The 56,499-nt window shown below is 62.2% G+C and carries 51 protein-coding genes and 1 rRNA gene (2 of these 52 only partly in view); 20 read left to right on the top strand and 32 right to left on the bottom strand.

The window, feature by feature from the left end; translation table 11 throughout:
• Positions 1-33, top strand: the 3' end of a protein-coding gene (locus tag BLU37_RS06950) for an SCO family protein (RefSeq protein ID WP_090203482.1). 603 nt of this gene lie to the left of the window's left edge; only the last 33 of its 636 coding nucleotides appear in the window; the start codon falls outside the window, past its left edge; its stop codon occupies positions 31-33.
• A gap of 101 nt (positions 34-134) precedes the next feature.
• Positions 135-1,928: a sensor domain-containing phosphodiesterase gene (locus tag BLU37_RS06945; protein ID WP_090203479.1), complete on the top strand. Its 1,794-nt coding sequence runs from the start codon at positions 135-137 to the stop codon at positions 1,926-1,928.
• Between the two features lie 16 nt (positions 1,929-1,944).
• Here the strand turns inward: BLU37_RS06945 and BLU37_RS06940 are convergent, their stop codons facing one another.
• Positions 1,945-2,370: a VOC family protein gene (locus BLU37_RS06940; protein WP_010447469.1), complete on the bottom strand. Its 426-nt coding sequence runs from the start codon at positions 2,368-2,370 to the stop codon at positions 1,945-1,947.
• A 138-nt stretch (positions 2,371-2,508) separates the two neighbouring features.
• On the opposite strand from BLU37_RS06940, the gene BLU37_RS06935 reads away from it, so the two are divergent.
• Positions 2,509-3,378 (top strand): LysR family transcriptional regulator, encoded by an 870-nt coding sequence (locus tag BLU37_RS06935; protein ID WP_090203476.1) that lies wholly within the window; start codon positions 2,509-2,511, stop codon positions 3,376-3,378.
• A 121-nt stretch (positions 3,379-3,499) separates the two neighbouring features.
• Here BLU37_RS06935 and BLU37_RS06930 read toward each other — a convergent pair whose 3' ends face one another.
• From BLU37_RS06930 to BLU37_RS06920, 3 genes are all read right to left on the bottom strand, one after another.
• Entirely contained in the window at positions 3,500-4,273 is a 774-nt protein-coding gene (locus BLU37_RS06930) for a MetQ/NlpA family ABC transporter substrate-binding protein (protein WP_010447467.1), read from the bottom strand.
• An 81-nt stretch (positions 4,274-4,354) separates the two neighbouring features.
• A complete protein-coding gene (locus BLU37_RS06925; RefSeq protein WP_010447466.1) occupies positions 4,355-5,029 on the bottom strand; it encodes a methionine ABC transporter permease in 675 nt (224 codons plus the stop codon).
• Positions 5,029-6,036 carry a methionine ABC transporter ATP-binding protein gene (locus tag BLU37_RS06920; RefSeq protein WP_090203472.1) on the bottom strand — a complete coding sequence of 336 codons (1,008 nt, stop codon included), beginning with the start codon at positions 6,034-6,036 and terminating at the stop codon, positions 5,029-5,031. Before BLU37_RS06920 ends, BLU37_RS06925 begins: the two co-directional genes overlap by 1 nt.
• Before the next feature lie 255 nt (positions 6,037-6,291).
• Here BLU37_RS06920 and katE point away from each other — a divergent pair, with 255 nt between their 5' ends.
• Positions 6,292-8,430 (top strand): catalase HPII, encoded by a 2,139-nt coding sequence (gene katE / locus BLU37_RS06915; protein WP_090203469.1) that lies wholly within the window; start codon positions 6,292-6,294, stop codon positions 8,428-8,430.
• A 168-nt stretch (positions 8,431-8,598) separates the two neighbouring features.
• On the opposite strand, the gene BLU37_RS06910 is transcribed toward katE, so the two are convergent.
• Genes BLU37_RS06910 through zur form a run of 4 tightly spaced genes read right to left on the bottom strand, consistent with a single transcriptional unit; the run spans position 8,599 to position 11,404 of the window.
• Positions 8,599-9,315, bottom strand: coding sequence for a PA5502 family lipoprotein (locus tag BLU37_RS06910; RefSeq protein ID WP_010447463.1), 717 nt, complete (start codon positions 9,313-9,315; stop codon positions 8,599-8,601).
• Positions 9,316-9,352: 37 nt separating this feature from the next.
• Positions 9,353-10,141, bottom strand: coding sequence for a zinc ABC transporter permease subunit ZnuB (gene znuB / locus BLU37_RS06905; protein ID WP_010447461.1), 789 nt, complete (start codon positions 10,139-10,141; stop codon positions 9,353-9,355).
• On the bottom strand, positions 10,134-10,922 hold the full coding sequence (gene znuC, locus BLU37_RS06900) for a zinc ABC transporter ATP-binding protein ZnuC (RefSeq protein ID WP_090203466.1): 789 nt from the start codon (positions 10,920-10,922) through the stop codon (positions 10,134-10,136). Before znuC ends, znuB begins: the two co-directional genes overlap by 8 nt.
• Positions 10,922-11,404 carry a zinc uptake transcriptional repressor Zur gene (gene zur / locus BLU37_RS06895; protein WP_090203464.1) on the bottom strand — a complete coding sequence of 161 codons (483 nt, stop codon included), beginning with the start codon at positions 11,402-11,404 and terminating at the stop codon, positions 10,922-10,924. The genes znuC and zur overlap by 1 nt, the downstream gene beginning before the upstream one ends.
• A 57-nt stretch (positions 11,405-11,461) precedes the next feature.
• Between zur and BLU37_RS06890 the strand changes: the two genes are divergently transcribed.
• Complete coding sequence (locus BLU37_RS06890) at positions 11,462-12,391, top strand: zinc ABC transporter substrate-binding protein (RefSeq protein ID WP_090203461.1); 930 nt, start codon at positions 11,462-11,464, stop codon at positions 12,389-12,391.
• A gap of 137 nt (positions 12,392-12,528) precedes the next feature.
• Here the strand turns inward: BLU37_RS06890 and BLU37_RS06885 are convergent, their stop codons facing one another.
• Both BLU37_RS06885 and BLU37_RS06880 read right to left on the bottom strand, forming a co-directional pair.
• Entirely contained in the window at positions 12,529-13,479 is a 951-nt protein-coding gene (locus BLU37_RS06885) for a homoserine kinase (RefSeq protein ID WP_090203459.1), read from the bottom strand.
• A 58-nt stretch (positions 13,480-13,537) separates the two neighbouring features.
• Positions 13,538-13,828: a DUF2782 domain-containing protein gene (locus BLU37_RS06880; RefSeq protein ID WP_019362761.1), complete on the bottom strand. Its 291-nt coding sequence runs from the start codon at positions 13,826-13,828 to the stop codon at positions 13,538-13,540.
• A 74-nt stretch (positions 13,829-13,902) separates the two neighbouring features.
• Between BLU37_RS06880 and polA the strand changes: the two genes are divergently transcribed.
• A complete protein-coding gene (gene polA / locus BLU37_RS06875; RefSeq protein ID WP_090203456.1) occupies positions 13,903-16,716 on the top strand; it encodes a DNA polymerase I in 2,814 nt (937 codons plus the stop codon).
• 658 nt (positions 16,717-17,374) lie between these two features.
• Here the strand turns inward: polA and yihA are convergent.
• Positions 17,375-18,019 carry a ribosome biogenesis GTP-binding protein YihA/YsxC gene (gene yihA, locus BLU37_RS06870; protein WP_090203453.1) on the bottom strand — a complete coding sequence of 215 codons (645 nt, stop codon included), beginning with the start codon at positions 18,017-18,019 and terminating at the stop codon, positions 17,375-17,377.
• A gap of 201 nt (positions 18,020-18,220) precedes the next feature.
• On the opposite strand from yihA, the gene BLU37_RS06865 reads away from it, so the two are divergent.
• From BLU37_RS06865 to BLU37_RS06840, 6 genes are all read left to right on the top strand, one after another.
• Complete coding sequence (locus BLU37_RS06865; RefSeq protein ID WP_090203447.1) at positions 18,221-18,511, top strand: c-type cytochrome; 291 nt, start codon at positions 18,221-18,223, stop codon at positions 18,509-18,511.
• 44 nt (positions 18,512-18,555) lie between these two features.
• Positions 18,556-19,161 carry a c-type cytochrome gene (locus tag BLU37_RS06860; protein WP_010451696.1) on the top strand — a complete coding sequence of 202 codons (606 nt, stop codon included), beginning with the start codon at positions 18,556-18,558 and terminating at the stop codon, positions 19,159-19,161.
• 193 nt (positions 19,162-19,354) lie between these two features.
• Positions 19,355-20,005 carry a thiol:disulfide interchange protein DsbA/DsbL gene (locus BLU37_RS06855; protein WP_090203444.1) on the top strand — a complete coding sequence of 217 codons (651 nt, stop codon included), beginning with the start codon at positions 19,355-19,357 and terminating at the stop codon, positions 20,003-20,005.
• Between the two features lie 12 nt (positions 20,006-20,017).
• Positions 20,018-20,875 (top strand): endonuclease/exonuclease/phosphatase family protein, encoded by an 858-nt coding sequence (locus tag BLU37_RS06850; RefSeq protein WP_090203441.1) that lies wholly within the window; start codon positions 20,018-20,020, stop codon positions 20,873-20,875.
• 19 nt (positions 20,876-20,894) lie between these two features.
• Positions 20,895-23,117 (top strand): GGDEF domain-containing protein, encoded by a 2,223-nt coding sequence (locus BLU37_RS06845; protein ID WP_090203438.1) that lies wholly within the window; start codon positions 20,895-20,897, stop codon positions 23,115-23,117.
• A 99-nt stretch (positions 23,118-23,216) separates the two neighbouring features.
• A complete protein-coding gene (locus BLU37_RS06840; RefSeq protein WP_010451705.1) occupies positions 23,217-23,999 on the top strand; it encodes an N-acetylmuramoyl-L-alanine amidase in 783 nt (260 codons plus the stop codon).
• A 66-nt stretch (positions 24,000-24,065) separates the two neighbouring features.
• Here BLU37_RS06840 and BLU37_RS06835 read toward each other — a convergent pair whose 3' ends face one another.
• Both BLU37_RS06835 and algB read right to left on the bottom strand, forming a co-directional pair.
• Entirely contained in the window at positions 24,066-25,841 is a 1,776-nt protein-coding gene (locus BLU37_RS06835; RefSeq protein WP_090203435.1) for an ATP-binding protein, read from the bottom strand.
• Positions 25,842-25,851: 10 nt separating this feature from the next.
• On the bottom strand, positions 25,852-27,198 hold the full coding sequence (algB, locus tag BLU37_RS06830; protein WP_010451708.1) for a sigma-54-dependent response regulator transcription factor AlgB: 1,347 nt from the start codon (positions 27,196-27,198) through the stop codon (positions 25,852-25,854).
• Between the two features lie 447 nt (positions 27,199-27,645).
• Between algB and BLU37_RS06825 the strand changes: the two genes are divergently transcribed.
• The 5 genes from BLU37_RS06825 to BLU37_RS06805 all read left to right on the top strand — a co-directional run bounded on the left by BLU37_RS06825 (position 27,646) and on the right by BLU37_RS06805 (position 31,953).
• Complete coding sequence (locus BLU37_RS06825; protein WP_010451710.1) at positions 27,646-27,936, top strand: hypothetical protein; 291 nt, start codon at positions 27,646-27,648, stop codon at positions 27,934-27,936.
• A gap of 91 nt (positions 27,937-28,027) precedes the next feature.
• Positions 28,028-28,192, top strand: a complete 165-nt coding sequence (locus BLU37_RS06820) for a DUF1328 domain-containing protein (protein WP_010451712.1) — start codon at positions 28,028-28,030, stop codon at positions 28,190-28,192.
• A gap of 2 nt (positions 28,193-28,194) precedes the next feature.
• Positions 28,195-28,662, top strand: coding sequence for an inhibitor of vertebrate lysozyme family protein (locus BLU37_RS06815; RefSeq protein ID WP_090203433.1), 468 nt, complete (start codon positions 28,195-28,197; stop codon positions 28,660-28,662).
• Between the two features lie 667 nt (positions 28,663-29,329).
• Positions 29,330-30,631, top strand: coding sequence for a glutamate/aspartate:proton symporter GltP (gene gltP / locus BLU37_RS06810; protein WP_090203430.1), 1,302 nt, complete (start codon positions 29,330-29,332; stop codon positions 30,629-30,631).
• 92 nt (positions 30,632-30,723) lie between these two features.
• Entirely contained in the window at positions 30,724-31,953 is a 1,230-nt protein-coding gene (locus tag BLU37_RS06805; RefSeq protein ID WP_010451718.1) for a nucleoside recognition domain-containing protein, read from the top strand.
• 73 nt (positions 31,954-32,026) lie between these two features.
• Here BLU37_RS06805 and BLU37_RS06800 read toward each other — a convergent pair whose 3' ends face one another.
• The 19 genes from BLU37_RS06800 to BLU37_RS06710 form a co-directional block, all read right to left on the bottom strand.
• Positions 32,027-32,659, bottom strand: coding sequence for an ABC-type transport auxiliary lipoprotein family protein (locus BLU37_RS06800; protein ID WP_010451720.1), 633 nt, complete (start codon positions 32,657-32,659; stop codon positions 32,027-32,029).
• Entirely contained in the window at positions 32,656-33,594 is a 939-nt protein-coding gene (locus BLU37_RS06795; RefSeq protein WP_090203427.1) for an MlaD family protein, read from the bottom strand. Before BLU37_RS06795 ends, BLU37_RS06800 begins: the two co-directional genes overlap by 4 nt.
• Before the next feature lies 1 nt (position 33,595).
• Positions 33,596-34,399: an ABC transporter ATP-binding protein gene (locus tag BLU37_RS06790; protein ID WP_090203424.1), complete on the bottom strand. Its 804-nt coding sequence runs from the start codon at positions 34,397-34,399 to the stop codon at positions 33,596-33,598.
• Positions 34,396-35,541 (bottom strand): ABC transporter permease, encoded by a 1,146-nt coding sequence (locus BLU37_RS06785; protein WP_090203421.1) that lies wholly within the window; start codon positions 35,539-35,541, stop codon positions 34,396-34,398. Before BLU37_RS06785 ends, BLU37_RS06790 begins: the two co-directional genes overlap by 4 nt.
• A 64-nt stretch (positions 35,542-35,605) precedes the next feature.
• Complete coding sequence (locus BLU37_RS06780; protein ID WP_010451728.1) at positions 35,606-36,637, bottom strand: DUF5924 family protein; 1,032 nt, start codon at positions 36,635-36,637, stop codon at positions 35,606-35,608.
• 151 nt (positions 36,638-36,788) lie between these two features.
• Positions 36,789-38,165 carry a M16 family metallopeptidase gene (locus BLU37_RS06775; RefSeq protein ID WP_090203419.1) on the bottom strand — a complete coding sequence of 459 codons (1,377 nt, stop codon included), beginning with the start codon at positions 38,163-38,165 and terminating at the stop codon, positions 36,789-36,791.
• A gap of 55 nt (positions 38,166-38,220) precedes the next feature.
• Entirely contained in the window at positions 38,221-39,879 is a 1,659-nt protein-coding gene (locus BLU37_RS06770; protein ID WP_090203416.1) for a Na/Pi cotransporter family protein, read from the bottom strand.
• 207 nt (positions 39,880-40,086) lie between these two features.
• Positions 40,087-40,857, bottom strand: coding sequence for a TerC family protein (locus BLU37_RS06765; RefSeq protein ID WP_010451731.1), 771 nt, complete (start codon positions 40,855-40,857; stop codon positions 40,087-40,089).
• 69 nt (positions 40,858-40,926) lie between these two features.
• Positions 40,927-42,234, bottom strand: coding sequence for a CitMHS family transporter (locus tag BLU37_RS06760; RefSeq protein ID WP_010451733.1), 1,308 nt, complete (start codon positions 42,232-42,234; stop codon positions 40,927-40,929).
• 385 nt (positions 42,235-42,619) lie between these two features.
• Positions 42,620-44,581, bottom strand: a complete 1,962-nt coding sequence (locus tag BLU37_RS06755) for a DUF7844 domain-containing protein (protein WP_090203413.1) — start codon at positions 44,579-44,581, stop codon at positions 42,620-42,622.
• The gene (locus tag BLU37_RS06750; RefSeq protein ID WP_010448712.1) at positions 44,578-44,898 is read right to left on the bottom strand and encodes a DUF2388 domain-containing protein; all 321 of its coding nucleotides are present in this window, start codon (positions 44,896-44,898) and stop codon (positions 44,578-44,580) included. The genes BLU37_RS06755 and BLU37_RS06750 overlap by 4 nt, the downstream gene beginning before the upstream one ends.
• A gap of 25 nt (positions 44,899-44,923) precedes the next feature.
• A complete protein-coding gene (locus BLU37_RS06745; protein WP_010448713.1) occupies positions 44,924-45,217 on the bottom strand; it encodes a DUF2388 domain-containing protein in 294 nt (97 codons plus the stop codon).
• A gap of 71 nt (positions 45,218-45,288) precedes the next feature.
• Positions 45,289-45,606, bottom strand: a complete 318-nt coding sequence (locus tag BLU37_RS06740) for a DUF2388 domain-containing protein (RefSeq protein ID WP_010448715.1) — start codon at positions 45,604-45,606, stop codon at positions 45,289-45,291.
• A gap of 434 nt (positions 45,607-46,040) precedes the next feature.
• A complete protein-coding gene (locus BLU37_RS06735; RefSeq protein ID WP_010448716.1) occupies positions 46,041-46,256 on the bottom strand; it encodes a DUF1127 domain-containing protein in 216 nt (71 codons plus the stop codon).
• Positions 46,257-46,581: 325 nt separating this feature from the next.
• A complete protein-coding gene (locus BLU37_RS06730; protein WP_029533473.1) occupies positions 46,582-48,075 on the bottom strand; it encodes an acetyl-CoA hydrolase/transferase family protein in 1,494 nt (497 codons plus the stop codon).
• Positions 48,076-48,255: 180 nt separating this feature from the next.
• Entirely contained in the window at positions 48,256-49,692 is a 1,437-nt protein-coding gene (locus BLU37_RS06725) for an NAD(P)(+) transhydrogenase (Re/Si-specific) subunit beta (RefSeq protein WP_090203409.1), read from the bottom strand.
• On the bottom strand, positions 49,689-50,015 hold the full coding sequence (locus tag BLU37_RS06720) for an NAD(P) transhydrogenase subunit alpha (RefSeq protein ID WP_010448722.1): 327 nt from the start codon (positions 50,013-50,015) through the stop codon (positions 49,689-49,691). The genes BLU37_RS06725 and BLU37_RS06720 overlap by 4 nt, the downstream gene beginning before the upstream one ends.
• A 16-nt stretch (positions 50,016-50,031) precedes the next feature.
• A complete protein-coding gene (locus BLU37_RS06715) occupies positions 50,032-51,153 on the bottom strand; it encodes a Re/Si-specific NAD(P)(+) transhydrogenase subunit alpha (protein WP_090203406.1) in 1,122 nt (373 codons plus the stop codon).
• A gap of 435 nt (positions 51,154-51,588) precedes the next feature.
• A complete protein-coding gene (locus tag BLU37_RS06710; RefSeq protein WP_010448726.1) occupies positions 51,589-52,488 on the bottom strand; it encodes a LysR family transcriptional regulator in 900 nt (299 codons plus the stop codon).
• Between the two features lie 157 nt (positions 52,489-52,645).
• Here BLU37_RS06710 and BLU37_RS06705 point away from each other — a divergent pair, with 157 nt between their 5' ends.
• The 3 genes from BLU37_RS06705 to BLU37_RS06690 all read left to right on the top strand — a co-directional run.
• Positions 52,646-53,827 carry an acyl-CoA dehydrogenase gene (locus tag BLU37_RS06705; RefSeq protein WP_090203404.1) on the top strand — a complete coding sequence of 394 codons (1,182 nt, stop codon included), beginning with the start codon at positions 52,646-52,648 and terminating at the stop codon, positions 53,825-53,827.
• A 14-nt stretch (positions 53,828-53,841) separates the two neighbouring features.
• The gene (locus BLU37_RS06700) at positions 53,842-55,062 is read left to right on the top strand and encodes a CaiB/BaiF CoA transferase family protein (RefSeq protein WP_090203401.1); all 1,221 of its coding nucleotides are present in this window, start codon (positions 53,842-53,844) and stop codon (positions 55,060-55,062) included.
• A 586-nt stretch (positions 55,063-55,648) separates the two neighbouring features.
• A 16S ribosomal RNA gene (locus tag BLU37_RS06690) occupies positions 55,649-56,499 on the top strand; it runs 686 nt beyond the window's last position.

The raw sequence follows: 56,499 nt of genomic DNA, 5'->3' as shown, positions 1-56,499 counted from the left end.
GCGCAGTTGCCCAGCCTGCTCAAACGCGAATAAACAAGACGGGTGGGTGAAACTTTCCAGCCGAACGGTGCTCAGAGTTTGATATCATTTCGATATCATCTGGCTATTCCCAGCCCATTCTTCAGGACAAGCCCATGAGCAGTTCCTCCGACACCGAACAGGAACGACTCGCAGCCGTCCACGCCTTGCAATGGCTGGAAACAGCCGGTAGTGAGAATTTCGACCGCATCTGCCGGCTGGCCGCCACCTACTTTCGGGTGCCCACGGTGCTGATTTCGCTCGTGGAGCGCGAGCGTCAGTGGTTTGCCGGCCGCGTGGGTTTTGCCGCCAGCCAGACGCCTATCGAGCAATCGTTTTGTCGCTACACCATTGAGCAACCGGGTGTGATGCAGATCCTGGATGCCAAGCAGGATCCGCGTTTCGCCAAAAACCCGCTGGTCACGGCACCCGCCGGCATCTGTTTTTATGCCGGTGCGCCGCTACGTGACCACCATGGGCGTGTTTTGGGCAGCTTGTGCCTGATCGATAGCGAAACGCGCCAGCTCGATGACGATCAAGTCACGGTGTTGCAAGACTTCGCCGAGATGGTCATGGTCCAGATCGAACAGCGACAACTGCTGAAGTACCGTCACCCCGTCAGCGGCTTGCCCAATCTGCAGCAATTTCTACGCGACACCCAGGTGCTCTCTCTCGCCGAAGGGATGGCGCGGCTGATTGTGATGGTGCAACTGCAGGAAGAGCCTTCTGGTGGTCAGTTGAGCCAGGAAAGAAGGCTTGACGCTCAAATTTCGCAGAGCTGTGAGTTGGCCGCGAACCTGCGTCGCCGCCTGGATGGGGTGGCCGAGCTTTATCATGTCGGCGATCGGGATTTCTGCGTGCATTTGAGCTGTGAAGCCAAACGGCATCCGGAACTGTTCTGTGTATTGTTGGCTTTGATTTCCGAGTCGTTTGTCGATCAGGTGGTTCGCGTGGGCCTGGCCGTTTGCGAAAACGGTGAGCAGACAGCCGCGACGCTGGTGCGCAAGGCCACTTACGCGGTTGGCCTGGCGAATTACCGTCACAGCCTCTGGGCTGCCTATGATGACACCCTCGATTGTGCCCAGCGACGTGCCTTCACCTTGCTTGCGGACCTCAATGACGCCCTGGCCGGCGGTGATGTCTACCTGGAGTATCAACCGCGCTTCAGCGTACAGGATGGTCGTCTGATCAGTGCCGAGGCCTTGATCCGCTGGCGTCATCCGACACTGGGCAAGCTGTCACCGGCGGAATTCATTCCGTTGATCGAGCGCTCCGGAAGGATCAGCACGGTGACCCGCTGGGTGATTGATCGTGCCCTGCAGGATCTCAGTGTCTGGAGTGACGTCGACATTCGGTTGTCGGTGAACCTGTCGGCCCAGGACTTCCAGAACATGGATATCGCCCAGACATTGCTCGATACCTGTGAACAGTACGCTGTCTCGCCCCGCCGCCTGGAAGTGGAAATTACCGAGGGTGAGTGGATCAGGGCCGATAACCAGGTGATCAGCCAATTGACGGCCATTCGGGCACTCGGCATTGATGTGGCTATTGATGACTTCGGCACCGGCTACAGCAACTTCGCCTACCTGCATGAAATCCCCGCCAATATCCTGAAACTGGACAAGTCGCTGGTGACCGATCTCGAAAACAATTCGCGAAACCGCACGATCACCCGTTCAGTGCTGCAACTCGCCCAGGAACTGGGCTATCGCACGGTGGCCGAGGGGATCGAGACGTTCCGCTGCCTGAGCCTGGTGCATGAATACGGTTGTCATGAAGCGCAGGGTTATTTCCTCAGTCGGCCACTGGGCATCGATCATTTCAAGCGCCATTGGGCCGATATCGCCCTGACGTTCAACCCGGACCTTTGGCACGACAGTGCATCGGAAGTCGTGCCTCTCCACGTTTGAGGTCCGCCCTGCGCGGCTATTTGGCGAACAGTTGCCCGATATCCTTGAATGCCTTGAACTCCAGCGCGTTACCACACGGATCGAGCAGGAACATCGTCGCCTGCTCGCCGACCTGCCCCTTGAAGCGCACGTAGGGTTCGATCACGAACCGGGTGTCCCGGGCCCGCAGGCGTTCGGCCAGTGCTTCCCATTCTGCCCAGCCCAGCACCACGCCGAAATGCGGCACCGGCACGTCATGGCCGTCCACCGGGTTGCTCATGACCTGTTCCTGGGCGGCGGTCCTGGCCTGGTAGTGGATCACCAGTTGGTGGCCGAAAAAATCGAAGTCGACCCAATGATCGCTGCTGCGTCCTTCGGCACAGCCGAATACCTCGCCGTAGAAGCGTCGGGCTGCGCCCAGGTCATGGACGGGAATTGCCAGATGAAAAGGAGAAAGCGCCATGACTGATACCCGTCTTGAGAAATGAGCTTTCAGTCTAGAGACGATTATTTTGTTTAAAAGCGCATATTCTTACCGTCGAGCACAAATTATTTTGTCGTATCCTGCTTGCCTGTTTCATTCCGCTTCTGGATGCGCCCGATGCTGCGAGAGCTCAAGACCTTTATCCGTGTGGCCCGCGAAGGCACCTTTGTCGCCGCCGGGCAGCAGTTGGGGCTGACGCCGTCGGCGGTCAGTGCGCAGATGCGGGTATTGGAGCAACACCTGGGTGTACGGTTGTTCGACCGCAGTGGCCGCGCCGCCGTGCTGAACGCGGCCGGACGTCACGCCTTGCCGCTGGCCGAGCAGATTCTCGCGCTGTACGGCGCGATGGCGCTGCCCACGGCGGCAGCGGAGTGGCAGGGCGAGCTGCGCATCGGTGCAATCGCCACGGTGCAGACCGGCCTGCTGCCGCGCGCGCTGCCGAGGTTTCGCGAGGCGGCGCCGCGAGTTGAACTGAAGCTGGTTCCCGGGGTTTCGCTCAACCTGTTGAGCCAGGTCGAAGCCGGTGAGCTGGACCTGGCCCTGCTGATCAAGTCGCCGTTCGAGTTGCCCAAGGAGTTGCTCGAGATCCCGCTGGCCCGCGAGGCTTTTGTGCTGATCGCGCCATTGCGTCTTGCCGGTGATGATCCGCTGCAACTGCTCGCCGAGCAGCCGTTCGTCCGGTATGACCGGGCTTCGTTTGGTGGGCGCTTGGTCAGTCAGTTTTTGCGCGAGCGGCGGATTCAGGTGCGTGATGTGCTGGAGCTGGACGAGATCGAGGCGATTGCGCGGATGGTCGAGTGCGGGCTGGGGGTGTCGTTGGTGCCCAAGGCGGGATTGTGGTTGCAGCGGGCGGATCAGTTGCGGGTGATCGAACTGGGCGAGTTGACCTTCGAACGGCAACTGATCGCGGTATTGCGCCGCGCCCAGCGCCAGCCAGCATTGGATTGTCTGCTGGACTGCTTGCAGGCCTGTGGAACTACGCCATAGGACCTGCGGGAGCCGGTTTTTGTGGACGCAGGATTTACTCGAGAACAGGACGGCGCGGTTTTTCTGAAGACCCCGTCATCGTTCTTCGCGGCGCCGAAGCGCCGCGAAGAGGCTCTGGAGCTTAGAACGCAGGAACGATCGAACCCTTGTACTTATCCAGAATGAACGCCTTCACTTCCGGGCTGTGCAGCGCGGCTACCAGTTTCTTCATGGCATCCGAGTCCTTGTCGTCCGGGCGGGCGACCAGGATGTTCACGTAGGGCGAGTCTTTACCCTCGATGAACAGCGCGTCCTTGGACGGATCGAGCTTGGCTTCCAGGGCGTAGTTGGTGTTGATCAGCGCCAGATCGACCTGGGTCAGCACGCGTGGGATGGTCGCGGCTTCCAGTTCACGGATCTTCAGGTCTTTGGGATTCTCGGCGATGTCCTTGGGCGTCGACAGGATGTTGTTCGAGTCCTTGAGCTTGATCAGGCCGGCCTTTTCCAGCAGCAACAGCGCACGACCGCCGTTGGTGGCGTCGTTGGGGATCACCACGGCAGCGCCGCCCGGCAGGTCGGCCAGTTGCTTGTACTTGCTGGAGTAGGCGCCCAGCGGCTCGATGTGCACGCCGGCGACGCTGACCAGGTGGGTGCCCTTGGACTTGTTGAACTCATCCAGGTACGGCTGGTGCTGGAAGAAGTTGGCATCCAGGCGCTTCTCGGCCACCTGCACGTTCGGCTGCACGTAGTCGGTGAAGACCTTGATCTTCAGGTCCACGCCTTCCTTGGCCAGGGTCGGCTTGATGAATTCGAGGATTTGCGCGTGTGGCACAGGACTGGCGCCCACGCTCAGGATTTCTGCGGCCTGGGCGGAAAAGGCCGCGACGGCTGCGACGACTGCGATCAGTTTTTTCATCGAACGACTCCATGTGGGATGCCGCTTGGCATCTGCCGGCCCACGGGCCGGCAATTCAGTAGATTGCGAAAGCGTTTGAGGTTACTTGCGCGAGAAACGCGCCACGAGTTTGTCGCCAATGGTCTGCAGCACCTGGACCAGCACCACCAGCATGACCACGGTGACCAGCATCACATCGTTCTGGAACCGCTGGTAACCATAGCGGATCGCCAGGTCGCCGAGGCCGCCGGCACCGACCACGCCGGCCATGGCGGTATAGCCTACCAGCGTGATGGTGGTCACGGTGATGGCTGCCAGGATACCCGGACGGGCTTCCGGCAACAGCGCATTGAAGACGATCTGGCGGGTGGTCGCGCCCATGGCCTGGGTCGCTTCGATGATGCCACGGTCGACCTCGCGCAGGGCGGTTTCCACCAACCGGGCGAAGAACGGCGCGGCACCGATCACCAGTGGTGGAATGGCACCGGCCACCCCCAGCGAGGTGCCGGTGAGGAACACGGTGGTGGGGATCAGCACGATCAGCAGGATGATGAACGGCAGCGAGCGCACCACGTTGACCACGAACGACAGCGCCGAGTAGGTCGCCTTGTGTTCGAGCAGTTGGCGCGGGCTGCACAGGAACAGCAGCACGCCCAGCGGCAGGCCGAGCAGTACGGTGAACAGTAGCGAGCCGCCGAGCATCATCAGGGTGTCGCCAGTGGCTTCCCAGATGTCCGACCAGTCGATATTGGCGAAGAAGCTCAGAAACAGGTCCATCAGCGCAGTACCTCCATATGGACGTCAGCCGCAGCGAAGCGGGCGAAGGCAGCATCCAGATCACCGCCGGTGATGGCCAGCGTCAGTTGCCCATAGGGGGTGTCCTTGATGCGGTCGATGCGGCCGGCGAGGATGCTGTAGTCGACCCCGGTTTCCCGGGCCACGGTACCCAGCAGCGGCGCGTAGGTGGCATCGCCCTGGAAGGTCAGGCGCACGATACGGCCCGGTACATGGGCGAAGTCGTTGCGTTGCTCGTTTTCGTCGATCTGCTCGTCTTCCTGAACGAAGCGCCGGGTGGTCGGGTGCTCGGGGTGCAGGAACACCTGGGCCACCGGACCCTGCTCGACGATCACGCCGGCATCCATTACGCCGACCACGTCGCAGACGCGGCGGATCACGTCCATCTCGTGGGTGATCAGGACGATGGTCAGTTTCAGCTCGCGGTTGATCTCGGCCAGCAATTGCAGGACCGAGGCGGTTGTCTGCGGGTCAAGGGCGCTGGTGGCCTCGTCGCACAGCAGGATTTTCGGCTTGGTCGCCAGGGCGCGGGCGATACCGACGCGCTGTTTCTGCCCGCCGGACAACTGCGAGGGGTATTTCTTCGCGTGGTCGGCCAGGCCGACACGCTGCAGCAGTTCGGCGACGCGCTGGTCGATCTCCCGGCGGGACAGTTCACCGGCCAGGGTCAGCGGCAGCGCGACGTTGTCGGCAACGGTCTTGGACGCGAGCAGGTTGAAGTGCTGGAAGATCATCCCGACCTGCTGGCGAAAGCGCCGCAGGCCATTGGCGTCGAGTGCGGTGATTTCCTCGCCGTCGACCACGATCTTGCCGCCGGTGGGTTCTTCCAGGCGGTTGATCAGACGCAGCAGGGTGCTTTTGCCAGCGCCGGAATGGCCGATCAGACCGAACACCTGTCCGGCTTCGACGCGCAGGTGGGTCGAATGCAGGGCGGGAATATCCTTACCGGCAACCCGGTAGGTTTTATGGACGTTATGAAACTCGATCACGTAGCGAACCTTGTGGGGCGCAATGGAAAGGGGTCAGCGGTTAGCCGGGCGCGCATTTTAGCCTGTCCGTATAGATGCTATTAGCATTTATTTCGCATGCAACCTGCGATTTGGCAATAACACGATCAGTGGTCAGAAAAAAGGAACGGCTCGTCATCAGCGGCAGTCACTCGTTAGGTACGTCGAATCCCACTCCCGTGGACCCTGTCGGTTATCCGGCCGGTCTGCGGCGACTGTCACCGAGGAATCCGTCTGATGAATACCCAGAAACCTACGGCCACCCAGAGCCAACTGGCTGGAACCGATACCCAGGATCGTGGCAACACCAACGACAAGTTGCAGAGCCTGGAACCCTTTCGCTCCGACGCCACCGGGCAGGCGTTGCGCACCAATCAGGGGGTGAAGGTCGCCGATAACCAGAACAGCCTGAAAGCCGGGGCCCGTGGGCCTTCGCTGCTGGAAGACTTCATCATGCGTGAAAAGATCACGCATTTCGACCATGAGCGGATTCCCGAGCGCATCGTGCACGCACGAGGCACCGCCGCCCATGGCTACTTTCAGGCCTACCAGAGCCACGCGGCGTTGACCAAGGCCGGCTTTCTCCAGGACCCTGGCACCCAGACGCCGGTGTTCGTGCGCTTCTCCACCGTTCAGGGACCCCGTGGCTCCGGGGATACCGTACGGGACATCCGCGGCTTTGCGGTGAAGTTCTTCACCGAAGAAGGCAATTTCGACCTGGTCGGCAACAACGTGCCGGTGTTCTTCATTCAGGATGCCATCAAGTTTCCCGATTTCGTCCACGCGGTCAAACCCGAGCCCCACAACGAAATCCCCACGGGCGGTTCGGCCCACGACACCTTCTGGGATTTCGTGTCGCTGGTGCCGGAGTCTGCTCATGCGGTGATCTGGGCGATGTCCGACCGGGCGATTCCGCGCAGCCTGCGAGCTATGCAGGGCTTTGGGGTGCACACCTTCCGGCTGGTCGATGCCGACGGCGGCTCGCGCTTCGTCAAGTTTCACTGGCGCCCCACCGTCGGCACTTTTTCGCTGGTCTGGGACGAAGCGCAGAAGCTGGCCGGCAAGGACACCGACTTTCATCGTCGCGATCTCTGGGAGTCGATTGAAAGCGGCGACTATCCGGAGTGGGAACTGGGCGTGCAGGTCATTGCCGAGGAGGATGAGCACAGCTTCGACTTCGATATCCTCGACCCGACCAAGCTGATTCCCGAGGAGCTGGTGCCCATCCAGCCGCTGGGCAAGATGGTGCTCAACCGCAATCCGGACAATTTCTTTGCCGAAACCGAGCAGGTCGCCTTCTGCCCCGGACACATCGTGCCGGGGATCGATTTCTCCAACGACCCCTTGCTGCAAGGCCGGCTGTTTTCCTACACCGATACCCAGATCAGCCGCCTGGGCGGGCCGAACTTCCACGAGATCCCGATCAACCGGCCGCTGGCGCCGTTTCACAGCAGCCAGCGCGATGCCCAGCATCGTACGGTGATCGACAAGGGTCGGGCGTCCTACGAGCCCAACTCGATCGATGCCGGCTGGCCCAGGGAAACCCCGCCGGCTGCCCGGGATGGCGGCTTCGAGAGTTATCCCGAGCGGATCGATGCGGCGAAGATCCGCCAGCGCAGCGAGTCGTTTTCCGACCACTTCTCCCAGGCCCGGCTGTTCTTCCACAGCATGAGCCCGCACGAGCAGGAACACATCATCGCCGCCTACAGCTTCGAGCTGGGCAAGGTGGAGCGTGAGCATATCCGCGCACGGCAGGTGAACGAGATCCTCGCCAACATCGACCTGGAGCTGGCGGCGCGGGTTGCGGCCAACCTTGGCTTGCCAGCACCGACAGCCGGTACGGTGGCACCGCGCAAGACCGCGTTGGAACAGTCGCCGGCATTGAGCCAGGCGAACCTGCTGGCGGGAAACATCAAGACGCGCAAAGTGGCGATTCTGGCCGCGAATGGCGTCGATGGTGCGGCGATCGCGGCGCTCCGCAAGGTATTGGAAGCCGAAGGCGCCCATGCCCGGCTGCTCGGGCCGACTTCGGCAGCCGTGACGACCGCCAAGGGCGAGAGCCTGGCGGTGGATGCCTCGATGGAGGGCTTGCCGTCAGTGGCGTTCGATGCGGTGTATGTGCCGGGTGGCGCGGCGTCGGTCAAGGCGCTCGGCAGTAACGGCGTGGCGCTGCATTACCTGCTGGAGGCCTACAAGCACCTCAAGCCGATTGCTGTCCATGAGGACGCGAAGCCGTTGCTGGAGAAACTGCATCTGCAGGCGGATGCGGGGTTGCTGGTGGGCAGTGACGCCAAGGCGCTGAAGGCGTTTGTCGCGGCGCTGGCCGAGCATCGGGTCTGGGAGCGCGAGGAACGGGCCAAGGCGGTGCCGGCCTGACGGACGCTTTCGCTGGCAAGCCAGCTCCCACACTGACCGTGTCGGACACAGGTCTCGCGTGCGCCGGGATACTGGGTGGCAAGCCAGTGCCCCTATTGACCGTGCCTGATGCAGATCTTGTGTACACCGCACTACCTGTGGGAGCGGGTTTGCCCGCGATCAGCGGTATCAGGGCTTGCGTGGGCTCAGCACCACTTGCGCCTGCACATTGCGGTCGATCTGCTTGTCGAGCTTCAACGCAAAGTCCGGGTCGAGCTTCTTCACCCGCTTGCCCAGCAGGGTCGCCAGCCACGGGTAGTCCTGGGTACGCGGTACCTGGAAGGTCACCGCGCACTGGTAATTGACCACATCCGCCGCCAGCGCATCCATCTGCTTGCGCAGCAGCGCAATGTCCTGGATGTTCAGGGCGATGGTGCTGCTTTCGGCACTCGGGTCGATCAGCCTGGCTGCAGGTTTGGCTTCGGCGGCCTGGAGTTCGGCCTCGGCTTTTTCCAGTTCTGCCTTGCGCGCCTGGGCGATGGCGCCGTTGACGCCGCCGGTCAGCGCCGGGGCCTTGGGCATCAGCGCTCGGGCACGACTCAGTGCCGTGGCGGCGGCATTGACGTCGCCCTTCTGCAGCACGATCTGGCTGCGTTGCAGATAGGCTTCGGCCAGTTGTCGCTGGTACTGGACCAGTTGCGGGTCGTCGGGGGACTGCGCCTGCAAGGTGGCCAACTGGTCCTCGGCGGTGGCCAGTTCGTTGCTGTTGATGTTCTGTTCCAGCGCGGCAATCGCCGTGGCCCGGGCATCGGGTACGGCGGTGTCGGCCGGCGGGGTGCTCTGACAGGCACCCAACAGCAGGGAAAATGCGGCAAGGAGCAGATAACGGGAGGCGGAAAGCTTCATTCCTGCGACTCTCTAATTGCGCAAAAAACGAGCAAGTCTACACCCCTCTGCGTGGCAGAACAAAACTCAGCAGAAACAGGCCGGCAGCCACCACCACAATGGACGGCCCGGCGGGGGTGTCCTTGAACCACGAAAGCGCCAGTCCGCCACATACCGCGAGGATGCCCAGCAGGCTGGCGCCGACGGCCATCTGCTCCGGCGAGCGGGCGTGGCGCTGCGCGGCGGCGGCGGGGATGATCAGCAGCGAAGTGATCAGCAGCACACCGACGATCTTCATCGCCACCGCGATCACCACGGCGATCAGTAGCATCAGCGCCATGCGCAATGTCGCCACCGGCAGGCCCTCGACGGTCGCCAGTTCCTCATGCACGGTGATCGCCAGCAATGGTCGCCACAGCGCGACCAGCAGCGCCAGCACCGCCGCGCTACCGCCGAGAATCCAGGCCAGGTCGGTGCCGCTGATCGCCAGCAGGTCGCCGAACAGGTAGGCCATCAGGTCGATCCGCACTTCGTGCATGAAACTCAAGACCACCAGGCCCAGGGACAGCGTGCTCGGCGCGAGAATCCCCAGCAGCGTGTCGGACGCCAGCGGCTGGCGTTGTTGCAGAGTCACCAGCAGCACCGCCAGCAGCAGGCAGCCGACGGTCACCGCCAGGGTCGGGCTGATGTCCAACAGAAAGCCCAGGGCTACGCCGAGCAGCGCGGCGTGGGACAGGGTGTCGCCAAAATAGGCCATGCGCCGCCAGACCACGAACGAACCCAGCGGGCCTGCCACGATCGCCAGGGCCAGGCCTGCAAGCAGGGCGTAGAGCAGAAAATCAGCCATGCTTGCAGCTATCTCCGTGAACGTGGGCATGGGCCGTCGCGGCCGCTTCGCTGACCACCGTGCCATGCAGGTCATGGGCGTGGTCGTGATGGTGGTGGTAGATCGCCAGGCTCGGCGCGTTGCTGCCGAACAGCTCGACGAAGGCCGGGTCGCCGCTGACCTGCTCGGGATGCCCGGAGCAACAGACGTGGCGATTGAGGCAGACCACCTGATCGGTGGTGCTCATCACCAGGTGCAGGTCGTGGGAAACCATCAGCACGCCGCAGCCATGGCGGTCGCGCAGGCGGGTGATCAGGCTGTACAGCTCGGCCTGGCCGGCGACGTCGACGCCCTGCACCGGCTCGTCGAGCACCAGCAGCTCGGGTTCGCGCAACAGCGCCCGGGCCAGCAGCACCCGCTGCATCTCTCCGCCGGAAATGCTCTGTACCGGGCTGTCGATCACCTGTTCGGCACCGACTTCACCGAGCGCAGCCAGCGCCCGGGCGCGGTCGACTCCCGGCACCAGACGCAGGAAACGCAGCACCGACAGCGGCAGGGTCGGATCGACGTGCAGCTTCTGCGGCATATAGCCGACCCGCAGCCGGGGTTTGCGCCAGACACTGCCGCGCGTCGGCTTGAGCAGGCCGAGCACGGCCCGTACCAGGGTGGTCTTGCCGGCGCCGTTGGGGCCGATCAGGGTGACGATCTGCCGCGGCTCGACGCTCAGCTGGATATTGTCCAGCACGTCCTGCCCGGCGAAGGTCACGCCGACCTGGTCGAGGCGAATCAGCGCAGTGCTCATCAGGCCCCCTGGCAGCCCGAGCAGAGGCCGACCACTTCGACGGTCTGGCCCTCGACGACGAAACCGACGTCCCTGGCGCTCTGGACGATGGCGTCGCTGATGGTCTTCTGCTCCAGCTCGATGGCTGCGTGGCAGTTGCGGCAGATCAGGAACTGACCCTGGTGGGTGTGCTCCGGATTGTTGCAGCCGACGAAGGCATTGAGCGAGGCGATGCGATGGACCAGGCCGTTGTCGAGCAGGAAGTCCAGCGCGCGGTACACCGTCGGCGGCGCGGCGCGGCGGCCGTCCTGCTCGCTGAGCACGGCGAGGATGTCGTAGGCGCCCAGCGGCTTGTGGCTCTGCCAGACCAGCTCCAGCACGCGCCGGCGCAGAGCGGTCAGGCGCAGGCCCTGCCGCGCGCACAGCGCATCGGCCTCGGACAGCGCGCTGTGCACGCAGTGGGAGTGATCGTGGGGGCGACTGGCGAGAGGGGTTTTAGGCATGAGCGGCGACGATTGTTGTGAGAGACGTTATTATGTTACCTGTTCCTGCCGCCTTGAGTGTTCCTCGTGCCCCGTCTTTTTGCCTTTTTTGTCGCTATAAGCGCCGGTTTGTTCGTGATCGGACCTGTCCAGGCCCAGGTCAGCGTGTTGACCAGCATCAAGCCCTTGCAACTGATCGCCGCGGCGGTCGAGGACGGCGTCGACACGCCCGAGGTACTGCTGCCGCCGGGCGCTTCGCCGCACAATTACGCGTTGCGGCCGTCCGATGTGCGCAAGGTGCAGTCGGTGGAGTTGCTGTACTGGATCGGCCCGGACATGGAAAGTTTCCTGCCCCGCGTGCTCAAGGGCCGCAACCTGCCGACCGTGGCTGTTCAGGACCTGCCTGGCATGAAGTTGCGCCGGTTCGCCGAAGATAGCCACTCCCACGCCGAAGATGCCGACGAGCATGACCACGATCACCGTCCGGGGTCGCTGGATGCGCATCTGTGGCTGTCGACCGTCAATGCGCGGGTGATCGCGGCACGCATGGCCGAGGACCTGGCCAAGGCCGATCCGGCCAATGCCGAGCGCTACCGGCATAACGCCGAGGCCTTCTCGGGCCGCCTGGATGCCCTGGATGCGCGGCTCAAGGCGCGCCTGGCGGGTGTGGCGAACAAGCCGTACTTCGTCTTCCACGAGGCGTTCGATTACTTCGAGAGCGCCTATGGGCTCAGGCATGCCGGGGTGTTCAGCGTGGCAACCGAAGTGCAACCGGGCGCCCAGCATGTCGCGGCGATGCGTACGCGGCTGCAGGAAGTCGGCAAGACCTGCGTGTTCAGCGAGCCGCCATTGCGGCCGCGGTTGGCCGAGACACTGGTGTCCGGGTTGCCGGTGAAGCTGGCGGAACTGGATGCGCTGGGCGGTTATACGCCGGCGGGTGCCCATGGCTATGAGCAGGTGCTGGAAAAACTCGGTAACGATTTGGCCGGTTGCCTGGAATCCTTGTAGGCAGGACCGGCCTCTTCGCGGGCAATCCGCACTCCTACACGTTTTCGGCGTTCGCAACATAGTGCACGCCACAGGCCTGTAGGAGCGCGGCTTGCCCGCGAAAGGACCCGGAAGGGCGCTGAAAGTCCTTCTGTCGATCAGAGGGCAAACGGCAACAGCACACTCACCTGCTGCCGCTGCGCCAGCCGCAGCTGGAACTCCATCGGATCGTGAATCAGCACGTCCTGCCCGGCAAAGGTCTCGGCGGCAATCAATCGTGACAGCCAGAAGCGCACGCAGGCCACCCGCAGCAGGGGCGGCCACAGCTCGGCCTCGCTCGCGGTGAACGGTCGCAACGCTGCATAGGCACCCAGCAGGGCGCGGGCGCGTTGGCCATCGAGCAGGCCGTCGTCATCCGAACACCAGTCGTTCAGGGCGATTGCCACGTCGTACAGCATCGGCCCCGAGCAGGCGTTGTAGAAGTCGATCAGCCCTGTCAGGTGCGTGCCTTCGAACATCGCGTTGTCGCGGAACAGGTCGGCATGCAGGTTGGCTCGCGGCAGAGCGAGGATCTTCGCCTTGCAGCGGCCGATTTCTTCCAGGGCGGTTTCCAGCAGGTCGTGGGCCTCGGTGCCCAGGTGCGACTTCAGCGTGTTGCCTTCCTCGAGCATCCAGTCCAGGCCGCGATCGGTCTTGCGTTCGATGATCCGGTCGCGGGTCGCCAGGTGCAGGTGGCCGAGCAGTTCGCCCACCTGGGCGCAATGCTGGGCGTTGGCCTGCTTGATGTGCTTGCCGGCCAGGCGCGGTTGCAGCAGGGCCGGCTTGCCAGCCAGCTCACGCAGGGCCTGGCCGTCGCTGGTGCGCAAGGCGTAGGGCACCGGCAGGTCGGCGTCGTGGAGCACGTCGAGCAGTTCGATGAAGAACGGCATTTCCTGCACCGGGCCGCGCTCGACCAGGGTCAGGACATACTCGCCCTGCTCCAGGCTGATGAAGAAGTTGGTGTTTTCACTGCCAGCGGCAATTCCCTGGAAATCGAGCAGGCGACCGAGCCCGTAGGGGGCGAGAAAGGTTTCCAGCTCGGGTCGAGCCAGGGGGGTGAACACAGACATGTTTAGAGCTGCCAGTCCGGGCGCCGCGATCCAGCCGACGCCGCTTAGGGTTAAAGGGTTATTTCCACTCGAAGATCTTCCATGACGGAATCAGCATATCCGGCTGATCCGAACGGATAAAGTTTGCATCAGTTCCGTCGGCGCGTACCAGAAAGTACGGCTTGCCCCCTTTCGGGATGACCTTGATGGCGTACAGAAAGCCATTTTGCCGGTATTCCTGGATGGTTTTGTCGCCTTCCGTGCGGATGGTCACCTCTGGATCGGCCGAAGGTGCATCCTCCGCGGCCATCGCCGCCAACGGAGTGAGTGCAAACAGGCCGGCCAACAACAAGCGATTGAGCGTACGCATGATAACCTTGTCCCTTTGTCGTCAACGGTCCCATTATTCTACCGCTGGACCCGCCGAAAAGGTTGATCGCGCTCATGAGCAAAGCTCCCCTCGTCCTGGTGGACGGTTCTTCGTACCTGTACCGCGCGTTTCACGCGATGCCGCCGCTTACCAATTCCAAGGGGGTGCCGACCGGTGCAGTGAAGGGCGTCCTGAATATGCTCCGCAGCCTGCGCAAGCAGTACCCGGACAGCCCGTTCGCCGTGGTGTTCGATGCCAAGGGCGGCACCTTCCGCGACGAAATGTTCGCCGACTACAAGGCCAACCGGCCGAGCATGCCCGACGAAATGCGGGTGCAGATCGAGCCGCTGCATGCCAGCGTGCGCGCCATGGGCTTCCCGCTGCTGTGCGTGGAAGGCGTGGAAGCCGACGACGTGATCGGCACCCTGGCCCGCAGTAGCGCGGCGGCGGATCGCCCGGTGGTGATCTCCACCGGCGACAAGGACATGGCTCAGCTGGTCGACGGGCATATCACCCTGGTCAACACCATGTCCGAGACGTCCATGGACGTGGAAGGCGTGAAGGCCAAGTTCGGCGTCGCGCCGGAGCAGATCATCGACCTGCTGGCGCTGATGGGCGACTCCTCCGACAACATCCCCGGGGTCAAGGGCGTCGGTGAGAAGACCGCCGTGGCCCTGTTGGTGGGAGTCAACGGCGGCCTGAAAGAGTTGTATGCCAACCTCGACCTGGTCCCGACCCTGCCGATCCGTGGGGCCAAGACCCTGCCGGCCAAGCTGCTTGAACATCAGGAAATGGCGTTCCTGTCGTATCGGCTGGCGACCATCAAGGTCGATGTGGAGCTGGAGGTCGGCCTCGACGACCTGCACCTGGGCGAGCCGGACCGGGACAAGCTGATCGAACTGTATACCTCGCTGGAATTCAAGGGCTGGCTCGACGAGCTGAGCCGCGAAGCCAAGCGCGCCAGCTTGCAGGAGACTGCCGCGCCAGCGTCAGCGGCGACCCAGGCAGCGGTCGAGGATGCGGCGGCTGAAACCGCTGCGCCGGCCCCTGCCGAGCCGCAGTACGAAACCATCCTCGACCCGGCGCGCTTCGACGCCTGGCTGAAGAAGCTGCAGGACGCCAAACTGTTCGCCTTCGATACCGAAACCACCGGGATCGACGCCCAACAGGCGCAACTGGTCGGGGTGTCGTTCTCCGTACAGGCCAACGAAGCAGCCTACATCCCGCTGACCCACTCCTACATCGGTGTGCCGCAGCAACTGGACCGCGACAGCGTTTTGCTGGCGCTCAAGCCGCTGCTGGAAGACCCGCAGAAACTCAAGGTCGGCCAGCACGCCAAGTTCGACATGAACATCCTCGCCAACTGTGCGATCGGTGGTGATCCCGAGCAGGGCATCAGCGTGCGTGGCATCGCTTTCGACACCATGCTCGAATCCTATGTGCTGAACTCCACCGCGACTCGCCATGACATGGACAGCCTGGCGAAGAAGTACCTGGACTACGACACCGTCAGTTTCCAGGACATCGCTGGCAAGGGCGCCAAGCAACTGACCTTCGACCAGATTCCCCTGGAACAGGCCGGCCACTACGCGGCCGAAGATGCCGACGTGACTCTGCGCCTGCACCAGGCGCTGCACGAGCAACTGGCCGCGATTCCGAGCCTGGCCAGCGTGTTGAGCGACATCGAGATTCCGTTGGTGCCGGTGCTGGCGCGCATCGAGCGCCAGGGTGCCCTGGTCGACAAGGACCTGCTGGGCGTGCAGAGCATCGAGCTGGGCAACAAGATGGTCGATCTTGAGCGCGAGGCGTTCAAGATCGCCGGTGAGGAGTTCAACCTCGGTTCGCCCAAGCAACTGGGGGTGATTCTCTACGAGAAACTCGGTCTGCCGGTGCTGAAGAAAACCGGCAAGGGTCAGCCCTCGACTGCCGAGGAAGTCTTGGCCAAGCTGGCCGAGGACGATTATCCGCTGCCCAAGGTGCTGATGCAGTACCGTTCCATGAGCAAGCTCAAGAGCACCTACACCGACCGCCTGCCGGAGCAGATCAACCCGCGCACCGGGCGTATCCACACCTCCTACCACCAGGCGGTGGCGGCGACTGGCCGGCTGTCCTCCAGCGACCCGAACCTGCAGAACATCCCGGTGCGTACCGCCGAAGGCCGGCGCATCCGTCAGGCGTTCGTTGCGCCCAAGGGCTACAAGCTGCTGGCGGCGGACTATTCGCAGATCGAGCTGCGGATCATGGCCCATCTGTCGAAGGACGAGGGGCTGCTCAATGCCTTCCGTGACAACCTCGACGTGCACACGGCCACTGCGGCCGAGGTGTTCAAGGTCGAGTTGAACGAGGTCACCTCCGACCAGCGACGCAGTGCCAAGGCGATCAACTTTGGTCTGATCTACGGCATGGGCGCGCAGAAGCTGGGCAAGGACATCGGCGTCGATACCAAGACCGCCAAGGCCTATATCGACGTGTATTTCGCCCGTTACCCCGGGGTTCGCGAATACATGGAGCGCACCCGTGGTCAGGCGTCCGAGCAAGGTTATGTCGAGACCCTGTTCGGTCGCCGGCTGTACTTGCCGGACATCCACTCCAACAAACCCCAGGAGCGCGCGGCGGCCGAGCGTACGGCGATCAACGCGCCGATGCAGGGCACGGCGGCGGATATCATCAAGAAGGCCATGGTCAAGGTCGACGACTGGCTGACCAGCTCCGGGCTGGATGCCAAGGTCATTCTTCAGGTGCACGACGAATTGGTGCTGGAGGTGCGCGAGGATCTGGTGGCCGAGGTCAGCGAGCAGATCCGTGTCCACATGAGCGGTGCGGCGCAACTGGATGTGCCGTTGCTGGTCGAGGTTGGCGTGGGCAACAACTGGGATGAGGCGCACTGATCGCGGGCTTCCCAGGTGTTCGCGGGGTGATGGCCGCCTGCGGCGGTTCGCGGGCAAGCCCGGCTCCTGCAGGGAGCGTGTGGTATGTGCATTCCGTGCCCCGCACCGCACTGTTGGAGCCGGGCTTGTCGGGGCGCCGAACCGCCGCGAACAGGCCCGCAAGTGTATCGAAGGGCTTTGGTTCTGAATTCTTCAATGGCTATGCGAAATAGTTTTTGAAGAGAGGGGGAACTAAATCGGCCTGCGGCCACTCAGAGTTATTGAATGGCTGGTGAAGCCCTTCGATGCTCCTATGTTGTGTTAAGTGTTGGCAGATATTCTGGACCCCGCCCTAGCGGTCCGGAACTTGGACCCCGAACTTCCCCTCCCCACACGAAGTCCGGGGTTTTTTTTGTCCAAGCGGTTTGTGGTGCGTTCATGCTGCGTTAAAAGTGCGGCTCGAAATGCGCATTCAGACGCCCTGAATTGCGCTTTTTCGCCGCTTTTCCTTGCCTGAACCACCAAAGACCGTTTGGCGTGCGCAGCAGCTCGTGGGCGCATCGCTTCCTGTAGGAGCCGGGCTTGCCCGCGAACCGCCGCAGGCGGCCATCCTCAGGGCTCTGCTGCCCCCATAAACCGCCATCGCCCGCAGTCAGCCAGAACCAGGCGCTGAAGCGGATTACTCCGCCTCTTCCTCCGCACCGTTCTCCATCAGCCCCAGCCAATCGGCCAGCACCGTGTAGGCCTCTTCCAGACCCTGGCGCTTGGGCGCCGAGAACAGCTGGATGGTCACTGCCTGGCCCCAGCCCTTGCGGATTTCCGCCTGGACCTGGAGCAGGGTGTTCTTCGCCGCGCCATAGGTCAGCTTGTCGGCCTTGGTCAGCAGGATATGCATCGGCATGCCGCTGGCGATCGACCAGTCGAGCATCAGGCGGTCGAAGTCGGTCATCGGATGGCGCACGTCCATCATCAGGATCAGGCCCTTGAGACTCTCGCGGCTGCCCAGGTAGGCCTCCAGGTGACGCTGCCAGTGCTGCTTGAGCGGAATCGGAACTTTTGCATAACCGTAGCCCGGCAGGTCGACCAGACGGCGTTCATCGTCTAGTTTGAAGAAATTCAACAGTTGTGTGCGCCCCGGGGTTTTCGAGGTGCGCGCCAGGCTGGCGTGAGTGAGGGTGTTCAGCGCGCTGGATTTGCCAGCATTGGAGCGACCGGCGAAGGCCACTTCAAAACCGGCGTCGTCCGGGCATTGGTCGACTTTGGCGGCGCTGAGCATGAAGGTGGACTGTTGGCACAGGCCGAGAATGGGGTTTTTCAGTTGCATGGGATTTCCAATAGGGGCGGTGCCGGGAGGCGCGACAAGCTGTGTCGTTTCCGTTTCATGGACGCCAGTATATAATGCCGCAGATTTAGTGTGTGCTTTGTCCCGACGTAGGACGAAGAACATGGGAGCGATTGACCTAGGCCGCGCATTAGAACGTGGCACGTTCCCAACCCTGAAGTTCATGACTGGAACGATCAGTTCATGACCAGATGGCTGCTAGCTGCCAGTGTCCTGATCCCGCTTCACGGCGCTCAGGCTACACAGGATCCGGAAGCCGTGTACAACCGTGTTTGCATTGCCTGCCATGCCGGACAGCTGCCGATGGCCCCACAGAAGGGCGACAAGGCCGCGTGGAAGCCAAGAATGGCCCAAGGCATGGACGTGCTGGTGCAACACGTGACTCAGGGTTTCAAGGCGATGCCGCCGCGTGGTTTGTGCATGGACTGCAGTGCCGAGGATTACCGAAGCATCATCCGCTGGATGAGCGAGTAAGCCCGGTCCATAACTCTTAACCCTTAGCCGTATTGGATTAGCTGATGAACAAATTGATCGTGAGTCTGCTGTTGACCCTGGGGATCACCGGTCTCGCCCATGCCGCCGGCGATGCCGCTGCCGGTCAGGGGAAAGCCGCCGTCTGTGGCGCTTGCCATGGTCCTGATGGCAACAGCATGGCGCCCAACTTTCCGAAACTGGCGGGTCAGGGTGAGCGGTACCTGGACAAACAGTTGCACGACATCAAGTCGGGCAAGCGAACCGTGCTGGAAATGACTGGCCTGCTGACCAATCTCAGCGACCAGGATCTCGCCGACATCGCCGCCTACTTCGCCAGCCAGAAAGGCAGCGTCGGCGCGGCCGATCCCAAGCTCGTGGCGCGGGGTGAAGAACTGTTCCGTGGCGGCAAGCTGGACCAGGGCATGCCGTCCTGCACCGGCTGTCATGCGCCCAATGGCGCGGGCAACGCCGCCGCCGGCTTCCCGCACCTGGGTGGTCAGCACGCGCAATACGTCGCCAAGCAGCTCACCGACTTCCGCGAAGGTGTACGCACCAACGACGGCGACACCAAGATCATGCAGAGCATCGCCGCGAAGCTGAGCAACAAGGACATCGAGGCCGTTTCCAGCTATGTCCAAGGTCTGCATTGAGGCGCATCTGATGATTGACGCGGCGTGCTCGCGTTAATGATCGATTAATCCTTTGTTGCAAAGATAAAAGGGTGGCCTTGGCCGCCCTTTTTTGTGGCCGCTGCCGTTACACTAATCGAACCAAGAGCCCGCTCGGTCTGTCAGAAATTACAGGTCGCGACGGAGGCGACGTCTAAATTCCCAGGAGTAATGCATGCGTAATCTGATCCTCAGCGCCGCACTCGTCACCGCCAGCCTGTTCGGCATGACGGCCCAGGCGGCGGATGTGCCGCTCGAAGCCGGCAAGACCTACGTTGAACTCAAGACCCCGGTGCCGGTGCAAGAGCCTGGCAAGATCGAAGTGGTCGAGATGTTCTGGTACGGCTGCCCGCATTGCTATGCCTTCGAACCGACCATCAATCCATGGATCAAGAAGCTGCCTTCCGACGTACACTTCGTCCGCATTCCTGCCATGTTCGGCGGCCCGTGGGACAAACACGGTCAGCTGTTCCTGACCCTGGAAGCCATGGGCGTCGAAGCCAAGGTCCATTCGGCGGTGTTCAATGCCATCCAGAAGGAAGGCAAAAAGCTGCTCGAACCTGAAGACATGGCCAACTTCGTGGCCACCCAGGGTGTCGACAAGGAAAAATTCCTCGCGACCTACAACTCCTTCGCCATCAAGGGCAAGATCGTCGCTGCCCGCGAACTGGCCAAGAAGTATGAGATCAGTGGCGTACCGACCCTGATCGTCAACGGCAAGTATCGTTTTGACCTTGGCACCGCAGGCGGTCCCGAGGCAGCCTTGAACGTGGCCGACCAACTGATCGCCAAAGAGCGAGCGGCTGGCGCGACCGCCGGCAAGTAAGGCGCCCCGGCCATGGCTCGCTGGGGATCGGAACGCAATGTTGGCCTTCATCAGCCGAAGGTCAATGAACACCATCTGCACTCCAGCGGCCTGCCGGCGGACAATCGCCTGAGGCTGCTCAGCTTCAATATCCAGGTCGGTATCAGCACCCAGCGTTACCGGCACTACCTGACCCGTGGCTGGCAGCATCTGCTGCCGCACACCGGGCGCGCCGACAACCTGCAGAAGATTGGCAGCCTGCTGGGCGACTTCGACCTGGTGGCCTTGCAGGAGGTCGATGGTGGCAGCCTGCGTTCGGGCTACATCAATCAGGTCGAGCATCTGGCTCAACTGGGTGCCTTTCCCTACTGGTACCAGCAACTCAATCGCAATCTCGGCCGCCTGGCCCAGCACAGCAACGGCGTGCTCAGCCGCCTGCGGCCGTGGGCGATCGAGGATCACCCGCTACCCGGCCCGGCCGGTCGTGGGGCGATCCTGGTACGCTTCGGCGAAGGTCCGGATGCCTTGGTGGTGGTCATGATGCACCTGGCGTTGGGCGCACGGACACGCACCCGGCAACTGGCGTATATCCGCGAGCTGATCGGCGGCTTCAAGCATCAGGTGCTGATGGGCGACATGAACACCCACGCCACCGACCTGCTGCAACACTCGCCCTTGCGCGATCTGGGGCTGCTCGCGCCGCAGGTCGAGGCCACCTTTCCCAGTTGGCGCCCACAGCGCTGCCTTGATCATATTCTGCTCAGCCCGAGCCTGACGTTGGAGCGGGTTCAGGTCCTGGCCCAGCCGATTTCCGACCATTTGCCGGTTGCCGTTGAAATTCGCCTGCCAGGTTCCATCGGTTCTGATACGTTGCCCGCCTTGAGTCGTTGAATCTCACGGACGCCCTGCAATGAGCAGCGAAGAAGCCCAGCGCTGGAAAGAGAAGTACCTTAAGAGTATCGAACAACAGGAAAAGCTCGAGCGGCGCTGGGATGCCCGTCTCGACCTGCTTCGACGCGGCTTGGTGCGCAGCACCCTGGCGGCTGAAGGCACCGACCGGGCGGTGGACCAGTGCATGAAGGAAATGCGCGAGGTGATCCGCAGCGACGATATGGATGCGGCACTGGCCAACCTGCTGCCGCGTCTGGAAAAAGCCGTGCTCGATTCCGAGCAGCGCCGCGAAACCCGCGTCGAACAGATGGGCACTGCGCTGACCGCGCTGGTGACGCAACTGCAAACCCTGCCGCTGCCGCGGGAGGTGCGTCGGCCGCTGAAGAACTTCGCCAAGCAGCTTGATGGACGGGTTGGCCAGGCTCGCGAGATTCCCCTGTTGCTCAGCGAACTGAGCAGCCTGCAGGGCAAGGCCCTGACGGAACTGGAGCACCCCGCCGAGCAGAGCCGTCCGGGCCTTTTGCAACGGTTGTTCGGAGCTAAGGAGAATACCGAGGCGGGTGCTGAAATTGCGTCGGTGGCGGCCGATGCTGCGCCTGCGGCTGAACCCGTGCCGGTCCCTGCCTTCGCCCCCGGCCTCGTCTCTGATGACGATGAGGCGGTTGAGACGGTTGAGCCCGTGGCGCCAAAACCTGCCCCTGCCCCAACGGCTCCCGTTGTGCAGCCCGTCGCCGTCGAGGCGGTGTTGCCTGCGGTCGAGGCATCTGCCCCACCCTTGGCAGTCGTCGAGGCCGTTGTTGAGACGCCGCCACCGCTGGCGCCAGTCGAGGTGGCGACCGACACACCACCTGCGGTCGTGTCCGCCCCTGCTTCTGCCCTTGAGTCCACACCCGAATCCGCGTCCAAGCCAGAGCTCACAACTGATCCCAAGCCAGAGCCGGTCGCGCTGGCGCCTCAGGTATCACCAGAGCCCGGCACTGCGGTGCTCGAAGCAGCGCCGCAGGCAGTCGTGGACGCTGCGCCCAAGGCCGAGTTGCCCGACCCACCCGAAGTGGTTACTGCCGCGCCGGCACCGTCGCAGGTCTTCCTCGACAGCCTGCCACTGCCAACGGTGATGGCCGAAGCCCTGGCGGCGGTCCATCCCGAGGATAACGAGCAGGATGTGCTGTATGCCCTGCCGGAGTCCCCGGAACCGTCCTACAGTTCGGTGGCCGAGCACATCGAATCGACGCTGCTCGGCCTGCTGGATGAACTGTCGTTGCCCGAACGCCACAAGCCCCATGCCGAGTCGATGCGTCATCGTCTCGAACATGGGCTGAACTGGTACGAATTACTGCCAATCCTCGACGATCTGGCGGTGCTGATGCTGGCGATCAACGACAGCGGTCAGCATGATTTCGAGGTCTACCTCAAGCAGCTCAACGAGCGCCTGGAGTCCTTCCAGAGCAACCTGCGCGCGGCCAGTGAAGGCCATGCCGAGGGCCGTTCGGCGGCCAACGACCTGCACAGTCAGTTGCGCGAGCACGTCGACGGCCTGCAGAACAGCGTGCTGGCCGCCGCCGACCTCGACAGCCTCAAGCATGTCCTGGAAAACCGCCTAGAAGACCTGCTGGGCACGATGGATCGACACCAGCAGGAGCGTGATATCCGCGAGCATGAAGTCGCGACCCGCTTGCAGATGCTGGCCGAGCGTGTCGCGCACATGGAAGAGGAAGCCCTGGTCTATCGCGATCACCTTGAGGAGCAACGGCAGAAAGCCCTGATCGACCCGCTCACCGGTCTGCCGAACCGCGCCGCCTGGGGCGAGCGCCTCGATCATGAAGTCGGGCAATGGCAGCAGCATGGCAACACGCTGTTGATCGCCATTCTCGACCTCGATCATTTCAAGCGTATCAACGACAACTACGGCCACCTGGCGGGTGACAAGGTGCTGAAGATCATTGCCAGCGTGTTGCGCAAGAACCTGCGCGGCAGTGACTTCATCGCCCGTTTCGGTGGCGAGGAGTTCGTTCTGCTGATGCCGGGGACATCCGTGGCAGCGGGACTCAAGTTGGCCGAGACTCTGCGGGCGGCCATCGAGGCCTGTCCTTTCCACTTCAAGGGCGAGCGGGTGACCATTACCGTGTCCCTGGGGGTGTCGGCCTTCAAGGTCGGCGAACGCAGCGATCATGTGCTCAAAAGAGCCGATGAGGCGTTGTACCGAGCGAAAAATGCCGGGCGCAATCGGGTCGAAGTGGGCTGAACCGGACCTGTCGATTTGTCACCGAGTCTTGCCTGAGCCTATGTCGGTGCCTGCGGTACGTTATGCTAGAGCGTCACTGCCCTGGTTTTTGTTACTGCCATGAAATTGCTCTCTCTCCTTAGCGCGGCCCTGCTACTCGCGGGCTGCGCCAGCGGCCCACGCTTGGACACCAGCCACCCCTCGGTCAATTACGACAGCCGCGCGCAGTTCGTGATCGTCCACTACACCTCGGCGAACCGGGAAAACTCCTTGCGTCTGCTGACCCACGGCCAGGTCAGTAGCCACTACCTGGTCGGCGACGACAATCCGGCCACTCTCTACAAGCTGGTGGACGAGAGCCAGCGCGCCTGGCACGCCGGGGAAAGCGAGTGGCAGGGGCGTACCTGGCTGAACTCCAGTTCCATCGGCATCGAGATCGTCAATCCGGGGTTTCGCGACACACCCGCCGGACGTGTCTGGTATCCCTACAGCGAAGCGCAGATCCAGGCGTTGATCGTTCTGCTCAAGGATATCGTCAAGCGCAACCACATCGAGCCGCGCAATGTGATCGGCCACAGCGATATCGCCCCGCTGCGCAAGCAGGATCCGGGGCCGTTGTTTCCCTGGAAGCGCCTGGCTGCCGAGGGCCTGGGCATGTGGCCGGATGAGCAGGCGGTGGCCCGCCAGCAGCAGGTGTATGCCTACCAGTTGCCGAGCGCCAGCTGGTTCCAGCAGCAACTGCGGTACCTGGGCTACACCGCCACGCCGCAGACCGGCGAGTGGGACGCCGGCACCCAGCACACGCTGGCGGCGTTCCAGATGCATTTTCGCCCGGCGCGTTTCGATGGTGTGGCCGATGCGCAGAGCGCAGCGATCCTGCAGGTACTCAATCGGTCAAAATAACCTCAGCGCTGGATGGTCCGGGCGAACCGTTCAGCGAGATGAGCACCCCATGAGCATGCGGCGTACCTAGAGCGGCAGCGCCATATAGAATTGGGTGCCCTGCCCCGGCCGTGAGTAGACGCCCATGCGTCCGCCATGCAACTGGACGATTTCCTTGCACAGGGCCAGCCCCAGACCGGCCCCGCCTTTCTTGCGCCCGACCTGGACGAAGGGTTCGAAGATCCGCCCCTGCTGACCGTAGGCAATCCCTTCGCCATTGTCTTCGACGCTGATGATCACACGTTCGTCATGTCGCCGCGCCTGCAAGCGAATCTGCCCGCCGCGGCTGGTGTGACGCAGGGCGTTGCCCAGCAGGTTGTCGAGTACCCGTTCCAGTTGTGCCTGGTCGGCGTGCAGGCGCGGCAGCGGCGGTTGGGTCTCGATCTGCAGATCGATGCCCTGGCTGCTGGCCTGCTCGGCAAAACGCTCGCGCGCCTGTTCCAGCAACTGCCCGATATCGCACGGAGCCAGCGTGAGTTTCTGCAGGCCGTTCTGGTAGCGCGAGAAATTCAGCAGGTCGTTGATCAACTGCATCAGGCGCTGCATCTCTTCTTTGACCGTATTGAGCAGGTCCGCTTCACGGGACTCGGCGTCGAAGTGCACGCGCTCCTGCAGCAGGCCGAAAGCCATGTGCATGCCGGTTACCGGGGTCCGCAGCTCATGGGAGGCGCGCAGGACGAACTCGCTGCGCACCCGCTCGAAGGCCCGCTGTTCGGTAACGTCGTGCAGCACCATCACCGCCCCGAGAATATGGCCCTGGGGATGGCTGACCGGCGTCAGGCTGTAGGTCAGCAGGCGGGATTCGCCTTCGACTTCGAATTCGAGGTCTTCCGGCGCCCGTTCCAGGCTGCCGCCACGCAGGATCAGGCTCAGTTGCTCGTCGAGTTCGGGGCGCCCCAAGGCGTCTCCCAGGCCCTGGCCGAGCTGTTCGGCGTCCCAGCCCAACTGGCGCTGGGCCACCGGGTTGAGATGCTCCAGGTGGCCCTGGCGGTCGATCATCAGCAGCCCGTCGTCGATACTGTCGAGCACCGATTGCAGGCGCTGCTGGCCGGCCAGCAGTTCGTCGACGTTGGTTGCCTGATGCTGGCGCAGGGCCTCGGCCATGATGCCGAAGCGTCGGGTCAGCTGGTTCATCTCGGCGGCCGAGGAAATCGGCAGGGTGACTTCGAAGTTGCCCTGGCCGATATGGTCTGCCGCCTTGGCCAGCGCCTCGATCGGCGCACCGAAACGCTGGGCGATACCGTGGGCGGTGATGAAACCGATGATCAGCACTGCCAGGGCGACCAGGCCGAGCAGCGCGCAGATCAGCATGGCCCGGTCGCGGGCTGAGCTTTCGGCGCTGCTGATTTCCTCCAGGGCCCGCTTGTGTGCGGTGAGCAGGCCATAGCGCAGGGTGTTGAGGCTGTTGGCCAGTTCACTGTTGCTGATCTGCCCACCGCGGGAGTCGAAGGCCTGCAGAAAGCTCTCGTAGTCGATCTGGGCCTGGGCGAAGCCGCCTTGCAGGTGGTTGTTCTGCTCGTGTTCGATGCCTTCTTGCAGCAGGTGCCGATAGTGCTCGCGGGAGGCCTGCAAGGCGCCCTGATCGGGTTTTTCGCTGAGCATGATGACCAGTTGGTCGCCCAGGCTCTGGCGCAACTTGAGACCCAGGTCGAGGGTGATGAAGTTGTCGCGGATCAGTGATTCCTGGCTCTTGGCCATTTGCATCACGCTGACCAGTCCCAGCAGCAACCCGAGCAGGGCCACGGTCATCAGTGCCGAAATGCTCAGGAACAGTCGGGTGCGCAGCTTCATCGCAAGCTTCATGGGGTGGGGCTCACAAGTTGTACTGTTTGCGTTTGCGGTACAGCGTCGAGGCGTCGATACCCAGGGTCCTGGCGGCCTGGTCCAGAGTGTCGCTGGTGGCCAGCACCGCACCGATATGGGCTTTCTCCAACTCGTCCAGGCTCATCGGCGCACCGATGCGCGGGGCGTTGTTGGTGGGTTGTTCGCCCATGCCGAGGTGGCCGATTTCCACCCGCTCCTGCGGGCAGATGATGCTGGCGCGTTCGATGACGTTACGCAGTTCGCGGATATTGCCGGGCCAGCGGTAGTTGACCAGGGCTTCACGGGCTTCCTCGCTGAAGGCACGCGCCGGTCGTGCGTACTCCTTGACGAAGCGAGCCAGGAAGCGGTCGGCCAGGGTCAGGATATCCTCGCTGCGTTCGCGCAGGGGCGGCAGGTGCAGGGTGATGACATTGAGCCGGTAGAGCAGGTCTTCGCGAAAGCGCCCCTCGCGCACCATGTCTTCCAGGTTCAGGTTGGTGGCGGCGAGGATGCGTACGTCGGCCCGGCGGGTTACCGGGTCGCCGACCCGTTCGTATTCCTTGTCCTGGATGAAGCGCAGCAGCTTGGGCTGCAGCGTCAACGGGAAGTCGCCAATCTCGTCGAGGAACAGCGTGCCCCCATCGGCCTGGTTGACCCGGCCGAGGGTACTTTCGCTGGCGCCGGTGAAGGCACCACGACTGTGGCCGAACAGTTCGCTCTCCATCAGTTCGGCGGTCAGCGAGGGGCAGTTGATGGTCACGCAGGACTTTTTCGCCCGCTTGCTCCAGCCGTGAATGGCCCGGGCCAACTCGCCCTTGCCGGTCCCGGATTCGCCGAGAATCAGAATGTTGGCATCGGTGCCGGCAACCTGGCGGGCGGTTTCGAGCACCACCATCATCGCCGGGCTGTGGGAGTCGAGGCCGTCCTTGGGTTTGCGCACTTCACCTTCAAGGGCTTCGAGGCGTGCCGACAGTTGGCGGACTTCCAGTTGCTTGGCCGTAGCCAGGCGCAGCTGATCGGGGCTGCACGGCTTGACCAGATAATCTGCGGCGCCTGCCTGGATCGCGTCGACGGCGGTGTCGACGGCCGAGTGGGCCGTGACGATCACTACCCGCATCCACGGCGCCTGGATGCGCATCTGTGCGAGGACGTCGAGCCCGTTGTCTTCGCCCAGGCGCAGGTCGAGGAAGCACAGGTCGAACACCTGGCGCTGCAGCAGCGTATCGGCCTGCGCGGCGCTGTTGGCCGTGGCCACGCTGTAGCCCTCGTCCTCCAGGCAGTAGCGAAAGGTGCGAAGGATGGCGGACTCGTCATCCACCAGCAGAATACGGCCTTGGTGTTCCGGGGCTGATTCCATGACCCGCGCTCCTTATTTATGAATGTGCCCGATGAACCCAGGGCGAGTCGTGCAGCTTGCCTGATCCGTTCTGGTCGGGACCATGACGTGCAGGGTAAACATCCCTGGCGCTGATTGCTAACCCGCTGATTTGGGGAATTTTTTGCTTCCTCTGCTTCCGACAACCGACATTGCGGCAAATTCCAGCGGATTTACCGTTGTGTTGTCTGCCCATCTTAGGCGCTGGCCCAAGGGCTTGTCGTGCATTGTGCACGACGGCAAAGGGGGGATCGTGCAGGATGCTGCCTCAAGGTCGCGGCGTTTGTTTATAACTATATGATTTTATTGGATTTTATCTGAAAAAAAAATTGGCATGCGCTCTGCAATATACCTCTTACGCAGGGTTGGACAGGCTACACGCCACCCCAACCGCAATAAACATAAAGACAGTGTCGGAGGAGTCTCGGGATGAATCGCCAACTTGCCGCCCCATTGCATATTTCGTCGCTGCATGTTCAGCAAGGGCTTTTCGCTCTCCTCGCGTTGCTGGTCACCCTGGTCGTTGGCCAAGCGTTCATGCGTTGGACCCAACCGACCGTCGAGCATCAGCGCGTGTTCTTCCAGGCTCCCGTTCAAACCCATTTCAGCGCCATCGGCAGCGCGTCGGCTTCGGGTGACCGTGTCGCCTACAGTCTGACGCCGGTGGAGCAAGCCGATTCGCTCGGCGACCTGCCTCGTCAGGATCGTTGGGTGTTCTAGGCAACACGCATGGGCCGGTCGGCCAGATGCGGTCATACGCAGTAAAAGGCAAAAAGCCGAAAATCGCAGGATCAAGATAAGGAGAATCATCATGCTGAGTTGGGCCATTACATTCCTGATCATTGCCATTGTCGCCGCAGTACTGGGCTTCGGTGGTATCGCTGGCACCGCGACAGGTATCGCCAAGATTCTCTTTGTCGTGTTCCTGGTGATGTTCGTGGCTTCGTTCCTGTTCGGTCGTCGCGGTCGAGGCTGAGTATGTTCAAGCCAACCCTGAAGGTCGTGGCCGCTGCCCTGCTGTTGGGCGGTGGCGCCACGGCCCTGGCGGCCAACGATGGTCAGGCCCGGGCCAACGAGCTGTTGAGTTCGGCCCCGGAGTATCGTGAGGCCTGGCAGAAAGTGGTGGAAAAGGAAGAGCGTCTGCCTGAATGGGTGATGAACCTGTCGGGCAGCGCCGAACAGATGAATGCGGTCGAGGAAGACGGCGACCCCTATCTGGTCGGAGCTCTGTGCGAAACCGCAGACAGTTGCCGCAACAAGCGGCTGATCGTCGCCTTCAGTCTCGATAAGGAACATGCCTACGCCATGCTGGTGGAGGTCCCGGCGGGGTTGCCGGCCGACAAGTCGCCGACTCGGCACGCCGATTACCGTTTTCTCGGTAAACCCGACGAAAGCATGCAGGCGCTACTGAAGGAGCAACTGAAAAAGGATCCGAACTGGTACTGAGTTCGCGGATTGAAAGAGCAGAAGCTCGTCGTGAGCTTCTACCCCTGAAGCGCCCGAAGACGGCGAATGCATGACCAGGGGGCCGGGATGCTTTGATTGTTACAGGATCGGAGCGACCTACGGGTACAGGGAGTGCCTGCGCAAGGGCCGGGTCAGGTGAAGGCGGCAGTTGGCAAGTCGGGTGGCGGTCCTCTCGATTGGTCGCTGCTGCCGACTTATGTCATTAGGGCATTAAGTGCGGATTAGTATCGAATTCAATGTCCCTTCGACCGTATATCCAGAAAAACCTTTTCCCCAGACGCTTGTCCAAGCAGCTTTTTGTAAGGTTTTTCGACAATTTCTCGATTGTTTTACTCTCCCTCCCGCTGATACGAATTGCTCTGTGATGGCCGGATTATGGCCATCGCGGCGGCAGAAATGCCTTGTTTTTCATGCCCGGAATGAACCGATTGTCCGACAAAGATTATGCCGATTCGGCATAGGGTAGACGGTTATGGCATTAGACGGCCCTCCCCTGCGCCGCAATAGTTGCGCCTTTTTTCGCCAACCAGCGAGCTTTCGGCTCGCTCGTGGTGACCTTCCATGGAGGGCTGATGGGGACTTCCTGCGCGCCTGGCGTGCGGGCAGGACGCGTCGGCCCGAGTCCACTTGAAGTAAGGGTAATGACATGAAGAAGGCAAAGCTCAGCCTCGCCTGGCAGATCCTCATCGGTCTGGTACTGGGGATTGCACTCGGGGCGCTGCTCAACCATTTCAGTGCCGAGAAGGCCTGGTGGATCAGCAACGTGCTGCAACCAGCGGGTGATATCTTCATCCGCCTGATCAAGATGATCGTGATCCCGATTGTCATTTCCTCGTTGGTGGTCGGCATCGCCGGTGTCGGCGATGCGAAGCAGTTGGGGCGCATCGGTCTCAAGACCATTCTCTATTTCGAGATCGTCACCACCATCGCCATTCTCGTCGGTCTGGTGCTGGCCAACGTGTTTCACCCGGGCTCGGGCATCGACATGAGCACCCTGGGCACCGTGGACATCTCCAAGTACAAAGCCACCGCCGCCGAAGTCCAGCATGAGCATGCGTTCATCGAGACCATCCTCAACCTGATCCCCTCGAACATCATTGCCGCCATGTCGCGTGGTGAGATGCTGCCGATCATCTTCTTCTCGGTGATTTTCGGCCTTGGCCTGTCGAGCCTGCAGGCCGAACTGCGTGATCCGCTGGTGAAGATGTTCCAGGGCGTCTCGGAAACCATGTTCAAGGTCACCCACATGATCATGAACTACGCGCCAATCGGCGTGTTCGCCCTGATCGCGGTGACTGTGGCCAACTTCGGCTTCGCTTCGCTGCTGCCGCTGGCCAAGCTGGTGGTGCTGGTCTATGTCGCGGTTATCCTGTTCGCCTTTGTCGTGCTTGGCCTGATCGCCCGCCTGTTCGGCTTCTCGGTGATCAGGCTGATGCGTATCTTCAAGGACGAGCTGATTCTGGCCTACTCCACCGCCAGCTCGGAAACCGCCTTGCCGCGAATCATCGAGAAGATGGAAGCCTATGGTGCGCCAAAGGCCATCTGCAGCTTCGTGGTACCGACCGGCTACTCGTTCAACCTTGACGGTTCGACCCTGTATCAGAGTATCGCGGCGATCTTCATTGCCCAGTTGTACGGCATCGACATGCCCATCAGCCAGCAATTGCTGCTGGTCGTGACCCTGATGGTCACCTCCAAGGGCATCGCCGGTGTCCCGGGCGTTTCCTTCGTGGTGCTGCTGGCGACTCTGGGCAGCGTCGGTATTCCGCTGGAGGGCCTGGCCTTCATCGCCGGTGTCGACCGCATCATGGACATGGCGCGTACCGCCCTGAACGTGATCGGCAATGCCCTGGCAGCCCTGGTCATCGCTCGTTGGGAAGGCCTGTACGACGATGCCAAGGGCGAGCGCTACTGGAACTCGCTGCCGCACTGGCGCAGCAAGGCCTGATCGCACTCTCCTCGACAAACCCCGGACTTTCCGGGGTTTGTTGTTTCTGGCCCGCCCGTTATCATTCGCCGCATCTTCCAGGAGTTTTCCCGATGCTCAATGGCCTGTGGCTTGGCTTTTTCGTGGTGGCGACCGTCTCGGCGCTGGCGCAATGGCTGGTGGGTGGCAACCACGCAATCTTCGCCAGCATGGTCGAAAGCATCTTTGCCATGGCCAAGCTGTCGGTGGACGTCATGGTCCTGCTGTTCGGTACCCTGACCCTCTGGCTCGGCTTCCTGCGCATCGCTGAAAAGGCCGGGATCGTCGATTGGCTGGCCAAGGCCCTCGGGCCGCTGTTCAGCCGCTTGATGCCGGAGGTGCCCCGAGGCCATCCGGCCATCGGCCTGATCACCCTCAATTTTGCCGCCAACGGCCTGGGGCTGGACAACGCCGCCACGCCGATCGGCCTCAAGGCCATGCGTGCCTTGCAGGAGCTCAATCCGAGCCAGACCGTGGCAAGCAACGCGCAGATCCTGTTCCTGGTGCTCAACGCCTCGTCGCTGACCCTGCTGCCGGTGACCATCTTCATGTACCGCGCCCAGCAGGGCGCGCCGGACCCGACCCTGGTGTTCCTGCCGATCCTGCTGGCGACCAGCGCCTCGACCCTGGTCGGCCTGTTGTCGGTGGCGGTGATGCAACGCCTGCGCTTGTGGGATCCGGTGGTGCTGGCCTATCTGGTTCCGGGGGCATTGATCCTCGGTGGTTTCATGGCGGTGCTGGCCGGGTTGTCGGCCACGGCGCTGGCCAGCTTGTCGTCGATCCTTGGCAACCTGACGCTGTTCGGCCTGATCATGCTGTTCCTGGTGATCGGCGCCCTGCGCAAGGTGAAGGTCTACGAGGCCTTTGTCGAAGGCGCGAAGGAAGGTTTCGACGTGGCGAAGAACCTGCTGCCGTACCTGGTGGCGATGCTCTGTGCCATCGGCGTGCTGCGCGCTTCCGGGGCGCTGGACTTTGGCCTCGACGGTATTCGCCACCTGGTGCAGTGGGCCGGTTGGGACACGCGCTTCGTCGATGCGTTGCCGACGGCGATGGTCAAGCCGTTCTCCGGCAGTGCCGCCCGCGCGATGCTGATCGAAACCATGAAGAGCCAGGGCGTGGACAGCTTCCCGGCCTTGGCGGCGGCGACCATCCAGGGCAGCACCGAGACCACCTTCTATGTGCTGGCGGTGTATTTCGGCGCGGTGAACATCCAGCGTGCCCGCCATGCGGTGGGCTGTGCCCTGCTGGCGGAGCTGGCCGGCGTGGTGGCGGCGATCGCGGTGTGCTACTGGTTCTTTGGCTGATCCCTGCCGTTAAGCGGGGCTTTGTGATGAGCGGGCAAGTCCGCTCACCACAAAGCCCTCAGTGACCAAAACCTCAGTTTTTAGCCGCCGCCTCGCCCTGCTGCACGGCCCAACCAATCACCTGCCCCGTCAGCTTGTCCCCGGCTTGGCCAAAGCCGGCCACCACCGCAGGCACCTGCTTGTCGCTCAACGGCTGGCGCACTTCGAAGCGGCGGCTGGCGAGAATCCGTTGGTCGCTGTCGCGCACCAGGCGCGCATCGAAGCGGATCACCACCTCGGCGTCCTGCCCGTGATACTCGCTCTGGAATGCCTGCAATTCACCGCCCAGTTCGAAGTCCGCCCGCAGGTTGCTGTCGTCGGTACTCAACAGGCGCACCCGGCCGTCACGCTGGAACGCATCGAGGATGCGGTTGCGCAGCAGCACCGGGGCCGGGTCGCTCCAGCGCGAAGCCTTGTAGTGACTGATCAGGTTGCCCTGGGGGATGACGGCGATATCCGGACTGTTCAGGGCTTCGCCGGCAATCGGCTTGGCGATGCGCAACGACCATTCGACCGTCTGGCCGGCAGGTGCCGCCGAACTGTTCTGCGCGGTTGGCAGCCGATAGACGTCCATCGGCTCGGCTTCGGGCAGGATCGAGCAGGCGCTGCCCAGGGCCAGGCCGGCGATCAGGGTCAGGTGGCTCAGGACGCGATGGGCAAGCCTCATGGAGTGAATTCCTTGTTCTTGTCACGGCCCAGCAGGTAGCCGCTGGGGTTGGCGTTCAAACGTTGCGAGACGGTCCGCAGGCTGCCCAGGGTGTCGCGCAGTTCGCGGATCGCCGGGCCCAGTTCGTTGAGCCCTTGCAGGCCGCTGTTGACCGAGTCCTGGTTGTTGGCGAGCAGCTTGTTGAGGGTCGCGCTGCTCTGCTCCAGCGACTGCATGGCCCGCTCGGCGTTGCCCAGGGCCTGGGTGCCCTGCTTGTCGAGCAGGTTGTTGGCGTTGCGCATCAGTTGCGAGGTCTGCTCCAGGGTGCCGCTGACTTGCTTGCTGACCTGGGTCATCTGCTGCAGCACCTGACGAATGTCGTCGCGCTGGCTGGCGATGGCGCCGGTGGTCTGCTGCAGGTTGTTCAGGGTCTTGCTGACGTTCTCGACGTTTTCTGTGGAGAACAGTGCGTTGGCATTGTGCAGCAGCACGTTGATGCTGCTCATCAGGTCACTGCTGTCGCTGAGCAGGCGGGAAATCGGCGACGGGCTGGCGATGATTTCCGGCAGCTTGCCGTCCTTGCCCTTGAGTTCGGCACTCTGCGGCGTACCGCCGCTGAGCTGGATCAGCGAGGTGCCGGTGATCCCGGTCAGGGCCAGCTTGGCGCTGGTGTCTTCCTTGATCGGGGTGTCGCCAGCCAGGCGGATGCGCGCCAGAACCCGGCGCGGGTCCTTGGGGTCGAGGCTCAGTTGCAGCACGTCACCGACCTTGATCCCGCTGTACTGCACCGGGCTGCCGCGGGACAAGCCGCTGACCGCCTCGTTGAAGACCACTTCGTAGTCCTTGAACGCGGTGTCGACACTGGACTTGGCCAGCCACAGGCCGAAGCCCAGTGCAGCGAGCACCACCAGTACGCTGAACAGGCCGATCATCACATGATGGGCACGGGTTTCCATCTCATCCCTCCTTGAGCGGTGTGGCCGCAGCGTAGGCCGCACGGCCTCGTGGGCCGTGGAAGTATTCATGAATCCAGGGGTCGTCGGTTTCGGCGACCTGTTCGATGGCGTCTGCCACCAGGACGCGTTTCTGTGCCAGTACCGCGACCCGGTCGGTGATGGTGTAGAGGGTGTCGAGGTCATGGGTGATCAGGAATACGCTCAAGCCAAGGGCGTCGCGCAGGGTCAGGATCAGTTGGTCGAAGGCGGCGGCACCGATCGGGTCGAGGCCGGCGGTCGGCTCGTCGAGGAACAGGATATCCGGGTCCAGAGCCAGGGCACGGGCCAGCGCGGCACGCTTGATCATGCCGCCGGACAGCGATGCCGGGTACTTGTTGGCGGCCGACAACGGCAAGCCGGCCAACGCCAGTTTCACGCAGGCCAGGTGCTCGGCGTCGGCACGGCTGAGGCCGGCGTGCTCGATCAGCGGCAGGGCGACGTTCTCGACCACGGTCAGGGAAGAAAACAGCGCACCCTGCTGAAACAGCACGCCAAAGCGTCGCTCGATCTGTGAGCGTGCCCGTTCCGACAGGCTTGGCAGGTCCTGGCCGAACACCCGCACCTGGCCGTCGCTGGGCTGGCGCAGGCCGATGATGCTGCGCATCAGCACCGACTTGCCGGTGCCGGAGCCGCCGACCACCGCCATGATCTCGCCCTTGTACAGGTCGAGGTCGAGGTGTTCGTGCACGCTCTGCGGGCCGAAGCGGTTGCACAGCCCGCGAACCTGGATCACCGCCTCGCTGGGCGGTCGTGCTACCCGGCTCACCAGCCCATCTCCATGAAGAACAGGGCGGCGATGGCGTCGAGCACGATGACGATAAAGATCGACTGGACCACGCTGGAGGTGGTGTGGGCACCGACCGACTCGGCGCTGCCGCTGACCTTGAAGCCTTCCAGGCAACCCACGGCGGCGATCAGGAAGGCGAAGAACGGCGCTTTCACCAGGCCGACCAGAAAATGCTGGATGCCGATATCGGCCTGCAGCAGTGACAGGAACATCGCCGGCGAGATCCCCAGCGACAGCGCGCAGACCACGCCGCCGCCGACGATCCCGCAGATCATGGCGAGGAAGGTCAGCATCGGCAGCGCGATCAGCAACGCGAGCACCCGTGGCAGCACCAGCAGTTCCATGGGGTCCAGGCCGATGGTGCGGATGGCGTCGATTTCCTCGTTGGCCTTCATCGAACCGATCTGTGCGGTAAAGGCACTGGCGGTACGACCGGCCATCAGGATCGCGGTCAGCAGCACGCCGAATTCACGCAGGAAGGAGAACGCCACCAGGTCCACGGTAAAGATACTGGCGCCAAAACTGGCCAATACCGTCGCGCCGAGAAACGCCACCACGGCACCGACCAGGAAGGTCAGTAAGGCGATGATCGGCGCGGCGTCGAGGCCGGTCTGCTCGATATGCGCGACCATTGGTGTGAGCCGCCAGCGTGAGGGCCGGAACAGACCGCGTGCGAGGGTTTCGAGGATCAGGCCGATGAAGCCCAGTAACTGCTGGGTGTCCTTCCAGACCTGGTCCACGGCCCGGCCGATCCGTTCGAGCAGTTGCAGGCCGGCGGCCTGCTCCGGTTCCTTGACCGGTTCGCAGAAGTCGGTCAGCGAGCAGTAGACGGTCTGCAGCAGCGCGCGGTCAGCGGCGGACAGGTGTTCGCTGTGCTCGGCCAGTTGACCGAGACGCTGGGCGCCCAGCAGTTCCACCAGCAGCGAGGCTCCGGCGGTGTCGAGGGCGCCCAACTGGTCCAGGTCGATGGTGGTGCTGGCGTCATAGTGACCGAGCAGCGCGGTGCTGCAGCGCTTCAAGGCGTTGTAATGGGCCAGCGTCCAGTCGCCGCTGATCTGCAGGCGCGCGGGTGTCGTCGAGGTGTCCAACTGGGCGTTGCCGGCCATCGTGCTGATGATCATGAGCTTCCGGGCTTAACAGACATTTGCGCAAACCACTGTAATAGCACGATAGGCCGGACCATCACTAGGACCCTTGTGCGGTCTTTGCCGGGTCGGTGATTTCGAAACGCAGCACGCCAAGCATCTGCCCATCTTCGGTCAGCACCCGTACCAGCCAGCTGCCGCTCGGGTCGGCGGGGAAATTCTGCTTGTGGGTCCAGGCGCGGTAACCCTCCTTGCGCCCGCCGTGGATGTCCAGGGCGATCCGGTCGACTTCCTGGCCGTTGAATTCCCAGACGTGGTAGATCCGTTCATCCAGGCCGCGTGGCGCATTGATCGAGGTGTAGGCGTAGAGCCCGCCGCCGCGTACCTGGGCAGCGTCGACCTGTTCGAGACTGGCGCCGGGGGTGCGATCCTGCAGGTGTGTGGTCACCGCGACCTCGGTCATCCACAGGGTCGCCGGTGGCACCCAGGAGCGCAGCAGCCAGCCGGCACCGCCGATGGTCAGGGTGACGCTGACCAGCATCAGCCAGCCCCGCACGCTGCGCAGCGGCAGGCTCACCGCCAGGCTCGGGACCGACAACAGCAGCGCGGTGCCCAGGGCCAGCTTGTAGCTCTGGGCGGTGGTCAGGTGCAGGATGATCGGCAGTGCGGTGAGCATCGCGGCGAACAGCGTCAGGGTATGCAGGCCGAGCAGCAGCCAGCGTTTGGGGGCCAGCCATTTGTAGTACAGCGGGTCGGTGATCGACACCAGTGCGGCGGCGCCGAGCAGGCTGGTGAAAATCAGTTGGCCGCTGTTCCAGGTCGTGGTGATGAAGAAGAACGGCAGGACGAAGAACAGGCTTTCCTGATGGATCAGTTGTGTTGCGTAGCGCAGCAGCGGCTCGGGAATCTCGCGCTTGAACAGCCGGCTGAACAGTTGGGTCAGGGTGTTTTCCAGCATCAGCCAGATCCAGCTCAGCAACAGCACGATGGCAATCAGGCTGGCCTTGCTCTGCTGGCGATCGACGAGGATGAAGCTGGCGATCCCCGAGCAGAAACCGAAGGCGGCAATCGCTCCAGGGTAACGCTTCATCAATTCGAGGACGCGTTGGATGAGGAGGGTCAGCTTGGGCATTCGGCGGTTCACAGGACTGGCGGGTGAAATAGCCCGATACAATACCGTTTTTGCAGGGCCTTATGGGATAAAGCCGATCTGTTGTTGGTGGGCTTGAGGGCCTGTTCGCGGCGGTCCGGGGTGCCGAACCGCCGCGAACAGGCCCCGGAGGCTAGCGCCGCCGCCAGGCCCGCCAACCCAACGGGATCAGGATCAGCAACGCCAACAGCCCCGCGCCCAGCCACATCAGTTGGTCATAGCTGAACAACGGCTTTTCGATCCGCAGATAACCCGGTTGCGCGAACAGCTTGCGCATCGCCTTGTCGGCATCCTTGAGCGTTACCGCCTGCAGGGCCTTGGCCGGGTTGCTGAAATGGCCGTCCTCATAATCGCCCAGGGCGCCCCAGTAGTAGTCGGCCAATGCACTGTTGCCCTGCACCGCCCAGGCCTGGCGGGCGATCGCGGCCTGCTGCAGGCGGGTAAAGGTGGCCGGGTCGAGGCCGTCCTTGAGCAACCGGGCCTTCAAGTCGGCCAGTACCTGCTTGGCCTGTTCGAGATTGTCCCGTTCGACATCGGCATTGAGGCTCAGGAAACCGACGCCGCCGAGCACTTCACGCTCGCTCCAGGGGCCGTAGGACAGGCTGTGCTCCAGGCGCAACTGGCGATAGAGCGCCCAGTCCAGGTAATCCTTGAGCAAGTCGACAGCGGCATCGGGCTGGTCTTCCTGCACCGGCTCGGGAAACAGCCAGTGGATTTTCGCGCCGTTGCCGACCCAGCCACGGGTCAGGTTGCGCTGTGCGGCGCCATGGTGAAGGATCTGCGGCAACGGCAGATGGGCGTTGGGCTCGACCGGCTGCAGTGCGCCGAAGGCCCGGTCCAGATAGGCCGGCAGCAGGCGATCGAGTTCGCCGACCATGATCAGGGTCATGTTGTTCGGTGCGTACCAGTTCTTGCGCAACGCTTCGAGCTGCGCCCGGGTCAGGTGGCCGACGCCGGCGTGCTCACGGCACTTGAGGCCCAGTTCCTCGGCCAACTGGTCGCTGCTGCGATGGCCGCCCTGCGGTATGTCCAGCCAGCGCTGCAGGTGCGAGTAATGTCCGCCGTCCTCGCGTTCGACCACCTGCTTGGCGGCGGCGATATCGGCATCGCTGAACCGGGTTTGGGTCAGCACGGCGAGCAGCAGGTCGAGAATCTTGCGCTGGTTGGCCGCCGGCGCCTCGATCACGAACGTGGTGTCGGCGTCGCTGGTGTAGGCGTTCCACTCGCCGCCCAAGGCCTGCATGCGTTCTTCCAGGCCGCCTTCGCCACTGGCATCGATGCCGCTGAACAGCAGGTGTTCGAGCAGGTGCGGCAGTTCCTTGTCGGCACAGGCGAAATCGTCGAAACCGACCCCTACCACCAGCCGGATAGACACGTGCCCACGTTCGCTGCCCGGCTTGAGCAGCAGTTGCAGGCCATTGGGTAGTTGGTAGCCCTCGACCTGGAAACGATCAAGGGCTTGGGCGGGGACGAGCGTGAACAACAGACAAACGAACAGCAGGCAACGCATAACCAATTTCCGCGGACGGGTTCCTACGCACAGACAACGGTCGAACCGTGGACGTTCAAGGCGAGTGGGTGATATCGGCTGTTTCTTCCGAGGCCAGCGCCCCGGTCTCGGAGGTCTCCAGGACTACGTAGGCGCTGCTGCAGAATAACGAATTCAGCCGTTTCATGTCGGCTATCAGTTCCAGATGCAGGGAGCTAGTCTCGATACTCTGTACGATCTTTTTCTGCAGGCGGCTGACATGGGCGTGGGCCAGGCGCCGTTCCTGGGCGCGGAAACGGCGTTTTTCCCGCAATAACTGACGGGCGCTTTCCGGGTCGGCACTGAGAAACACCGACAGGCCCAGGCGCAGGTTGTCGATCAACTGACGGTGCAGGCCGGCCAGCTCTTCCAGGCCATCCTCGGAAAATGAGCGGCGTTTGTCGGTCTTCTGCTGCTGGACCTTGCGCAGCATGCGTTCGATCAGATCGGCCGCCAGTTTCAGGTTGATCGACAGCTCGATGATTTCCGCCCAGCGCCGGCTGTCCTGCTCGCCGAGGTCTTCGCGGGGCATCTGCGCCAGGTAGAGCTTGACCGCGTTGTAGAGCACTTCGACGTCATCGCTCAGACGGCGCATCTCGATGGCGATGGCGGTCTGCTGGCCGCGCAGCACCGACAACACGGCGTCTAGCATGTTGTCGATCAGGTCGCCGAGGCGCAGGGTCTCGCGGGCGGCGTTGGACAGCGCCAGGCCCGGCGTGTCGAGGGCCGCCGGGTCGAGGTGGCGCGGTTTGAGCTTGCCGTTGGTCTCCGGGCGTTCCGGCAGCAGCCAGGCGCACAGCCGCGCCATCGGCCCGACGCTGGGCAGCAGGACCAGGCAACGCACGGTGTTGTAGAGCAGATGGAAGCCGATGACCATTTCCTGTGGGCTGAAGTCCAGGTCGTCGAGCCAGTCCACCAGCGGGGTCAGCACCGGAATGATCAGCAGCAGGCCGATAAGCTTGTACAACAGGCTGCCGAGCGCCACCTGGCGTCCGGCGGCGTTCTGCATGCTGGTACTGAGAAACGCCAGGACGCCACTACCGATATTCGCGCCGATCACCAGGCCGATGGCCACCGGCAGGCCGATCACCCCGGCGCCGGCGAGGGTGGCTGTCAGCAGCACGGCGGCGAGGCTGGAGTAGGAAATCATGGCGAACAGGGCCCCGATCAGGGCATCGAGCAGGATGTCGCCGGTCAACGAGGCGAACACCACCTTCACACCCTGGGCATGGGTGATCGGTGCGGCGGCTTCGACGATCAGTTGCAGGGCGAGGATGATCAGCCCCAGGCCGATACCGACGCGGCCGAGCTGACCGGCACGGGTCTGCTTGCGCGAGAGAAAGAAAATCACGCCGAGGAAAATCAGCAGCGGCGACAGCCAGGACAGGTCGAAGGTCAGCACCCGGGCCATCAGTGCGGTGCCGACATCGGCGCCGAGCATGGTCGCCAGGGCCGGGGTCAGTGCCATCAGCCCCTGGCCGACGAAAGAGGTCACCAGCATCGCCGTGGCGTTGCTGCTCTGCACCAGGGCCGTGACCAGGATGCCGGCGACGAAGGCCAGCGGCCGCCTGGCCATGTTCTGACCGATCACCTGGCGCAGGTTGGAGCCGTAGACCCGCAGGATGCCGGTGCGGACGATATGCGTGCCCCAGATCAGCAGGGTCACGGCGGAAAGCAGATTGAGCAGGGTCAGCATGGAGGGTCCCCTGGGTGCTGGTGCCCCAGAGGGGCAAGTTGGACAGACCACGCGCCTTTCTAGGGCTTGTACTTAAGCTTTAGCCGGCTATCGGGACAAGCGCCAGCATCGCATGGTTGTCAGTGGCCATGAAATAAAACTGTCATAAATGAAAAGCAAAAAAGGGGCCACGCAGGGGCCCCTTCTTTTCTTCGGTGCGCTTCGGGTTTATTGACCCGGAACATCCTTGCGCAGTTTCACCGGATCCTGCTGGGCTTTCTTTTTCGCCATCGCGGTGCGCATCTTGATGTTGATCGCCTCGACCGCCAGGGAGAACGCCATGGCGAAGTAGACGTAGCCTTTGGGGACGTGCACGTCGAAGGCTTCGGCGATCAGCACGGTGCCGACCACGATCAGGAACGACAGCGCGAGCATCTTCAGCGACGGATGCTTGTCGATGAAGTCACCGATGGCCCGCGAGGCGAGCATCATCACCAGCACCGCGACGATGATTGCCGCGACCATCACCGGCACATGGGACACCATGCCCACGGCAGTGATCACCGAGTCGAGGGAGAACACGATGTCGATGATCGCGATCTGGATGATCGTGTAGAGGAAGTTGCCGCCCTTGCCTGCCGGGCCGTCCCCGGTTGCTTCGTCTTCGCCTTCCAGACCGTGGTAGATCTCCTGGGAGCTCTTCCACAACAGGAACAGGCCACCGAAGAACAGGATCAGGTCGCGTCCGGAGATGCCTTGGCCGAGGACCACGAACAGGTCGTCGGTCAGGCGCATGACCCAGGTGATCGACAACAGCAGGAGGATCCGCGTGATCATCGCCAGGGCGAGACCGAAGATCCGGGTGCGCTGCTGCATGTGCTTGGGCATGCGGCTGACCAGGATCGAGATCATGATGATGTTGTCGATGCCCAGGACAATTTCCAGGGCGGTCAGGGTAAAGAAGGCAACCCAGATTTCCGGGTTGGTCAGCCAATCCATGTGTGTTCCTTTGCTCGAGTGTTGGGCCAGCCCCGCATCGTTCGCCGGGCTGGCGGTGAATCGTTATCGTTATAGACTGCCGAAGAGCGGGAATGTCCCCAGCAGCAATGCGCCCACCAGTATGCACAGACACACCAGCACCGCCCATTTCAGGGTGAAGCGCTGGTGATCGCCAAATTCGATGCCGGCCAGCGCCACCAACAGGTAGGTCGATGGAACCAGTGGACTCAGCAGGTGGACGGGCTGACCGACGATCGAGGCACGTGCCATTTCCACGGGGCTGATGCCGTAGTGGCTGGCGGCTTCGGCCAGTACCGGCAGCACGCCATAATAGAACGCATCGTTGGACATGAAAAAGGTGAACGGCATGCTCGCCAGTGCGGTGATCACCGCCAGGTAAGGCCCGAGCGCCGGTGGAATCACCGCCAGCAGGCTCTTGGACATGGCGTCGACCATGCCGGTGCCGGACAGGATGCCGGTGAAAATGCCTGCTGCGAAGATCAGCCCGACCACCGCCAGCACACTGCCGGCATGGGCTGCGATACGGTCCTTCTGCTGTTGCAGGCAAGGATAGTTGACGATCATGGCGATACTGAACGCGACCATGAACAGCACCGGCAGCGGCAGCAGGCCGGCGATCAGCGCGCACATCAGGCCCAGGGTCAGGGCACCGTTGAACCAGATCAGTTTCGGCCGGCGTGCTTCGGGGAACTGCGAGACGCTGATTTCGCTGTGGTCGATGTCATCGCCGAGGATATGCAGCTCACCCAGGCGGGCCCGCTCGCGCTTGCCGTAGAAGTAGGCGATCAGCAGGATCGCCAGCACGCCGGCACACATCGCCGGGATCATCGGCACGAAGATGTCCGAGGGGTCGACGTGCAGCGCACTGGCGGCACGGGCGGTGGGGCCACCCCAAGGGGTCATGTTCATCACGCCACCGGCAAGAATGATCAGCCCGGCCATGATCCGTGGGCTCATGCCGATGCGGCTGTACAACGGCAACATGGCGGCGACGCAGATCATGTAGGTGGTGGCGCCGTCACCGTCGAGCGAGACCACCAGGGCCAGCACGGCGGTGCCGACCGAAACCTTCAGCGGGTCGCCCTTGACCAGCTTGAGGATCTTGCGCACGGCCGGATCGAACAGGCCGGAGTCGATCATCAGGGCGAAATAGAGAATGGCGAACATCAGCATCACGCCGGTCGGCGCGAGCTTGGTGATGCCTTCGATCATCATCTTGCCGATGGTGGCCCCGAAGCCGCCGAACAGGGCAAAGAGGATCGGTACGATGATCAGGGCGATCAGCGCGGACAGGCGCTTGGTCATGATCAGGTACATGAAGGTAATGACCATGGCGAAGCCAAGGAAAGTCAGCATGGGGAGTACTCCGGGCGTAACGCGGCTAGGGAAAGGCGAAGCGGCTGGGATCAGCGCAAGGCGGGCGCGGGCGTTACGGGCGGATTTGCAGCGAACAGGCAGGTTGGGACGGACATCGGTATCACCATTGTTGTTGTTGATTGGGCCATGGCGCGCCTGCGGGGCACGTTCTGGCCGACCGGTCTGATGCCGGTGGTGAGGTGATGCTAATGGGGGAAGCTTTCAGCCAGCTTTCGTGGGCAAAGGTCAGACGGGTGGTAGAAATGGACTCATGACTGTGTCGGAACCTGCCGAGCCTTGTAGGAGCAGGGCTTGCCCGCGAAGAGACCGGTGAAATCGCCAGGGTGTCCTTTTGCTCCCCAGGTATTCCAGCCGCCTCACGGGCTCAGGGCAACTCCAGGCCGCCCGCTGCCTTGTGCAGACTGCGCAGGTGTTCGCCGACGATCTTCAGGTTGGCTTCGCTGGCTTCGATCTCGGCCTCGCGGGCCGGGTCGAGCAGCTTGCGCACTTCCTTGTCGAGGTCGCCGGTCAGACGTTGCAACTGTTGCTGGCGCTGGCTGCTCTCGGCCTCCAGGCGCTGCCATTCGCCCGGCTGCGGCAGGCCGTAACCGCCGCTGCCGAGCAATTCCGCCGGGCGGCTGAGGAAGCCGCTGTTGGCCAGGATCGCCTGTAGCGTGCGGTTGGCCTGGTCCATGCCGCCATCCTTGAGGTCACGTCCGCCGAGGTACTTCTGCTTGACCTCGTCCTGGGCCAGCAGCAGTTGTCGGCGATAACCCGCCTGCTCCAGCAGCAGCAAGGCGGCACTGGTGCGCAGGTCGGCCTGGGCGAACCAGGGGCGGCGTGCTTCAGGACGCAGGGTCAGCCAGTCCTCGACGGTGTCCTGTTTGATCGGCAGATGTTTTTTCAACACCTCGAACATCGCCTGGTAACGGTCCCGGTAGGAGTCGAAGCGATAGCCCAGGCGCAGGGCTTCACGCGGGTCGTCGAGCACGCTGGTGTCTGCCAGTCCGCGGCCCTTGAGCACTTCCAGCAGGCCGTTGGGCATGATGCTGTCCAGGCCCTTGAGCTGGGCGTTGTCGGTGCCGCTGCGCAACAGCTTGAGGGTTTCGACCGCACAGTTGTTGGTCACGAAGTAATAGTTGCCGTCGTAGCTCCAGTGCATTTCGGCGGCGTGCTCGACCACTTCCTCGATTTCCCGCCGTGACAGTTTCAGCGGCACCGAGGCCAGGCTGCGCAGTTCGGTCTTGGTGTATTCGTCGATGACCTGGGCCAGCGGCAGTACGAACAGCCGCGATGGATAGGCGCCGGTCAGGCCGCCCCAGGTCGAGAGCTGCACGTCGTTGACGAAGGCGCGGTAGGACAGCACCAGGTGCTGGTCCAGGTCCAGCCGGCAGTCCGGCCCGCGTGGCCGGCCGGGCGCGCAGATCACCAGACGCAGCATGCTGTGGCCCCAGCGGCTGACCCAGTTCTGGTTGGCTTCGGCCAGCAGATAGTCGACTTCGTAGACTCGCTCGGGGTCGATCTTGCCCAGGGGCGTCTTGCCGAAGTCGTTGCCGGCGTTGAGGAACGGGAAAGCCGTGGCGCAGGTGTCCTTTTTCGGCGGGGCCCAGCCGAAACGTTCCTGGTAATAGCGGTACAGCGCCGGGCGGCGACAGGCATAGGCCGGGTCGAGGAGGAAGTACTCCATGTTGACCGCGACGAACTCCTTGGGATTGGTGGTCTCGTAGATATCCGGGCTGCGTGCGATCTGCTTGTTGTGTTCCTCGCGCTGACCCCGGGTACCGACCGACTGCTGCCAGCCGGCCAGGTCCAGCAGGCGCGGGTCGTCGCTGAGGGTGAAGCGGCGATGGGTCTGGCCCCGACATTGATCGGGCAGACCGACCAGGCCGGTGTTGTCGCTCTGGCGGCTGCAGCGCTGGATCAACGTGCGCTCGGCGTCGGGCCACAGGCGGGCGCGATCGTAGATATGGGTCAGTTCGTGCAAGACGGTGGCGAGCATTTCCTCGCGCACGGTGCCGTGGGGGCGATTGGTCTTGCGGGTTGCCGCCGAACCGTCGACCAGGCCGGGCAGCAGGTTGCGGTTGAGCTCGACTTCCGAGACCAGGGATGCCTCGCCATAGGCGTTGTCCGGCATCCGGGTGGACCAGCTCATTTCGACGCGTCGGTCCAGCCGCTCGATGAAGCTGGGCGGCAAGTGCGCGATGGCCTCATCCAGCAGCGCCTGGGTGGCGCGTTGCTCGGCCGGGCTCAGGCCATCGGTCTTGAGCTGCAATTGCAGGCCGGCCTGGGCCGCGTTGCCGACAAGCAACAGCGCGCAGGCCAGCAGCCAGCCGGCAAATGGCTTCACAGTGCGAGAATGGCTTCTGCGAGGGTCTGGTCGCTGGCGTCGCGGGCTTCCGGTACCTGGGTGCGCAGGGCGTTGAAGGCGGCTTCCAGTTGCGCGCCACGGATCTCGCCACGGCTGGCAACGAAACTGGCAGCGTCGTCGTGGGCTTCGCGGACCACTTTCGAGTCGCGGATCGAGGTGGTGGTGTCCGAGGTGAAGTCGATGGTGCGACCCGAGGCACGGACGATGATGTTACTGGTGGCCACCAGGGTGTGCGCCGACGCTACGTCGGCCAGCAACAACAAGCCGAGGGTCGCGGCGATCAGAGGGGTACGCATGAAATGTCTCCGGAGACAAAAGTGACTATTGGACGAGAATTGCCTCGGCCAGTTCAAGGTCGCTTGCATGAAGTTTTGGCTGGCTGTGGCGTAACCAGTTCAAGGCCGACTCCAGCTGTGCTCCCCGCACCTGGCCGTCGCTGGCGACAAAGCTGGCGGCATCATCTCGGGCCGCCAGTATCAGTTTATGGTCGAAGGGCGCGGTGGTCACCTGACTGGTGACATAACCACTGACCACGACGCCTTGTGTCGTCATGTCGAATGCGTGGGCCTGAGTGATCCAGCTGAGGGCTATGAGCAGTAAGGATAATGAACGCATGAGTCTCGATGGCTGATTGAGCGAGTGCCAAGGCTAGCGGAATGAGCCGGCCAGGACCAGCGTGGTGCCTGTCAGATCGCCAGGATCGCCTGGGCCAGTTGTGCGTCGCTGGCCTGAAGTTGCGGGGCCTGGCGACGTATCGTGTCGAAGGCGCTTTCCAGCTTCACGCCGCGGATCCGGCCATCGCTGGCGACGAAGCTGGCGGCGTCGTCGCGGGCGGCGCGCACGATCTTGTTGTCGCGCAGCGACGAGGTCGCGTCGGAGGTGGTGTCAGTGGTGGCCTGGAGTGCGCCGACCACGGCATCGGTGGTCACGAGGAAACTGCTGGCATGGGCAGTGGCGGCCAGGCACAACAGGCTGGCGGTGCCGAGCAGGCGAAGACGGGACATGGTGGATCTCCTGGACAGATAGAAGAACAGTGGCCCAAGGCAGAACAGCCACTCGAGCACGATCACCTTCAGACGCGCAGGCGGCGCTTCAGGCTACAGGTTTAGTGGTGTAGCGGTCTCGGCAATTGCCTCTGAACCGACAGATTTCGCCACGCCGGCCATTATGACCGCGATATTAGGCGTAGTTCACTCGGGGCGGGAAGCCGGGTTTGTTGCCCGGAGAGCTGTTCTAGAGCCTTTTCGTCGGATTTCACCAACTGTACTGGTTGTACTTGAGTATTTTTTAAATTGTACCTGTCTGGATATTCCGGCAGGTCCGCCAGGAAAATCTGCTGGCCGAAAACGACAGAGCCCGTCGCGGTTTCCCGCGACGGGCTCTGTTTTTTCAATTCGGGTGCTGGCGGTGGACCCGGTGGGTCAGGGCCAGCGGGCGCTTAGCGCCAGAACGGCTTGCTCAACTCTTCGTAGCGCTGTGCTTCGCTGATGCCAGCGTCGGCGAGCAGGCGTGCATCCAGACGAGCCAGTTGATGGCGGCTGGCGATACGGCGCTGCCACAGCATCAGGTTGGCCAGAACGCGCAGAGGCAGGGAAGCCTTGGCTTCGGTAGCGGTGTTTTCGTAGAACAGTTCGGAACTGAGTGTACGTTCCATGGTTGACATCCTTCCGCTTATGGCGGGATTAGGGAGTGGTTTAACTTCGACTGATGCCAATGATCCTCTCATTTGCCTAGCCTCTCTAGATACAGTTCACCTGTATTGTGAGGGACCAGTTAACTGTTTATAGGGGCTGTACTGCTCGGAATTGAGGCAACTGTACCTATCTGCACTTTATTGGTGCAATTTTACGCGAATGAGGGTGTTTCGAGGAAGGTCGGCGGGAAAAATGACCGGTACAGCAGTACAGTTCTTTCAGGTTTGTAGGGGAAGGCTCGCCCGCTGACGAAACTGTGTTGGCGTCAGCGGGGAACTGTTTCAATCAATCGACGAGCATTTTCCCGGTTTCTTCCAGGTTCATGTGCCAGCTCAGTGCTTCGCGCAGGATGTGCGGAGTATGGCCACCCAGCGCGCAGGCGCGTTCGAAGTAGTCATTGAGTGCGGCGCGGTACTGCGGATGCACACAGTTGTCGATAACTGCCCTCGCCCGTTCCCGTGGCGCCAGGCCGCGCAGGTCGGCGAGGCCGATCTCGGTGACAAGGATGTCGACGTCATGCTCGGTGTGGTCGACGTGGCTGACCATCGGCACCACGCTGGAGATGGCGCCACCCTTGGCGATCGACTTGGTGACGAAGATCGCCAGGTGCGCGTTGCGGGCGAAGTCGCCGGAGCCGCCGATACCATTCATCATCCGCGTGCCGCAGACATGGGTGGAGTTGACGTTGCCGTACAGGTCGAACTCCAGGGCGGTGTTGATGCCGATGATGCCCAGGCGACGGACCACTTCGGGGTGGTTGGAGATTTCCTGTGGACGAAGCACCAGCTTCTCTTTATAGCGCTCCAGGTTGCCGAACACGTCGCTGTTACGGCGGCTCGACAAGGTGATCGAGCTGCCGGAGGCGAAGGACAGCTTGCCGGCGTCGATCAGGTCGAAGGTCGAGTCCTGCAGCACCTCGGAATACATGGTCAGGTCTTCGAACGGCGAGTCGATCAGGCCGCACATCACCGCGTTGGCGATATTGCCGATGCCCGCCTGCAGCGGGCCGAGCTTGTTGGTCATGCGACCGTCAGCCACTTCTTCTTTAAGGAAGGCGATCAGGTGGTTGGCGATGGCCTGGGTGTCGCTGTCCGGCGGGGTCACGGTGGACGGCGAGTCGGGTTGCTCGGTGATGACGATGGCGACGATCTTGGCCGGGTCGATCGGGATCGCCGTGCTGCCGATGCGGTCGTCGACCTTGACCAGCGGGATCGGCGTGCGGGTTGGGCGATAGCTGGGGATATAGATGTCGTGCAGGCCTTCCAGGTTTGGATTGTGCGCCAGGTTGATCTCGATGATCACCTGCTTGGCGAAGATCGCGAAGCTGGCCGAGTTGCCCACCGAGGTGGTCGGCACGATATGCCCTTCTTCGGTGATCGCCACGGCTTCGATGACTGCCAGGTCCGGCAGCTTGAGTTGCTTGTTGCGCAACTGCTCGACGGTTTCCGACAGGTGCTGGTCGATGAACATCACCTCGCCGGCATTGATTGCCTTGCGCAGGGTGCTGTCGACCTGGAACGGCATGCGGCGTGACAGTACGCCGGCTTCGGTGAGTTGCTTGTCGAGATCGTTGCCCAGGCTGGCGCCGGTCATCAGGGTGATTTTCAGCGGCTGCAGCTTGGCGCGTTCGGCCAGTGCATGGGGCACCGCCTTGGCTTCGCCGGCGCGGGTGAAACCGCTCATGCCGACGGTCATGCCGTCCTGGATCAGTGCGGCAGCGTCAGCCGCGCTCATCACCTTACTGGAAAGAGAAGGCAAGCGAATACGATCACGGTACATGGATTTTTATCTCGGGCAACGGAGGCAAGGTGCGCAGTCTAGAGGTTTCGAAAAGTTTCGCCGCGCGACCAAGGTCGAATGCCGTCCCTTGAATCAGAGCCTTTGGTCGGTTTTTCGCGGGCAAAGAAAAGCCCCAACCTACCTCAGGATGGGGCTTTGGGTATTGCGCTGGGGCAAGGTTTATTCGACGGCCTTGACCATGTCTTCGATAACTTTCTTCGCGTCGCCGAAGACCATCATGGTCTTGTCGAGGTAGAACAGTTCGTTGTCCAGGCCTGCGTAGCCGCTGGCCATCGAGCGCTTGTTGACGATGATGGTCTTGGCCTTGAAGGCCTCGAGGATCGGCATGCCGGCAATCGGCGACTTCGGATCGTTCTTCGCCGCCGGGTTGACCACGTCGTTGGCCCCCAGTACCAGCACCACGTCGGCCTGGCCGAACTCGGAGTTGATGTCCTCCATCTCGAACACCTGGTCGTAAGGCACCTCGGCCTCGGCCAGCAGCACGTTCATGTGCCCGGGCATACGACCAGCAACCGGGTGGATGGCGTACTTCACGGTGACGCCCCGGTGGGTCAGTTTTTCCGTCAGTTCCTTCAGTGCGTGCTGGGCACGGGCCACCGCCAGGCCGTAGCCGGGCACGATGATCACGGTGTCGGCGTTGGTCAGCAGGAAGGTCGCGTCGTCGGCCGAGCCGGATTTCAGCGGCCGCGCCTCTTTCGAACCCGCCGGGCCGCCGGCATCCGGCGCATTGCCGAACCCGCCGAGCAGTACATTGAAGAACGAACGGTTCATCGCCTTGCACATGATGTACGAGAGGATCGCACCGGACGAACCTACCAGCGAGCCGGCGATGATCAGCATCGAGTTGTTCAGCGAGAAGCCGATACCCGCCGCCGCCCAGCCGGAATAGCTGTTGAGCATCGACACCACCACCGGCATGTCGGCGCCGCCGATCGGGATGATGATCAGCACGCCGAGCACGAAGGCCAGTGCCAGCATCAGGGCGAAGGCCGTCAGGTTGCCGGTGAACATGAACGTCAGGCCCAGGCCGAGTGTCGCCAGGCCCAGCAGCAGGTTCAGCTTGTGCTGCCCGCCAAACTGTACTGGTGCGCCCTGGAACAGGCGGAACTTGTACTTGCCCGAGAGTTTGCCGAAGGCGATCACCGAACCGGAGAAGGTAATGGCACCAATCGCTGCGCCGAGGAACAGTTCCAGGCGGTTACCCGCCGGAATCGAGTCACCCAGCTGTTTGACGATACCCAGCGACTGCGGCTCGACCACCGCCGCAATGGCAATGAACACCGCCGCCAGGCCGATCATGCTGTGCATGAACGCCACCAGCTCGGGCATCTTGGTCATTTCCACGCGCTTGGCCATGATCGAGCCGGCGCTACCGCCGATCAGCAGGCCGACGATCACATAGCCGATGCCGTTGACTGCCAGCTCGGAGCCGAGCTTGAACACCAGGCCGACCGTGGTGGCGATCGCCAGGGCCATGCCGAGCATGCCGAACAGGTTGCCGCGCCGCGACGTGGTCGGGTGCGAAAGGCCCTTGAGGGCCTGGATGAAGCAGACCGACGCGATCAGGTAGAGCGTCGTTACCAGGTTCATGCTCATGACTTGGGCGCCTCTTCTTTTACGGCTTTCGGGGCTTTTTTCTTGAACATCTCAAGCATGCGGCGCGTCACCAGGAAGCCGCCGAACACGTTGACCGCCGCCAGGGCCACGGCCAGGGTGCCCATGATCTTGCCCAACGGGGTCACGGTCAGGGCGGCGGCGAGCATGGCGCCGACGATCACGATCGCCGAGATGGCGTTGGTCACCGCCATCAGCGGCGTATGCAGCGCGGGTGTGACGTTCCAGACCACGTGGTAACCGACATAGATCGCCAGCACGAAGATGATCAGGTTGTAGATACCGGGGGAGATAAGCTCTTCCATCTTCTGAATCCTCTGCTCAGGCGTTTTTGCGGATGACCTGGCCGTCGCGGCACATCAGGCACGCGGCGACGATGTCGTCTTCAAGGTTCACTTCGAACTGTTTTTCCTTGTTGAAGACCAGCTTCAGGAAATCCAGCAGGTTGCGCGCATACAGTGCCGAAGCATCGGCGGCGACTTCGCCGGCGAGGTTGGTCGGTCCGACGATGGTCACGCCGTGGGCTACCACCACCTGGTCGGCGACGGTCAGCGGGCAGTTACCACCCTGGGCGGCGGCGAGGTCGATGACCACCGAGCCGGGTTTCATCTGCGCAACGGTCTCCGCGCTCAGCAGCACCGGTGCCTTGCGCCCCGGGATCAGAGCGGTGGTGATGACGATATCGGCCTGTTTCGCCCGCTCGTGCACGGCCGCGGCCTGCCGCTGCATCCAACTGGCCGGCATGGGGCGGGCGTAGCCGCCGACGCCGACTGCGCATTCACGTTCCTCGTCGGTTTCGTACGGCACGTCGACGAATTTCGCACCCAGGGATTCGATCTGTTCCTTCACCGCTGGGCGTACGTCCGAGGCTTCGATCACCGCGCCCAAGCGCTTGGCGGTCGCGATGGCCTGCAGTCCCGCTACGCCGGCACCGAGGATCAGCACGCGTGCCGCTTTCACGGTACCGGCGGCGGTCATCAGCATCGGCATGAAGCGCGGGTAATGGTGAGCGGCCAGCAACACCGCCTTGTAACCGGCAATGTTGGCCTGGGACGAGAGCACATCGAGGCTTTGCGCGCGCGAGGTGCGCGGTGCGGCTTCCAGGGCAAAGGCCGTAATACCCTGGGCGGCCAGCTTGGCGATGATTTCATTGCTGAAGGGGTTGAGCATGCCCACCAGTACGGTGCCGGTCCTGATCAGCGTCAGTTCGTCGTCGCTTGGGGCCACCACCTTGAGCACAAGCTCGGCGCCAAAAGCTTCGGTCGCGCTGCCAATACTGGCGCCCGCTGCTTCATAGGCACTGTCGATGACGCTGGCACGTAAGCCGGCGCCGCTTTGAACAGTGACCGTATGGCCTTGGCCGACTAACTTCTTGATGGTTTCCGGAGTTGCAGCAACCCGAGTCTCACCGGTCTGGGTTTCGAGGGGAACACCAATGTGCACGTCAAATCTCCTGCGTGATCTTTTTTTATAAGAAGGCCAGCGCACACGAGGGGTGCATCTGGAGCGGCCGATCAGCACGATCCCGCCATTTTCGAGGCGGGGCGCGGCATTTTGCAGGCGAAAAACACACCCTTCAAGAGATTATGAAGGGTGACGTAAAATTAACTACAAGTCACCCTGTGACCGAATGACGCACTGAAGGGGCTGAAACCAGTAAAATAGAGGCCTACAAAGGGTTCTGACAGGAATTTGGAAAATTTTGTATCGGCGACGTGAATAGCCCGACATTGCACGAGAAATTGCCTGTAACCCTTACGTTCAGGTACTTTCGTACCGAATTGGCAAGGTTTTAGACAGTTTGTGCAAAAGCGACATATTGTTATGTCTGTAGGGTTATGGGTATTTGACTACCAGGTCAACTATTGCTGTAGGTCTTTAATTCAGAAGGCTGTAGCTTTGTGCCTGGGTTACCAACCAGTCGCGAAAAGCCCGCAGGGACGCTGATTCGACTTTTCGCTCGGGAATCATCAGGTAATAGGCCTTGATGCTGGAGAGTGCGCTGGGGTTGGCGATCACCAAGCGTTTTTCCGCCAATTCCCGTTGAATCAGGAACGGTGGAATCAGCGCGACTCCCATCTCATGCATGGCTGCCTGGGCCAGCATGGAGAAGAGTTCATAGCGTGGGCCTGTCAGGTCGCGAGGGATATTCAGCCCCTGGGCGTTGAACCATTGGCGCCAGGCGTAGGGGCGGGTGGTCTGCTGCAGCAGCGGCAACTCGGCGATCTCTGCCGCGCTCAGGCTCGTCCGGTTGTCCAGCAATGCCGGGCTGCACACCGGCATCGGGTTTTCGCCCATCAGTCGATGGGACTCGGTGCCCGACCAGTCGGCGTCGCCGAAGTAGATGGCAGCGTCGAAATCGGTATCAGCGAACAGGAACGGCCGGGTACGGTTGGTCAGGTTGACCGTGACTTCCGGATGCTTGTGTTGGAAATCCTTTAGCCGCGGCAGCAGCCACTGCGTGCCAAAGGTCGGTACCACGGCCAGCTCGATCACATTGGCGCCCTGCTGGCCCATGACCGACAGGGTGTCGCGCTCGACCGCATCCAGTTGCGTGGCGACCCGGCGACTGTAGGAAAGCCCTGCTTCGGTCAGCTTCACACCGCGTCTGGAGCGGCGGAACAGTTCGACGCCGAGGAACTCTTCCAGGCTGGCAATCTGTCGGCAGATTGCTCCTTGGGTGAGTGAAAGCTCGACCGCAGCCTTGGTAAAGCTCTCATGGCGGGCGGCGGCTTCGAAGCTGATCAGCGCGGCGGTACTGGGGATTTTCCTGCGCATGTACGGCAATCTCACTAAAGGTGCTGGAATAAGGCAATCGGTAAGCTTTCGGAGTGAGAAATTAGCACAACAGCATGCAAAATCCTCGTTTGCCCGATGGCCCGGCGGCGCCTAGGATCAATCCACGATATTTGACCTGTTTTGCGAGGATTCTCTGATGGGCGCTAAAGCTAGCTTCAACTGGATCGATCCGCTGCTGCTGGATCAACAGCTCACTGAAGAGGAGCGGATGATTCGTGACACCGCTGAGCAGTTCGCCCAGGACAAGCTCGCGCCACGGGTGCTCGAAGCCTTCCGCCATGAGCGGACCGACCCGGCGATCTTTCGCGAAATGGGTGAAGTCGGTTTGTTGGGTGCGACCATTCCGGTCGAGTACGGTGGCAGTGGCCTGAATTATGTCAGCTATGGCCTGATTGCCCGTGAGGTGGAACGCGTCGATTCGGGCTATCGCTCGATGATGAGTGTGCAATCCTCGCTGGTGATGGTGCCGATCAACGAATTCGGTACCGAGGCACAGAAGCAGAAGTACCTGCCCAAGCTGGCGACTGGCGAGTGGATCGGCTGCTTTGGCCTGACCGAGCCGAACCATGGTTCCGATCCAGGAGCGATGATTACCCGTGCACGCAAGGTCGACGGCGGCTACAGCCTGACCGGCAGCAAGATGTGGATCACCAACAGCCCGATCGCCGATGTATTCGTGGTCTGGGCCAAGGACGATGCTGGCGATATTCGCGGTTTCGTACTGGAGAAGGGCTGGAAAGGCCTGAGTGCTCCGGCAATTCACGGCAAGGTCGGCCTGCGCGCCTCGATCACCGGGGAGATCGTCATGGACAACGTGTTTGTGCCTGAAGAGAACATCTTCCCGGATGTACGTGGCCTGAAGGGTCCGTTCACCTGCCTCAACTCCGCCCGTTATGGCATCTCCTGGGGTGCGCTGGGGGCTGCCGAGTTCTGCTGGCACACCGCTCGCCAGTACACTCTGGATCGCCAGCAGTTCGGGCGGCCACTGGCAGCCACTCAACTGATCCAGAAGAAGCTGGCCGACATGCAGACCGAGATCAGTCTCGCCCTCCAGGGCTGCCTACGCCTGGGGCGGATGAAGGACGAGGGTACGGCGGCGGTGGAAATCACTTCGATCATGAAGCGCAACTCCTGCGGCAAGTCCCTGGACATTGCCCGCATGGCGCGGGACATGCTCGGCGGCAACGGTATTTCCGACGAGTTCGGGGTCGCCCGTCACCTGGTCAACCTGGAGGTGGTGAACACCTATGAAGGTACCCACGATGTGCATGCGCTGATTCTCGGGCGTGCGCAAACCGGCCTCCAGGCGTTCTATTAATAGGAACTCGGCTCATGGGCGCGCTTTCGCATTTGCGGGTATTGGATTTGTCGCGGGTATTGGCTGGGCCCTGGTGCGGTCAGATCCTTGCGGACCTGGGGGCCGAGGTCATAAAGGTCGAGCGCCCCGGCAATGGGGACGACACGCGTGCCTGGGGGCCGCCCTTCCTGAAGGACGCTCGCGGTGAGAACACCAGCGAGGCGGCTTATTACCTGTCGGCCAACCGCAACAAGCAATCGGTCACCATCGACTTCACCCGGCCCGAGGGTCAGCGCCTGGTGCGTGAGTTGGCGATGAAGTCCGACATTCTGATCGAGAACTTCAAGGTCGGCGGTCTGGCGGCCTATGGTCTGGACTATGAATCGCTCAAGACGCTGAATCCGAAGCTGATCTATTGCTCGATTACCGGATTCGGCCAGAACGGACCCTATGCCAAGCGCGCCGGCTACGACTTCATGATCCAGGGCCTGGGTGGTTTGATGAGCCTGACGGGCAAGCCTGAGGGGGATGAGGGGGCTGGGCCGGTAAAAGTGGGTGTGGCGCTGACTGATATCCTCACCGGGCTGTATTCGACGGTGGCGATTCTGGCCGCCCTCGCCCATCGGGATCGTGAGGGTGGCGGCCAGCATATCGACATGGCCTTGCTGGATGTCCAGGTGGCGTGTCTGGCGAACCAGGCGATGAACTACCTGACCTCCGGAGCGGCGCCCAGGCGCCTGGGTAATGCTCACCCGAATATCGTGCCGTATCAGGATTTTCCTACCGCTGATGGCGACTTCATCCTGACGGTGGGGAATGACGGACAGTTCCGCAAGTTCGCCGAGGTGGCGGGTCAGCCGCAGTGGGCGGACGATCCACGGTTTGCCAGTAATGCTGCGCGGGTGGCCAATCGCGCGGTGCTGATTCCGCTGATCCGCCAGGCGACCGTCTTCAAGACGACGGCTGAGTGGGTGGCACAGTTGGAACGGGTGGGTGTGCCGTGTGGGCCGATCAATGATCTGTCGCAGGTATTCGCCGATCCCCAGGTAAAGGCGCGGGGCTTGGCGATTGAGCTGCCCCATGCGCTGGCTGGGCATGTACCGCAGGTGGCGAGCCCTATCCGGCTTTCCGAAACGCCGGTGGAGTATCGCAATGCGCCTCCTCTATTAGGAGAGCATACGCAGGAGGTTCTGCAGCGGGTATTGAGCCTGAGCCCGGATGCGGTTGCGGCATTGCGTGAGGCCGGGGTGCTCTAGGTGCCCTGCTCTCTTCCTGTTAATAGCCAGACCCTTTTCTCTCTGCACGCCGACTCCTACAAGGAGGGGCATAGGGTTTCTGGCCTTTATGACAGAAATCTGAAAATAACGGTTGACGCTCGCTGTCAGGGGCCTATAATTCGCCCCACTTCCGGCGCAGCCAGAACGGAAAACTCCTTGAAATTCAACGAGTTATCTAGTTTCAGACGGTGCAGCTTCAGATCATCGAAGCACGGAACAAGCTGTAAAAGAGGTGTTGACAGCAGCGTGTAACGCTGTAGAATTCGCCTCCCGCTGACGAGAGATCGGAAGCGCAAGTGGTTGAAGTTGAAGAGGAAATTCTGAAACTTCTGAAAATAATCACTTGACAGCAAATGAGGCTGCTGTAGAATGCGCGCCTCGGTTGAGCGAACAGCTCACCCACCGCTCTTTAACAACTGAATCAAGCAATTCGTGTGGGTGCTTGTGGTGTCAGACTGAATAGTCACTAGATTATCAGCAACGCAAGTTACTCCGCGAGAAATCAAAGATGTAACCAACGATTGCTGAGCCAAGTTTAGGGTTTTCTCAAAACCCAAGCAGTATTGAACTGAAGAGTTTGATCATGGCTCAGATTGAACGCTGGCGGCAGGCCTAACACATGCAAGTCGAGCGGATGAGAAGAGCTTGCTCTTCGATTCAGCGGCGGACGGGTGAGTAATGCCTAGGAATCTGCCTGGTAGTGGGGGACAACGTTTCGAAAGGAACGCTAATACCGCATACGTCCTACGGGAGAAAGCAGGGGACCTTCGGGCCTTGCGCTATCAGATGAGCCTAGGTCGGATTAGCTAGTTGGTGAGGTAATGGCTCACCAAGGCGACGATCCGTAACTGGTCTGAGAGGATGATCAGTCACACTGGAACTGAGACACGGTCCAGACTCCTACGGGAGGCAGCAGTGGGGAATATTGGACAATGGGCGAAAGCCTGATCCAGCCATGCCGCGTGTGTGAAGAAGGTCTTCGGATTGTAAAGCACTTTAAGTTGGGAGGAAGGGCATTAACCTAATACGTTAGTGTTTTGACGTTACCGACAGAATAAGCACCGGCTAACTCTGTGCCAGCAGCCGCGGTAATACAGAGGGTGCAAGCGTTAATCGGAATTACTGGGCGTAAAGCGCGCGTAGGTGGTTCGTTAAGTTGGATGTGAAATCCCCGGGCTCAACCTGGGAACTGCATCCAAAACTGGCGAGCTAGAGTAGGGTAGAGGGTGGTGGAATTTCCTGTGTAGCGGTGAAATGCGTAGATATAGGAAGGAACACCAGTGGCGAAGGCGACCACCTGGACTCATACTGACACTGAGGTGCGAAAGCGTGGGGAGCAAACAGGATTAGATACCCTGGTAGTCCACGCCGTAAACGATGTCAACTAGCCGTTGGGAACCTTGAGTTCTTAGTGGC

The sequence above is a fragment of the Pseudomonas asplenii genome, assembly GCF_900105475.1.
In the GTDB taxonomy this organism is placed as follows: domain Bacteria; phylum Pseudomonadota; class Gammaproteobacteria; order Pseudomonadales; family Pseudomonadaceae; genus Aquipseudomonas; species Aquipseudomonas asplenii.
The sequence above is the reverse complement of the archived record's forward strand: the minus strand, read 5'-3'. Positions and strand labels throughout refer to the sequence as shown.

Excerpts from the sequence above, each read along its gene's own strand:
- zur (WP_090203464.1), bottom strand. The coding sequence starts at position 11,404 with ATGCCTAAAACCCCTCTCGCCAGTCGCCCCCACGATCACTCCCACTGC.
- BLU37_RS06745 (WP_010448713.1), bottom strand. The coding sequence starts at position 45,217 with ATGCGTTCATTATCCTTACTGCTCATAGCCCTCAGCTGGATCACTCAG.
- BLU37_RS06785 (WP_090203421.1), bottom strand. The coding sequence starts at position 35,541 with ATGATCATCAGCACGATGGCCGGCAACGCCCAGTTGGACACCTCGACG.
- BLU37_RS06750 (WP_010448712.1), bottom strand. The coding sequence starts at position 44,898 with ATGCGTACCCCTCTGATCGCCGCGACCCTCGGCTTGTTGTTGCTGGCC.
- BLU37_RS06760 (WP_010451733.1), bottom strand. The coding sequence starts at position 42,234 with ATGCTGACTTTCCTTGGCTTCGCCATGGTCATTACCTTCATGTACCTG.
- BLU37_RS06850 (WP_090203441.1), top strand. The coding sequence starts at position 20,018 with ATGGCTCGCTGGGGATCGGAACGCAATGTTGGCCTTCATCAGCCGAAG.
- BLU37_RS06945 (WP_090203479.1), top strand. The coding sequence starts at position 135 with ATGAGCAGTTCCTCCGACACCGAACAGGAACGACTCGCAGCCGTCCAC.
- BLU37_RS06840 (WP_010451705.1), top strand. The coding sequence starts at position 23,217 with ATGAAATTGCTCTCTCTCCTTAGCGCGGCCCTGCTACTCGCGGGCTGC.
- BLU37_RS06935 (WP_090203476.1), top strand. The coding sequence starts at position 2,509 with ATGCTGCGAGAGCTCAAGACCTTTATCCGTGTGGCCCGCGAAGGCACC.
- katE (WP_090203469.1), top strand. The coding sequence starts at position 6,292 with ATGAATACCCAGAAACCTACGGCCACCCAGAGCCAACTGGCTGGAACC.
- gltP (WP_090203430.1), top strand. The coding sequence starts at position 29,330 with ATGAAGAAGGCAAAGCTCAGCCTCGCCTGGCAGATCCTCATCGGTCTG.
- BLU37_RS06735 (WP_010448716.1), bottom strand. The coding sequence starts at position 46,256 with ATGGAACGTACACTCAGTTCCGAACTGTTCTACGAAAACACCGCTACC.
- BLU37_RS06710 (WP_010448726.1), bottom strand. The coding sequence starts at position 52,488 with ATGCGCAGGAAAATCCCCAGTACCGCCGCGCTGATCAGCTTCGAAGCC.
- BLU37_RS06880 (WP_019362761.1), bottom strand. The coding sequence starts at position 13,828 with ATGCGTACGCTCAATCGCTTGTTGTTGGCCGGCCTGTTTGCACTCACT.
- BLU37_RS06815 (WP_090203433.1), top strand. The coding sequence starts at position 28,195 with ATGTTCAAGCCAACCCTGAAGGTCGTGGCCGCTGCCCTGCTGTTGGGC.
- BLU37_RS06805 (WP_010451718.1), top strand. The coding sequence starts at position 30,724 with ATGCTCAATGGCCTGTGGCTTGGCTTTTTCGTGGTGGCGACCGTCTCG.
- BLU37_RS06825 (WP_010451710.1), top strand. The coding sequence starts at position 27,646 with ATGAATCGCCAACTTGCCGCCCCATTGCATATTTCGTCGCTGCATGTT.
- BLU37_RS06720 (WP_010448722.1), bottom strand. The coding sequence starts at position 50,015 with ATGGAAGAGCTTATCTCCCCCGGTATCTACAACCTGATCATCTTCGTG.
- BLU37_RS06725 (WP_090203409.1), bottom strand. The coding sequence starts at position 49,692 with ATGAGCATGAACCTGGTAACGACGCTCTACCTGATCGCGTCGGTCTGC.
- BLU37_RS06940 (WP_010447469.1), bottom strand. The coding sequence starts at position 2,370 with ATGGCGCTTTCTCCTTTTCATCTGGCAATTCCCGTCCATGACCTGGGC.
- BLU37_RS06820 (WP_010451712.1), top strand. The coding sequence starts at position 28,028 with ATGCTGAGTTGGGCCATTACATTCCTGATCATTGCCATTGTCGCCGCA.
- BLU37_RS06800 (WP_010451720.1), bottom strand. The coding sequence starts at position 32,659 with ATGAGGCTTGCCCATCGCGTCCTGAGCCACCTGACCCTGATCGCCGGC.
- BLU37_RS06775 (WP_090203419.1), bottom strand. The coding sequence starts at position 38,165 with ATGCGTTGCCTGCTGTTCGTTTGTCTGTTGTTCACGCTCGTCCCCGCC.
- polA (WP_090203456.1), top strand. The coding sequence starts at position 13,903 with ATGAGCAAAGCTCCCCTCGTCCTGGTGGACGGTTCTTCGTACCTGTAC.
- algB (WP_010451708.1), bottom strand. The coding sequence starts at position 27,198 with ATGGAATCAGCCCCGGAACACCAAGGCCGTATTCTGCTGGTGGATGAC.
- yihA (WP_090203453.1), bottom strand. The coding sequence starts at position 18,019 with ATGCAACTGAAAAACCCCATTCTCGGCCTGTGCCAACAGTCCACCTTC.
- BLU37_RS06705 (WP_090203404.1), top strand. The coding sequence starts at position 52,646 with ATGGGCGCTAAAGCTAGCTTCAACTGGATCGATCCGCTGCTGCTGGAT.
- BLU37_RS06740 (WP_010448715.1), bottom strand. The coding sequence starts at position 45,606 with ATGTCCCGTCTTCGCCTGCTCGGCACCGCCAGCCTGTTGTGCCTGGCC.
- BLU37_RS06855 (WP_090203444.1), top strand. The coding sequence starts at position 19,355 with ATGCGTAATCTGATCCTCAGCGCCGCACTCGTCACCGCCAGCCTGTTC.
- BLU37_RS06765 (WP_010451731.1), bottom strand. The coding sequence starts at position 40,857 with ATGGATTGGCTGACCAACCCGGAAATCTGGGTTGCCTTCTTTACCCTG.
- BLU37_RS06845 (WP_090203438.1), top strand. The coding sequence starts at position 20,895 with ATGAGCAGCGAAGAAGCCCAGCGCTGGAAAGAGAAGTACCTTAAGAGT.
- BLU37_RS06885 (WP_090203459.1), bottom strand. The coding sequence starts at position 13,479 with ATGTCTGTGTTCACCCCCCTGGCTCGACCCGAGCTGGAAACCTTTCTC.
- BLU37_RS06925 (WP_010447466.1), bottom strand. The coding sequence starts at position 5,029 with ATGGACCTGTTTCTGAGCTTCTTCGCCAATATCGACTGGTCGGACATC.
- BLU37_RS06780 (WP_010451728.1), bottom strand. The coding sequence starts at position 36,637 with ATGCCCAAGCTGACCCTCCTCATCCAACGCGTCCTCGAATTGATGAAG.
- BLU37_RS06930 (WP_010447467.1), bottom strand. The coding sequence starts at position 4,273 with ATGAAAAAACTGATCGCAGTCGTCGCAGCCGTCGCGGCCTTTTCCGCC.
- BLU37_RS06835 (WP_090203435.1), bottom strand. The coding sequence starts at position 25,841 with ATGAAGCTTGCGATGAAGCTGCGCACCCGACTGTTCCTGAGCATTTCG.
- BLU37_RS06860 (WP_010451696.1), top strand. The coding sequence starts at position 18,556 with ATGAACAAATTGATCGTGAGTCTGCTGTTGACCCTGGGGATCACCGGT.
- BLU37_RS06865 (WP_090203447.1), top strand. The coding sequence starts at position 18,221 with ATGACCAGATGGCTGCTAGCTGCCAGTGTCCTGATCCCGCTTCACGGC.
- BLU37_RS06910 (WP_010447463.1), bottom strand. The coding sequence starts at position 9,315 with ATGAAGCTTTCCGCCTCCCGTTATCTGCTCCTTGCCGCATTTTCCCTG.
- znuC (WP_090203466.1), bottom strand. The coding sequence starts at position 10,922 with ATGAGCACTGCGCTGATTCGCCTCGACCAGGTCGGCGTGACCTTCGCC.
- BLU37_RS06700 (WP_090203401.1), top strand. The coding sequence starts at position 53,842 with ATGGGCGCGCTTTCGCATTTGCGGGTATTGGATTTGTCGCGGGTATTG.
- znuB (WP_010447461.1), bottom strand. The coding sequence starts at position 10,141 with ATGGCTGATTTTCTGCTCTACGCCCTGCTTGCAGGCCTGGCCCTGGCG.
- BLU37_RS06770 (WP_090203416.1), bottom strand. The coding sequence starts at position 39,879 with ATGCTGACCCTGCTCAATCTGCTTTCCGCCGTGACCCTGCTGATCTGG.
- BLU37_RS06730 (WP_029533473.1), bottom strand. The coding sequence starts at position 48,075 with ATGTACCGTGATCGTATTCGCTTGCCTTCTCTTTCCAGTAAGGTGATG.
- BLU37_RS06795 (WP_090203427.1), bottom strand. The coding sequence starts at position 33,594 with ATGGAAACCCGTGCCCATCATGTGATGATCGGCCTGTTCAGCGTACTG.